The organism is Shewanella canadensis (assembly GCF_003966225.1).
Lineage (GTDB): Bacteria > Pseudomonadota > Gammaproteobacteria > Enterobacterales > Shewanellaceae > Shewanella > Shewanella canadensis.
Genome location: NZ_RXNU01000014.1, coordinates 1 through 57,671 on the forward strand (window position 1 = coordinate 1; position 57,671 = coordinate 57,671).

A 57,671-nucleotide genomic window follows, 5' to 3' on the forward strand; every position below is an offset into this window, starting at 1 on the left:
GCGGTGCAATCGTTGCCTGAAGGCGAAACTGAAATCCGCACCATTACGGTCACCAGTGCCGATGGCACTGCGACGCACACCGTAACGATTACCATTGTGGGCGCTAATGACCCGGCTGACATCACTGCAACAACCAACACCCGAGTCTCTGAAGAGGGTCTAACTGGCGGTTTGATTGACGATATAGGCAACACAGATACAACCAACGCTGTCATTGCTACAGGTACTATCAATATCGAAGACGCTGATGATGATTATTTAGTGGTTACACTTACAGGGCCAGAAGGCATTACTTCGGGTGGTCAGGACGTGCAATGGTCATGGGATCCAGATGCTCAAACTCTTACAGGCTTTGTTGGCTCAGTTCTCTCTGATGACAACCAAGTGATGACTATTAGCCTAACCGCACCTGATGGTTCAGACTCTGGTGACTGGGGCTACACGGTAACTCTACTAGCGGCTGTCGATCACCTAACAGCCAATATTGAAGATAATCTTTCATTGAATATTGGCATTGGTGTAAATGACGGTACAACTACAACCAACGGCAGTTTCAACGTTATTATCGAAGATGATGCACCTGAGGCATCAGTAAACAGCATTGTTAGTGACAACCTAACTGGTACATACACAGGAAGCCTTACAGTTGGTGGTGCTGATACTGATTACTCTGCAAATTTGACAGGCAATGTAGCGGGTTGGAGTAACGAGGCGGGTAATGAACTGTATTTTGCTGACTCAGGCCTGACTACCGGTGGGGAGACAATTTACTACTATGTCGATCCAGCGAATCCAGATCTTATGTATGCCTATACAGATTCAGGAACCACGATATCGGGCTATAGTAATGCAAATGCTGGGCAATCACTGGTCTTTACTTTATCCGTGGATCCTAACTCCGGCGAATATGTCGTTAATCTGGAAGATTCGATCACAGTTATTCAAGAAACCACTGCTGATTTCACCGGAAGCATAACGGCTGGTAATGGCGACAACCTATTCATCTATCTTAACGGTGAGCTGCAATACGGTACCAATGCCACTGTAGATACCTTATGTACTGTGACAGGTATCTCCAATGGCAATGTGGCATCTGTAAACAACAGCAACAATGGTATAGGGGTCGGCTCAGGAAAAGATATCGGTGCCGGTGACACACTTATTCTGTCATTCCAGCAGCCCACAACTAACAATATTCAAATAGCCTTAAGTTTAAACAGTGGTAAAGTTTATTCTGGTGATGCCACCTTCTATGTGCAGGGAAAGAATGCTCTGGGAGAAATCACTGACTTGATCTTCACCGGCACAAGTGATGAGTTTGAAGCAGCCCTATCCAGTTCATCGATTGTTGAAGTCAACGTTTTGGAACTTTCGAAGGCTGATAGTGGCGGTGACTTTAACCTTCAGGGCTTATTTACCGAGACAGTTACAATCGATACGTCCGGTACGACACTCGACTTTACCGTGGATATAATTGACAGCGATGGTGATGTGGACAGTGATAATGATTTCAGCGTGGTACTAAATGCCCCAGCATCATTATCAGTAGTAACTACCAACGCAGTTGCACAGCTCGATGAAGCCACATTACTCTCTGATGCTGCTGACAATGACACTGAGTCATTGCTGTTCAAAGCGGGTGATACTGAGATCAATACCTTTGGCTTTGGTGATACCAACAACATTGAGGTACAAGGTATTCGCCTACCTAAGGGCCAAGATATGGAGTGGCGTATCGAAAGTGGCGACCTCATTGGTTCAATGAATGGACGTGGAGATCTGCTTAAACTGACCCTGGATTGGGACTCAATTGCAGCAGGACAACAAGGCTCGGTCATTCTCGATGTCGAGTTACTTGGAAAATTCCCGCACAATATTGACGTCGACAACCTGTTAGTAACGGGTATTCAAGTCATTGCCACCGATGGTTCAGGGGCGAGTGCAACATCGAGTGTCACTGTTAATGTCGCTGACCATAACCAAGCACCCGATGCTGAAAACGACTATTTTGGTAGCGGCTTAGCGAGTAGCTACTATGGTTATAACCAAGGTCCTGACGGAGGAAACCTCTCATCAGTCGATCAGGTGATGAGATTTATTAACAACAATGATCCCGACGCTCTATTTACTGCGACGACCTTAAGTTATAGCTGGGGAGATGGGAATTTAGGCACTGGGCAGAGTTTACAAACCTTCTTAGGTAGCGATGCCGCGAGTCTAACAGCTGATCCAGGTAACACCTCAGATGCTATCTTGCATATGCAAGGTGCTGTACAACTTGATGCTGGCCGCTACGGTTTAAAAGTAACAGCTGATGATGGCTATGCTATTAAGATTGATGGCGAAGTCGTTGCCATCTTCTCGAAAAATCAACCATCGAATACTCGTTATCCAGGTGAAGATGGCCATCTCTACTTCGACATAGCAACAAGTGGCAGCCATGAAATTGAGCTCGTCTATTGGGACCAACACGGTGCATATGAGTTAGATATTGAAATTGGCCAATTTGAGCAAGATGGCACCCCAATTGGGAGCTATATGCCACTGGGTGATCAGATACTCACTCAGCCAGCTCATGTTCTGGAAGACACGGCATTTACCTTCCAAGCTTCGACAATCTTAGGAAATGATAGTGACCCAGACGGCGATGCCATTGAGATAGTCAGTGCAGGCAACGCAAGTCATGGAACGGTCTCTATTGATGCACTAGGTAACCTACTCTTCACTCCTGAAGAGGGTTATACAGGGCCTGCTAGCTTCGATTACACCATCACAGATCCTTCCGGTCTGGTTGACACTGCGACAGTATTCTTTGATATCATTCCAACCAGAGGTTACCAATATAACTCTGGTACCGACGGAGATAACACGCTTAGTGGTACCGATAACCATGACATCATAGTGAGTGATACCGAAGGCTTGCAAATAGTCTCAGGTGAAGACTATAACCTGGCCTTTATCTTAGATTCATCGGGTAGCATGAGCCGTGAGATTGAGACGGCAAAGGCCCAGCTAGCTAGTGTGTTTGAGACTTTACTTGATAGTGCAAATGGTGTTCAAGCTGGTACCCTTAACATTCTGCTGGTCGATTTTTCCAATAATACAAAGCACTATAAATCGATCGAATTGGGTGAATTAGGAGACCAAGCAAACAACCAAGCACTAGATGAACTTTTAGCAGAGTTAAACCTTGTTAATACAAGAGAGAATCAAAATACGAATTACGAAGCAGGCTTTGATTCTGTCATCGAGTGGTTTAATAGTGACAATATCGCTAACAATAGTGCAACAAACCTCTCTTATTTCATAACAGATGGTAATCCCAATAATAAATCTTCTGACAATGCTGACAGTTTCTATGTTGGATTTGATTCAACAACACGGCACTTTATCTCGTTGGATAGCCTAATAAACAATGGACTGTACAATTTCGGAGATGTGGTTGAACTCGATGGTAAAGTTATAATTAATGAAGATGGGGATGTATTTTCTTCGTATACAAATGAAATACAAGGTTATATTAATGGCAGTTATGGCAGCTATAACTTCCATGAAGATGCTGGAACGAATCAACAGACCCAGCATGCTTTTAGCCTGCTTAATGCCGTATCTGAAGTCAGAGCAGTAGGCATAGGGGGAGGCGTATCAACTGAAACACTCAAACTCTATGATACTGACGGTGATGTGCAAGCACAGATTAATGTTAGCGATCTAGCCAGTGTAATCCTTGGTTCAGAAACATTGCTAAGTCAAGGAGATGATAACTCTGATGGCGGCCAAGGTAATGACATTATCTTCGGTGATCTAGTGAAGTTTGAAGATGTCGATGGTCAAGGCTTTGTCGCCCTGCAAAAATATATTGCAGATGAGACAGGTCAAACTACTGGCGATATCAATCTGGAAGATATTCATGCTTACATTCGTGACCACATATCAGAATTTGATATCTCAAATAACAATGACGGCGATGACACGCTCAACGGCGGTCAAGGTAAAGATATCCTCTTCGGTCAGGGTGGTGACGATACCTTGGACGGCGGTTCGGGGGCGGACCACCTCATTGGAGGAATCGGTAACGATACGCTTATAGGTGGGTTAGGCGATGATACTCTGACCGGCGACGCCCCTACGGGCCCCACAGGTGCAGATACCTTCGTGTGGTCCGCGGGTTCAAACGGTACAGATCACATAACTGACTTTAATCTAGGTGAAGATAAACTAGATCTCAGCGACCTTCTACATGTAGAGAATGGACATCAACTTTCTGAATACCTCCACTTTACTGTCGATAATACGACTTCGACGCCTTCGACATCTATCGATATAGATGCAAACCTCGATGGCAATTACGAGCAGCATATCGTCTTAGATGGCGTCGATCTCAGTGATGCGTTTGGAGATAGTGAAGGGGCGATTATTCAAGGGCTACTGGGTAATAGTGGAGACGGAGCGCTAATCATCAGCAGTTCAACCGATACAGAGGTAACTTCAACCTCATTTGCGGATGCCTCCGGCTCTAATCAGCACTCGGATGATGATCAAGTTCTCCATCTTCTTCCATAAATCCGCTAATTATCAAGATGGTCTATAGCTAAATAGACCATCTTGACTAATACTTTTATAATACAATAAGAATAATTCCATAATAAAATCTTAAGGATAAGCTTTTAGGTGTCTGTTTCCGCTCCTCAGAAAACTGATCAGTGGACCGTCTCTGCCTCTCAAAGAGTCTCAGTCGATCCCCTGTTAGACAGTTTAGTATTATTAACCGAATATTTCGGCAGCCCTTGCTCCAGTGAATCTATGGCGGCAGGCCTCCCCCTATCTGGTAGTGTACTCACACCTGACTTGGTGCCTCAGGCCGCTGCTCGAGCGGGGTTGGCTGCAAAGTTAACCCGTAAAGGGTTAAACCAAATATCGCCTATTTTCCTGCCCTGTATCTTGCTGCTAAAAGATAAGAAAGCCTGCCTGCTTCGTGAATTGGATGTAAAAAAAGATAGGGCCGTCATTCAGCTGCCGGAGACCGGGGGCGAAGAGACGCTATCGCTTGAAGATCTTGAGGCTATCTATGTCGGGTACCTGTTTATGGTTAAGCAGCAGTATCGTGGCGATATGGGCTTCGATATTCATCTCCATGACAGTAATAAGCACTGGTTATTTCAAACAATTAAAGATTCGGCGCCTATCTACCGGGATGCATTAATCGCATCGGTATTGGTCAACCTTTTCGCTTTGGTTTCGCCGCTATTCATCATGAATGTCTATGATAAGGTCGTCCCCAACCTAGCGTTCGAATCCCTGTGGGTATTAGCCATCGGCGCGGGCATCGCCTATATCTTCGATCTAATCATGCGGCAACTTCGCGCCTATCTCATCGATGTTGCGGGTAAGAAGGTCGATATCATCGTCTCTTCCAAGCTGTTTGCCAAAGCAATAGGCATCCCGCTGGAGAATCGCTCACCCAGTGTCGGCGGTATGGCCAGGCAGCTAGGTGAGTTTGACAGCATTCGGGATATTCTGACTTCGGCAACCATTACCACATTGGTAGATCTGCCGTTCGCAATATTCTTCATGATGATTATCTACTTAGTAGCGGGCGACTTAGCCTTAGTTCCTCTATTAGGAGGAGTAATTATTATCACCTATACCTTGATCATGCAGCCAAAATTAAAGGCCGCGATCGAGGAGAGCAACAAGTTTTCCAGCCTGAAACATGGCCATCTTATCGAATCACTCGCCTCATTAGAGTCGATAAAATCCAGTGGCGCCGAGGGGTTAGTACAGAAAAGCTGGCAACAGATGATTGGCCATACTGCTAACTGGCAATTGAAATCGAAGAAGATTTCAACCTCAGTGACCAACCTCGCTAACTTTACGGTACAGCTTTCTGTAGTGAGTGTGGTGATCTTGGGGGTATATCGCGTGGCCGATAACGAGATCTCTATGGGTGGCATTATTGCGGCCGTGATCTTATCGAGCCGGGCAATCTCTCCCATGGCACAGCTGGCAGGGCTCATGACCCGCGGTAACCATACGGCGAGTGCACTGCGGCAACTCAATGAAATCATGACCCAAGAGGATGAATTTGAGAATAAGGGTCACCTGGTTAGCCGACAGCGCCTCCAGGGCCAGATGAGTGCCGATCATATTAGTTTCTCCTATCCCGGTTCGGAGAGACCGGTCTTACATCCTATGTCAGTTAACATTCAGCCTGGCGAGAGAGTCGCCATCATAGGCCGGAATGGTTCAGGTAAGAGTACCCTGGCCAAAATGCTGGTCGGACTCTATCAACCGACTAAGGGAAGCCTGAGGTATGATGGACTGGACTCGGCTCAGATCCACCCTACAGACCTGAGGCGGAACTTTGGTTACCTCCCTCAAGATATCACTTTGTTCCATGGTTCTATCCGGGACAATATCCTGTTTGGCACCCGACAGGTATCCGAACACCAACTGATCCGGGCGGTGCAACTGTCTGGTATCAGCCAGTTTACCGATCTGGAAACAGAAGGCTTAGATCAACAGGTAGGTGAAGGTGGCCGCGCACTCTCCAGGGGGCAGAGGCAAACTGTTGCCCTGGCAAGGGCAACGCTAAATGACCCACCAGTGCTGCTTATGGACGAACCGACGGCGAGCTTAGATGCAAGAGCCGAGAAACAATTTATAAAAGCCATGGAAAACGTCACGAGAGACAGAACCTTGCTGCTTATCACCCATAAGATGCATCTGCTAAAGCTGGTCGACCGTATTATCGTGCTCGACAGAGGCCATGTAGTTGCCGATGGGCCTAAAAATGAGGTGCTGGAAAAACTGAGCAAAGGTTTACTCGCCGGAGGTCAGAGAAATGAGTAAACACTTGACGACTCAAGATCTGGAAATGGTCGATGATGTTTATGGCGCCATGATGACCGATGCACCGACCAGTCACAGATTGATCATCTGGGCACTGTCAGCCTTTGCGCTATGCTTCGTTCTCTGGGCTTACTTCTCTAAGTTAGATCAAGTCACAACAGGCATGGGCAAAGTGATCCCCTCCTCTCAAATTCAAGTGATTCAGAGCCTGGATGGCGGGATAATGCAAGAGCTCTACGTTGAGGAGGGTATGCATGTCACTAAGGGCCAGGCACTGGTGCGAATCGATGATACCCGCTTTCGCTCCGACTTCGATCAACAGGAGCAAGAGGTATTTAGCCTTCAGGCTAACGTAAAACGGCTCGAAACCGAGCTCAATAGTATTATTATTTCTGATATGTCATCGAATTGGCGAGAGCAGGTCAAAATCACCAAAACGCCTCTGTTATTTTCAGGGGAGCTAATCGAAAAAGAACCTGAACTGGTTAAACGTCAATCGGAAGAGTATTCGGGACGAATGGATAGCCTGAGCAATCAACTCGAAATTCTAGCCAGACAGATCCAACAAAAACAGCAGGAAACTGAAGAGCTGGCTTCGAAGATCAATACGCTCACCAGAAGCTTCCAATTAATTTCAAGGGAGTTAGAACTCACCAAGCCTCTGGCAGAAAAAGGGATCGTTCCCGAAGTAGAGCTACTCAAACTTGAACGTACCGTTAACGATATTCAAGGCGAGCTCTCCTCTCTTCGACTGCTAAGGCCTAAAGTTAAAGCCTCACAAGATGAAGCAATTCTGAAGCGTCGTGAGGCCGTGTTTGTCTTTGCCGCCGAAACTCGGACTCAGCTCAATGAGATGCAAACCAAGCTATCCAGAATGAACGAAGCTCAGATCGGCGCGCGAGATAAAGTCAGTAAAGCCGAGATAACGTCACCGGTAAATGGAACGATTAAGAGTATTCATATTACTACCCTTGGCGGCGTGGTGCAGCCAGGTATCGACATACTCGAAATTGTTCCATCCGAAGATCAATTGCTAATTGAAACCAAAATAGTTCCTAAAGATATCGCTTTTTTACATCCAGGTTTACCCGCCGTAGTTAAGGTCACAGCCTATGACTTTACACGTTATGGAGGCTTAAATGGGGTTGTAGAGCATATTAGTGCGGATACAACACAAGATGAAGAGGGAAACAGCTTCTATCTTGTAAGAGTAAGAACTGAACTATCAAGCTTAAAAAAGGACGACGGCACTGAAATGCCAATTATACCAGGGATGTTAACCTCGGTTGATGTAATTACTGGGCAAAGATCCGTTTTAGAGTACATACTTAATCCAATTTTAAGGGCGAAAGATACGGCGCTCAGAGAGCGCTAGCCTAATAAAATCAACCTGGAGGGGTTAACATGAACACCAGTAAAATTCGGCAACTAAAACGCAGCGGCTTAGCGTTAGCCGTTAGCGCACTGATTATTCCCGCGTCGGCTTACAGCCAGACGCTGGAGCAAGCAGTCGCGCACACCTTAGATACAAATCCTGAAATTCGTATCGCATTTAATCGCTTTAAAGCACGTGAAGAGCAGGTTAGTCAAGCGGTAGCCGGTTACATGCCAACGGTAGATATCAGTGGCGGATATGGATATGAGCAGACAGATAGCCCATCGACACGCAGAAAGCCAAATGTAGGTGAAGTAGATTCTGATGGTGTTGTTGAATTGGAACGTGGTGAGGCTGGTTTCAGCATCAAGCAGATGCTATTCGATGGTTTCTATACCAGTAGCGAAGTTGACAGATATAGCTTCGAAGCCAGTGCCGAACAGTGGGCACTCTTCTCGGCAGCTGAAGATATGGCTCTCGATGTGGCTAAAGTTTATGTTAACTATATCCGTAGCGAGCAGGTACTGACGCTGGCAGAGAAAAACCTGGCCAGCCATCAGGAGATATACGATCAGATTAAACAGAGAACCGATTCGGGTCTAGGCTCCGTTGCCGATCTGTCACAGATCACCGGTCGTCAGGCTCGTGCCAATTCAAACCTTATCTCGGCTAAAAACAACTTTTTCGATGCTAAAGCACAATTTATCCGCGTGGTAGAACAACAGCCAGAAAGCTTAATTGTTCCCGTCCCCGATGACGATATGTTGCCAGAAGATCTCAGCACCAGCGTCAAAGTAGCCCAAGAGAATCACCCTATCTTGAAATCGGCAGCCAGTGATATTGAAGCGGCAAAAAGCGAAAAATCTTCGGCTCAATCCAACTACTATCCAAAATTCACTTTGGATCTGGAAGGGAACTGGAATAATAACTTAGATGGTGAAGAGGGGATCTCAGGTTCAGGCCTTTTCCTAAATGATGTCGGCGGATACAGCAACGATCTGGTTGCCATGGTCAGAGTCAAATATAATCTTTTTGCAGGCGGTAAAGATCTCGCGCGTGAGAAAGAGGCCGCATATAAAATCGGTGAAGCAAAAGAGATCCGTCAACGCGCTCATCGTCAAGTCGTTGAAGGGGTCAATCTGGCCTGGAACGCCTACGAGCTACTAGAGCCGCAAAAAATGTATATTCGTGAGCATGTTATCGCGGCTAAAGATACACAAGTCGCTTACAGCCAACAGTTCAATCTGGGTCAGCGTACCCTGCTCGATCTATTGGATACCGAAAACGAACTTTTCGAAGCCCGTAAAGATTACCTGGAAGCCGAGTACGATAGTATCCTTTCGGAATACCGTATTTTGAATGCTACCGGCCGATTATTGGAATCATTAAGAGTCACTCGCCCGGATGTATGGCAAGGTGAGCGTAACTACGAAGGAGGAGTTAACTAATGAAAACCTTCATATTCATATTAAGTATTGCCTTGCTTGGCGGCTGCTCATCGCGTGATATCGTCACCATGGATGAACCCACCAATCAAGTCCACGATCTTAACGATCTTGACACTGATGGTGTAATTGTCGCCCGAGAACGTTGTAACGATACAGTATTAGGTGCCACCATCGACAACTACGGCTGTGGTAAAGTTAGGCCGATTAATGAACGCTCCGAGCTTAAGATTCTGTTTGCAAACGACTCTTACTACATAGACCCTCAGTACTATGGTCAAATAGAAGTCATTGCAACATTTATGACCGATTATCCAAATACTGTCGTCACCATTGAAGGACATTGCAGTAAGACGGGAGCTTATGAGCATAACTTAACGCTTTCACAGAACAGGGCCAACGCGGTAACATCGACGTTAACTGAACAATTCGGTATTGAAGCCGATAGGTTAACCGCTATTGGTTACAGTTATGACCGCCCCGTTGATATGAGTGAGACGAGTATTGCCCATACCCGTAACAGACGCGTAATCGCAGAAGTGACCGGAGAAGATACAACGGCAGATATGAAATGGCATATCTATACCGTTGATGAAGAAGTAAAGTAAGTAAGGAAATAAACCAAGCATCATGAATGGCAGGCTTTATTGTAGTAAATTAGCATGCAGAAAAGTCTGCCAGTTCATATTATTGGCACTGACTCTGGCCATATCATGCCTTTATGCTTCACCTACGCAAAAACTGGATAGGGGCCACATTACTTCGACGCTCGAGTCCAAGTATGGTGAACGTGCAGGAAAACGAGCCAGAGCATGGTTTAGGGTGCTTGATGAGGCACAAGGGTTAAGCGAAAAAGAACAGATGACTAAAGTGAACAACTTTTTTAATCTTTTTCGCTTTGTCGACGACATTAAACTTTGGGGTGATAGTAACTACTGGTCGACGCCGATGGAGTTTATCGGAGTTAACGGCGGTGATTGTGAAGACTTTTCGATAGCAAAGTATTTCACCCTGCTTCAGCTTGGCGTACCAGAAGATAAGTTGCGGATCACCATGGTTAAAGCAACGAGCGTTAACCAATACCATATGGTTCTGGCTTATTACGAAACGCCTTCTGCTATCCCCTGGGTACTCGATAATCTAGATAAAAGAATTAAACCCGCTACCCAGAGAAAAGATTTAATACCGGTCTACAGCTTTAATGGTCGACAGTTGTGGCTTAACAAGGAAAAAGGACGAGGCGTTCTTGCAGGTTCCTCCAAAAAGCTTGCGAAATGGAACGATCTCAAATATAGATTGGGTGTCGAAAGACTTAGACAACCCAAATTAAGATTGGAGTAGCTAGAAAAATGACACTGTTTCGACAGATATACTCACTACTGTTTGGCCTGTTTCTACTGGTGGTGGCGAGTCTAGGCTATGTGCAGTTCACTGAGACTCAAAGCTTTCTTACGAAGCAGATGGAATCAGATCTTAACAACACCAGCAACTCTCTTGGGATCATGTTAGTACCCGATCTTGAAGCTGGCGATATTGTCGGGGCGGAAACACTGATCAATGTTATTTTTGAAGGTGGATATTACCAGCAGGTAAAATTGACATGGTTAGTCGATGGCAAACAACAGGTTTGGGAAAACTCAGTTAAGATTGAAGGCGTCCCGCAATGGTTTATCGACCTGGATCTGTTCAAGACAATCAAGAAGGAGAGTACCATCACCTCAGGTTGGATCCAGCTGGCTCGACTTGAGATAACCGCTCACCCAGGGTTTGGCTATCACGAACTGTGGCGCACGATGAGCAATGCGATTATCGTATTTTCACTGCTCTTTTTAATTGCAATTGTATTCGCTCGAGTAGGGTTAACTTGGATCCTCAAACCTTTGCATACCATCGCGGAGCACGCTCGAGAGATCTCACAGCGAAAGTTTGGCCCGGACATGCCGGTACCTAAGACTACGGAGCTAAAGTCCGTCGTACTCGCCTTTAACAGCATGTCAGATCAACTTAAATTAATCTTTAACTCTCTCGATGAAGAGGTGGGAGAGCTACGTAAGAAGAACTTAGTCGATCAGGTCTCAGGACTTCCAAATCGCCAATATATGATGGGGCATTTAAGCAGTTGGCTTAATGAGCCAAAAAGTGGTGCTCTGGTCATGGCTAAGTTGGATTGGTTAGAGGAGGTGCATAGCAAATACGGCTATCAGGTTCGAGATGAAACGATTAAGTTACTTTCTCAGAAGCTGAAAGAGCACTTAGATGAGGTCGCGACTTCTGTTGTAGCAAGAATTGCAGCTTATGAATTTGCGTTCTTAATTACCAGCTCCGAACATGAGCAAACCAGCAAATATCTTCAAACTCTGATCCGCACAATTAACCAAGAGATGTCTAAAGCAGGCTGCAAGCCCAATGAAAACTTTGCCATAGGTGTTGCCGAGCGCATAGGTCAAATGACAGTGTCAGACATCTTAGCGCAATCGGATAATGCACTTCAAAAAGCCATAAAAGAGGATAAAGTTTTTCATTGGTTTGAAAATACCGAGAAACAGCTTTTCACCCGTGAACAGTGGCGTGAACACTTGAGCTCAGCGATCAATGGCCGTCGATTTAAATTTAAGTGGCAGCCCGTACAGCTCAATGATAGTGACAATATCATGCAAAGAGAGTTGTACTGTCAGCTTGAACTCGGTGAGACGATGGTCCATGCAGGGCAGTTTATGCCTTATGTCGAGCTGTTATCACTTGGCTCTTTGCTGGATAAATGTCTCATAGAGAAAGTACACGAGGATCGCCTCCTCGATAAGAGTTTTGAGCCTATCGCAATTAACTTAACATTCCAAAGTTTGAGCGATCCTAAGTTTCATGAGTGGCTAAACCAATTCTTACGCTCAACAGGGTTATCTGAACGCATCTGCTTCGATATACCTGAAGCCGGCGTGTATAGCGATCCTGACTCTTGTCAGGCACTTTGCACGATTATTCGTGATAATGGAGCTCACTTCGGTATCGATCACTTCGGCCGTCAGTTTGGCTCCATGTCTTACCTGCAAACGCTGAGACCAAGTTATGTGAAACTCGATCAATCATTTGCCTATTATGATGAGAGTGAACACAGTAGCGAACTGTGTCGTGCATTGATCAATGTCGCAAGAGGTCTGGATATTAAGGTCATAGTAACCGGCATTGAGGAGATAGCTCAGTTAGATCGCTTCATTCCATTGAAAACCAATGCTTACATGGGCTACATATCCCCACCAGTGGATGTTGAGGATTAAATGTAGCATCTACAAGATACAGTAATAAAAGGCCTCAGATGAACTCTGAGGCCTTTTTAGTATCTGCTTGGCTTGCATTATTAAAGAGCGAGATATCCAGGCTCCAGCTGGACTAGAGCCTTAGATTCCGTATAAGTTCGTCCCTCACTTTACGGAATGACGAACTTATCAAAACTTGCGTGATTTGCCCCTGTATATTCAAACCCGGAAACGAAAAATCTTCTGATATCTCAAGAGGCTTTTCGGAAGGTGGTCGGTCTGCATATATAACGAGTGAGGATTCGAATCCTCAGACTCTCTCCCACTAACTCCAAAGCAGATAACAAAAAAGCTCTTCGATTTCTCGAAGGGCTTTCTCATAAAAGTGGTCGGCCAGCTTTGATAGAAAGGGAGGATTCGAACCGCTGACCCTCTGGTCCGCTCTTGCTTCAAATCAGGATGCGCTACCGGGCTGCGCCCTTTTACCTCATTAAGAGTCCGAGAATTTTTTAAGGTAGTCAGCTGTTTTTATAAAATAAAACGAAAAAATCCTTCTGATTTCTCAGAGGGCTTTTCGAAAGTGGTCGGCCTGCTTTGATAAAGAGGGAGGATTCGAACCTCTGACCCTATGGTCCACTCTTGCTTCAAATCAGGATGTGCTACCAGGCTGCCCCCTTTTACCTCATTAAGAGTCCGAGAATTTTTTAAGGTAGTCAGCTGTTTTTATAAAAAGCAGGATTCTAATCATCAAGATCTCAGATAATGAGAAAGCCGGAAACGAAAAAACCTTCTGATTTCTCAAAAGGCTTTTCGAAAGTGGTCGGCCTGCTTTGATAAAAAGGGAGGATTCGAACCTCTGACCCTCTGGTCCGCTCATGTTCCAAATCAGGCTGCGCCCTTTTACCTCATTTAGAGTCCGTAAACTTTTTTAGATAGTCAGCTGATTTAATAAAAAGCAGGACTCTAATCATCAAGATCTCAGATAATGAGAAAGCCGGAAACGAAAAAAGCCTCTTGATTTCTCAAGAGGCTTTTCGAAAGTGGTCGGCCAGCTTTGATAAAGAGAGAGGATTCGAACCTCTGAGCCTTTTTCCCTAAATTTCCAAGCCAAGAACGAAAAAAGCCTCTTGATTTCTCAAGAGGCTTTTCGAAAGTGGTCGGTGATAGAGGATTCGAACCTCTGACCCTCTGGTCCCAAACCAGATGCGCTACCGGGCTGCGCTAATCACCGTAAACTCTTTTAAAAATGGTCGGCTGATTTAATAAAAAGCAGGATTCGAACCTCTGACTCTCTGGTCCGCTCTTGCTTCAAATCAGGATGCGCTACCGGGCTGCGCACTTTTATCTCAATTAAGAGTCCGAAAATCTTTTTGTCTTGCGAATAACGAGATAATATCTCACTACTTTTTAAATTTGGTCGGTGATAGAGGATTCGAACCTCTGACCCTCTGGTCCCAAACCAGATGCGCTACCGGGCTGCGCTAATCACCGAGCTTTTACTTTTAAAGCTAAGCAGATGAAATGGGGTGACTGATGGGGCTCGAACCCACGACAACCGGAATCACAATCCGGGGCTCTACCAACTGAGCTACAATCACCACTGATTTTCAACTTACCTTACTAACATGACCCCCTAATCAATCTGGTGCACCCAGAAGGATTCGAACCCTCGGCCTCACCCTCCGGAGGGGTGCGCTCTATCCAGCTGAGCTATGGGTGCCTGCCTTGTTAGCGCCGCATATATTATGGATTATTCCCCCCTACGTCCACACCTTTAATGCTTTTTTTTTCTGTTTGCTCAAGTTTTAACTCAATTCCACCTATTTTCGAGAATTTATATCGATTACGGTCAAAAAAGTACCGCCTAGTGTCAAAATTATGACTTGGCGCTGCTGCTTATTTATGCTATCAATACTCGTTAGTCCAAATCCTGCTTCTAAAAAAACAAAATAGCGATTGGCGGAAAACATGTTTAGGGAAGAATCGACTCTATATTCGCAGTACGAAGTTGGGCGCATGCAAAAAAGGATTGCACGCCTAAAGACATTAGCTCTTAAATATAAAAGAGCGGAAGTGACTCAAAATATGCTGCTGGAGATCTCAAATCTCGCGGCTCAAGTCAATTCACCCGAAGAGTTCTATTCAGAGATCCACCGTTCCCTCAATCTGCTGCTTCATGCTGATAATTTCTTTGTCGCATTGCTCAACACAGACACCAATATCCTCGAAATCCCCTTCTTCCTGGATGAAAAAGATACTCATCCATACGAATCCTATCCTAAAGAGGAACTCTCAGAGACCTTAGTCAGCGGAATTACCGGTTATGTTCTAAGAACTGGGGAATATCTGCTCTGTGATGAGTCAAAATTCAATGAACTGATAGAGAGCAAACAGATAGTCAGCCGCGGAGCCCCCAGCCATCATTGGCTCGGCGTTCCCATTAAGGTCAATAACTCGGTTGCTGGTGTCTTAGTCGTACAAAGTTACTCGTCTAATATCAATTTCACCGAAATGGATATTGAGCTGATGAACTTTGTCAGTCATCAGATATCTGGTGTCATGGAACGTCTGCAACACCAGGAGCAACTAGAACAAGCGATAGTTCAACGAACCAAAGAACTCAGCGTCGCTTACGAAAAGCTCAAGCTGGAAGTATTCGAGAGACGTCGCGCCGAACGACTGCAAAATTCGTTATTTGAAATTGCGGATCTGGCAACCTCAAATATTGATAGTGAAGTGTTTTATTCTGAGCTGCACAGAGTCATTAGCCACCTTATACCCGCTAACAATTGCTATATTGCACTGCTCGATAAACAGCTTTCTCATATTCATTTTCCATTTTACGTCAGCCAAGCCAGCTCTTGTGTACCCGACAGCCGAAAGGTATGTGATGGGCTTACAGAATATGTGATTAAAACAAGAAAACCTATACTGCTGCACAACAGTGAACTAGAGGCTCTCATTGACTCTGGTAAGATCTATTCCAAAACCCCGGAACTTAACTGCACAAAAGATATTTATCAATGGATTGGGATCCCTCTGTTTATTCATGGCCAGGTTCGAGGGGCGTTGACCATCTACAGCATAAGCATGTCTCAGAGTTATCAAGAAAAAGATCTGGAACTATTGACCTTTGTCTCTCAGCATATCGCAACGGCAATTGAACAAAAATTATCTGCTGAAACATTGAAAAACAGCTACGAACAGTTAGAAGAAAAAGTCGTCGAAAGAACGCAGGCACTCGCCATACTAAATCAAGACTTAGAGAATGAGATCGCTCAGAGGCGGAAAATAGAGCTGCAATTAGTACACGATGCTAATCACGATACGCTAACAGGCCTCCCTAATCGCGCAATGTTTATGGAGCGACTCTCTCAGGCCGTCAAACACATTCGAAGACATGGATTAGACCGATTCGCACTGCTATTTATCGATTTAGACAGGTTCAAGCTGATAAATGATACTCTGGGTCACCTCGAAGGCGATCGCTTCCTGATGGAAACCTCATCACGACTAAAACTCTGTATACGCGATAACGATACTCTTGGCAGGATTGGCGGAGATGAGTTTGTCATCTTACTCGACAGCATCAATGGAACCGACGATGCCGAAGAGGTGGCAGAGCGTGTACTCACCGAACTATCACGCCCCTACAAACTCGCCAACCAACACTTTATTTCCGGGGCAAGTATTGGTATCGCTTTTAGTCATAATCATAAGTCGGATACCAGCGAGTCCCTGTTGCGAGACGCCGACGCAGCCATGTATCAGGCCAAGACGAATGGTAAGGGTTGCTATGTCATATACGATGACAAGTCTCACAAACTGCTCAACCAAGATGTAAAACTAGAGCTTGAATTACAAAATGCACTCTCTAATCATGAGCTGCTTTTAAGTTACCTGCCGATTCAAAACCTTAGAGCGCAGACTACAGTGGCATTGGAGCCACGACTCTATTGGAACCACCCAAGACTTGGGAAAATCAAACAGGCTCATCTGAATAATATTGCCGAACATTGTGGGCTCACAACCGAACTCGATATCTACCTGCTTCAGAAGCTAAATAGTGATTACTCTGCATTGCATAAACACTCTCTCAGCCTGTTACCCCTGCATATCAATATCTCCGGAAAACACCTGAAGCATAAACATGCGGTGAGACAACTCAAAAATGCATTAAAACAGAGCAGCTTCAAGGCTGAGCAGCTATGGTTATTCTTCGATGAACAAGGCTTTATTCTCGATACCGATAACCACATCAATGCCTTTGAAATATTGACAAGCCTGAATGTTAATCTTGGCCTCATGGCCTATGGAAGCGCTCACAGCGCCTTAAGCAGCCTCACCTTCCTGCCGCTACAAGGCCTTAAGCTCGATCCCAGCTATGCCAATCAGCTTGAAAGCAAACAGCATATAAAGTTATTAAAGGCTCACTTCCTGACGGCTCAAGCATTAGAGCTTACGGTCTTTGTCGATGGAATTGGTACAACACAGCAAAGTGAGGCTCTGCAGGAGATAGGTTTCACGCTGGGACAAGGACAGGCACTGGGAGAAGTATTACGCCTGACGACAATATCGGATCTGGATTGCGCTTAGCGCCCTACTTTAAAACAGAAATACTTCCTCCATCACAACCTTATCCAGTGTGATGAAAGAAGCAAATTACATATTATTACTTTTTAAACATATCTCTTAAGTTGGCAATGTTAGATTTACCCGCCTGCTGACGCTGTTGTTCGCTCTGAGGTTGCTTACGGTTTTCCCAAACAAGATCATCTTGCGGCAACTCCATCAAGAAACGGCTGGGTTCACAGCGCATAGTTTCACCAAACTGGCGACGCTCACGACACAGCACAAACCATAGTTCTTTCTGAGCTCGGGTGATCCCCACGTAGGCGAGGCGACGCTCCTCTTCCACATTGTCTTCATCGATACTGCTCTGGTGAGGCAGGATCCGCTCTTCGGTGCCCACCATAAATACATAGGGGAACTCCAGCCCTTTGGAGGCATGCAGCGTCATCAACTGAACTTGATCGCCCCCTTCATCTTCGCTATTACGCTCCATCATATCCCTGAGCGTTAAACGCGTGACGACTTCAGGCAAAGTCATCCCATCATCCAGTTCATCGCCCTCAAGCATTTCAGTGACCCAGCGGTATAGCTCAGAGATGTTCTTCATTCGCATCTCTGCGGCTTTGGCACTTGTGCTGGTCTCATAGAGATAATCTTCGTAATTGATATTACGAATTAGGTGCTTAACCGCGTCCACCGGATCACCGCGTGTCGCTTTTTCACCTGTGTCGATAACGAATTGACCAAACTTATACAGAGATGCCATCGCGGCCGGAGGCAGATGATGGTTTAACTCGGCTTCGAAGATAGCTTCAAACATAGAGATATGACGTTCGTTAGCATAGTTGCCTAAACGCTCGAGTGTCGATGGGCCAATCCCCCGCTTAGGCAGGTTAACCACACGTAAAAATGCATTATCATCATCCGGATTCACTACCAGTCTGAGATAGGCCATAATATCTTTAATCTCGGCTCTGCCGAAGAAAGAGGTCCCGCCACTGAGTTTGTAGGGGATCCGGTTGGTCATCAATGCTCGCTCAAGCAAACGCGATTGATGGTTTCCACGGTAGAGAATGGCGTAATCACCGTATTGAGTCCTGCCAACAAATTTATGTCGAACCATCTCTGCTATAACACGCTCAGCCTCCTGCTCCTCATTTGCTGCGATCAATACTCTCAATGGCTCACCGTAGGCAAGCTCACTAAACAACGCCTTATCGTAGACATGGGGGTTGTTAGCGATAAGTATATTGGCGGCTCTTAAAATACACTGGCTCGAGCGATAGTTTTGCTCGAGTTTTATCAACTTAAGCTTGGGGAAATCTTCACCCAGTAAGACCAGGTTTTGCGGCTTAGCGCCACGCCAGGAGTAGATAGATTGATCATCATCTCCTACCACGGTAAATCTGGCGCGCGTTCCAACCAACAATTTGACGAGTTCATACTGACTGGTGTTGGTATCTTGGTACTCATCCACAAGCATGTATTGAATACGCTTCTGCCAGCGTTCCCTAACCTCTTGGTTGTGTCTTAACAATAAGGTGGGTAGCAGAATAAGATCATCGAAATCCAGCGCGTTATACGCCTTCATATGTTTAGCGTAACGTTGGTATAAGCTGGCAAAAAGCTGTGATTGCTCATCTTTGGCAATCTTCAGTGCCTGATCGGGAACGACAAGATCGCCTTTCCAGTTAGAGATCGCCGTTATCAGCATCTTGAGCAGATCTTTATCACCATCAAACTCATCTTCGGTGAGATCTTTTAGCAGCGCAAGAGAGTCTTGATCATCGAATAGAGAAAATCCGGGTTTTAAGCCAACAACCTTATGTTCACGCTTGATGATCTCCAAACCTAATGTATGGAATGTAGATATCCATAAACCTCGGGCCTCTTTACGCCCCATAGACTGAGCGACACGCTCTTTCATCTCTCGTGCCGCTTTATTTGTAAAAGTCACCGCCGCTATCGTCCGGGCCTGATAACCACACTTTTGCACTAAATAGGCGATCTTATTAATGATCACCCTGGTTTTACCACTGCCAGCACCAGCCAGCACTAAGCAAGGGCCAGTAACATAGTGCACTGCATCATTTTGTCCGGGGTTTAGCTTCATCTTTTAACTTTTACCAACAAACTAAGAAATATTTTGGGAACCGTGAATCATACCAGAAATTAGAAAGAGCCTTCCTTTTTTTATCCAGAACAAACGCCGTGAAAACTAATTAAATAGTTAAGTGTCTACTACACTGAGCTAAGTTTCACTCGCCCATAGTGTAAATTTTCATGCATTAGCCTGAATCGATAATTGCGATATTCATGTCAGTGACATAGAATAGTGAATGAACGTTCATTCACTACATCCACATTGTATGAAAGGTACTATGGATAACAAACGCGAACTTATATTTAAAGCCACCGAGAAGATCATTGCCACCAAAGGGCTACAAGGTCTCTCGATGCAACAGATCGCTCAGGAAGCAGGCGTTGCTGCGGGTACCATTTACCGCTATTTCACAGACAAGGAGGAGCTGATCTCCGAGCTCCGAAAAGATGTGTTACGTGTAGTGGCGAGCCATATTCTGGATAATTGCGAAGAGGGTACGCTCGAACAGAGGTTCAAGCGTGTCTGGTTCAACATTGTCGATTTTGGACGCCAAAGAACCCATGCGAACCTGAGTTATGAGCAATATATCCACCTTCCAGGCATAGACACTGGCCCCCATCAAGCTTTTGAAAGAAGCACCTTTGAAGGGCTACACCACATTTTCACAGAGGGAAGAGATGCCGGGGTATTTCATAACTTGCAAGATAAAACCTTGTTTGCCACCTCTTTAGAACCGGCTATAGCGCTAGGAAGAAGCATCCGTCGCGGCCAAATGCAATATGATAAAACTGAACTAGAATTTGTCTGCAATCTTTGTTGGCAATCCATACTTACACCACCAAACACTACTCATAAGGAGCAATCAGGCAGATGAAAAAATGGACCCTGATTATGCTAATCATCGCATTACTGGCCTTTGGCTCGGTAATAGGTTTTAACGTCATGGTAAAAGGTAAAATTGCCGATGCCATTGCCAATATGCCAGAACCTGAATCGCCAGTGACTACCATGACACTGATCCCAGAAAGCTGGCAACCCACCATAGATGCGATCGGTTTTGTAGAACCCAATCAAGGTGTCACCATTGCCAATGAACTGTCGGGTGTCGTCTCTGAGATAAACTTTGAAAACGGGAGTTCGATAAGTAAGGGCCACAGCCTGATCGTGCTCGACTCTAAGGTCGAAAAAGCCAACTTAAAGGGCAAGATGGTTCAATTACCTGCCGCCGAAGCCGATTTCAAACGACTCACACGCCTTTACAAGCAAAAGTCGGTATCTAAGCAAGACTTAGATAATAGTGAATCAAAATATCTGGCCCTGAAAGCCGATATAGAAAGCTTAACGGCCACCATAGACCGTAGAGAGATCGATGCACCTTTCGATGGTTTGGTGGGAATACGCAGCGTTAACTTAGGTGAGTATCTGCAGGCTGGCGCCGATATTGTTCGCCTCGAAGATATCAGCACCATGAAGATCCGCTTTACCGTGCCACAAACCCAGCTTCCACGCATCTCAACCGGACAGATCATCCACGTCTTCGTCGATGCCTATCCAAAACAGCCATTTGAAGGAAAAATATCAGCCATTGAGCCTGCGGTTTTCTACCAGAGTGGTCTCATTCAAATTCAGGCAACCATTCCAAATACCGATACCAAACTGCGTAGCGGTATGTTTGCACGAGTCGAAGTGTTACTGCCAGAGATGACCAATCAACTTGTTCTGCCTCAAACCGCCATTAACTTCACTCTCTACGGTAACTCTATCTACATCCTTAACGAAGTTTCTGAAGAGGGAAAAACGGTAACACGTGTTAAACAGATCAATGTGGAAGTACTGGAGCGTAACGGAAATAACGCCTTAGTCACAGGTGAACTGAAAGCCAGCGATCAGATAGTGACATCGGGGCAAATTCGATTAAGTAACAACAGCAAAGTCAAAGTGACTGAGGATAAAGCATTAACTCCTCCAGCCACTATGCCACAACTATAATAGGAGCTGGCAATGCGCTTTACTGATATATTTATTCGCAGGCCGGTACTCGCCGCCTCGATAAGCTTCATGCTGTTACTCTTGGGTTTTTACTCCCTGAGCAACATGCAGGTACGTGAATACCCAGAGATGACCAACACAGTGGTCACGGTATCCACCAGCTACTACGGTGCCGATGCAAACCTGATCCAAGGCTTCATCACCCAGCCGCTTGAGCAAGCGTTAGCTCAAGCCGATAACGTCGACTTCATGACATCGGATAGCTTCTTAGGCAGCTCAAAAATCACCGTATACATGAAGCTTAATACCGACCCCAATGGTGCCCTGGCTGACATTCTTGCCAAGGTAAATTCGGTGCGGTCTCAACTACCTAAAGAGGCCGAAGACTCGACCGTTGATATGTCGACGGGTTCACAAACCTCCGTACTCTATATCTCCTTCTATAGCGATGAGATTAACTCGAGCCAGATCACCGATTACTTAGAGCGAGTGGTAAAACCTCAACTCTTCACCATCGACGGTGTCGCTAAGGTTAACCTCTACGGTGGTATTAAATATGCCATGAGGATCTGGTTAGACCCCGCTAGAATGGGAGCCTTCGGTCTCTCATCAACTGAGGTCATGCAGGTTTTACAGGCGAATAACTATCAATCTGCAGTAGGTCAGGCTAATGGGGTCTTTACCCTGTTTAACGGTACCGCAGATACTCAGGTTGCTACCGTCGATGAGTTGAAAAAACTGGTCATAGGCAGTAAAGAGGGGCTTGTGGTTCGACTCGGTGATATTGCCGATGTGAGCTTAGAGAAGAGTCACGATGTCTACCGCGCGCTTGCCGATGGTCAGGAGGCTGTAGTTGTTGCACTGGATGTGACTCCAACGGCAAACCCATTAGTTGTCGCTGCCGATGCTCGCGCACTCATGCCCGATATCGAACGTAACTTACCTGTCTCTATGAAGACCCGTATCCTATATGACTCCTCTCTTGCCATCGATGAATCGATTCAAGAGGTCATTAAGACCATAGGTGAAGCTGCATTGATCGTTATCATAGTGATCACCCTGTTCTTAGGCTCATTTCGCGCGGTCATTATCCCTATTGTCACCATTCCGCTCTCCTTGATCGGTGTTGCCATCATAATGATGATATTTGGCTTTACGCTGAACCTGATGACACTGCTAGCCATGGTACTGGCCATCGGCTTGGTGGTCGATGATGCCATCGTGGTAGTAGAAAATGTCGACCGACATATCAAGTTAGGCGAGTCGCCATTTAGAGCCGCTATTATCGGTACTCGCGAGATAGCGGTTCCCGTTATATCTATGACCATTACGCTGGCGGCCGTGTACGCGCCAATTGCATTGATGGGCGGTATCACAGGCTCCCTCTTTAAGGAGTTTGCCTTAACCTTAGCTGGTGCGGTGTTTATATCGGGAATTGTGGCCCTAACTCTGTCACCTATGATGTGCTCGAAGATCTTGAAGCCTCATTCGGCTCCCAACCGTTTTGAGTTTGCCGTCGAGAACTTTCTTGAGGGCATGACGAAACGCTATCAGAGGATGCTGAATGCGGTAATGGAGCGTAGACCCGTCGTTATCGCCTTCGCTGTTATCGTCTTCGCCTCTTTACCGGTGATGTTCAGTTTTATACCATCAGAGCTGGCACCCAACGAAGATAAGAGTGTCGTTATGATGATGGGCACCGCCCCCTCTACGGCTAACTTAGATTACATCCAATCGAATATGGCGTTAGTCACCGATATGATCAAGGCACATCCTGAGTCGGCGGCTTCTCTTGCCTTCGTCGGGATCCCTAACTCGAATCAAGCCTTCGGTATCGCTCCATTAGTCCCTTGGAGTGAGCGCGATAAGAGCCAGAAAGAGATGCAGAAGATGCTGGGCGAAGAGGTGAAGCAAGTGCCGGGAATGGCAGTCACCACATTCCAGATGCCTGAACTTCCGGGTGCATCCGGTGGTCTGCCTATTCAGTTTGTTATCACGACATCTAACTCTTTTGAAAGCCTGTTCCAGATAGGAAGCAGCGTGCTGGAGAAAGTGCAGCAGAGTCCGCTATTTGTCTACTCGGAGATTAACCTTAAGTTTGACTCCGGTACTATGAAGATCCATATCAAACGCGATCTTGCGGGGACCTATGGCATCACGATGCAAGACATTGGTATGACCCTAACGACGATGATGAGTGACGGTTACGTCAACCGCATCAACTTAGACGGTCGCTCTTATGAGGTGATCCCTCAAGTTGAGCGTCAGTATCGTGCCAACCCCGAGGCGCTCGATGGTTTCTATGTTAAGGCTGCAGACGGTAACTCGATACCACTATCGAGCTTAGTCGATATTGAGATGGTAGCCGAGCCACGCTCTCTGCCTCACTTCAATCAGATGAATGCTCTGACTGTAGGCGGAGTGGCAACACCGGGTGTCGCTATCGGCGATGCCATCGACTTCCTTAAGAATATCGGTGATAACGATCTCCCTAAAGGCTACAACTATGACTTCTTAGGTGAAGCTCGCCAATATGTCACAGAAGGCTCGGCTCTGTTTGCTACCTTCGGTCTGGCACTTGCCATCATCTTCCTGGTTCTGGCGAGTCAATTCGAGAGTGCCAGAGATCCTTTGGTTATCCTGGTATCGGTGCCGCTCGCCATCAGTGGTGCACTCATCGCATTGGGCTGGACTCACATATTTGGCCTCTCATCGATGAACATCTATACCCAGGTCGGTCTCATCACCTTGGTGGGCTTGATTACCAAACACGGTATCTTGATGTGTGAAGTGGCTAAAGAGGAGCAACTGCATAATGGCCTGAGTAAGATGGAGGCCATTAAACTGGCCGCCACAGTACGTTTGCGTCCAATCCTGATGACGACAGCGGCCATGATTGCCGGCTTAATCCCGCTGCTATTCGCAGTAGGCGCTGGTGCCATTGCACGCTTTAATATCGGCCTCGTTATTGTTTCAGGCCTGGCTATCGGTACCCTGTTCACCCTGTTTGTACTGCCGGTGATCTATACCTATCTTGCAGAGAAGCATGAGCCTCTTCCAGTGTTCGATGAAGAGGGACATATCGCAGCGAACTAGTGATAACTCACTCATAGTTTAAACATAAGGCCCTAACCATCTTCATGGCTAGGGCCTTTTTTATTTACACAGCTTTTGTTGTCCAATAAACCTTGGCTCAGGTACAATCCTAACTAATAATCAAAGGCGATAGCCCACAGCGGAAATAGATCATGATCAATCCAAAGAAAATCGAAGAAGTTGCTAAGCAACTGAGCGAAAACCTGCCTAGCGGACTGAAGCAATTCGCTGGCGAATTTGAAGAAAAAAGTAAGCAGGTCCTTCAAAATCAATTGATGAAATTAGATGTTGTCTCTCATGAAGAGTTCGAAGTACAACAACATGTGCTACTAAAGACACGTGAAAAACTTGAAGCCCTTCAGGCACAAGTCGATGCACTGGAGAAGAGACTCAACGAGAGTGAAAGCGAATAAGCTTCAGGTTAAGCATGATACGAATGAAGAGCGCTTTCGCGCTCTTCATTATTGTGTAGAAGACTCTATTCGACCGTTTTCTTTTTCGATGCATAAAATAAAAGGCATCCCGCCAGCAAGACGAGATCCTTCACGATAAATTGGCCACTTCCCGTTAATAAGGGAAAACCATGACTCAACTCATAAGCGGGTAAGCTAATAACAAAGCTTTGTGTCGCCAGGAAGGTTAATGCCGCAACCGATAATCCCAATGTCCTCGCCCACGCATATTTATAGCCGAGCAGCAGCCCGAGTACGGCAACCAACTCAATGATGCCGATAAAGTATGAACCATGAAGCACACTAAACAGATCATATATCCAGCTGAAAAACGGGCTCGTCGCCATCAAACGCTCTATACCATCGGCTTCTATCTGAGTGAACTTCATTCCTCCTATCCACATCATCACTAATATCACCCCCGCCCATATCAGCTTAAGTGAAAGGCGGTTTAACTGTCGATGTCCGGCGTAGTTGGAGGCGATATAAGCCGTTACACCAGCAATGGCCAGATACTTAATCAGTCCTTGCCCCGCACCTATGGCAGGAAAGCCGCCTAAGCTCTCTATCCACACTGGGTGAGTGAATAGCATCAAGATAGGTACCAAAGCCACCAGCGAATAGAGATAGAGCATATACTGGCTCAGCTTATGCGCAGGAAAGATTAATGCGGCAACCACAGTTAACTGCATGACACCTAGCACAGCCGATAACCAAGCTAGATCGGGCAAGCTCACCGCCACCAGTTGTTTAGCAAAATAGCTCGCATCGACTGCAGTAAAGCGATTCATTGCTGTTGTCAGTAAAAATACTCCCAATAGCACTCGTGCGATGGCTAAGGCACGTATTGATTTAATCTCGAACATACTCATCTCCAAATCAGATGCACCAATAGACCCAGAAAACCAAATAGCTATTTCATCGATTGGTAATATAAACTGAATTAGGGTTACGCCTTGCCACTTATCATTCCAAATTCAGATGAATATAAATCGAAATCTTCCAGCAGAAAAAGGAGCAACCCACCACAACATTGCCCTTTTCTCGCCACTATTGATCACTAGCTTGCCCTCATAGGCCAGGTAAATTCTGTTTCAATACTCTCAGCATCAAAGAGGGATTTATCATGCTCAATTTCTTCACTACGGCTACCACTAACCTAACCCATAAGATCATCGTTCTTGTGGGAATGTCACTGCTCTCTTCCATTCCGCTTGGGCTTGTTATGAATATGACCTCAGACAGAGAGTACCTCTATCACGACGTGGTTAATGAAATTGGCCGTTCATGGGGAGAGCAGCAGAGAATCGCTGGACCCGCACTCGTCTTACCTTATAGCTATGAGGTCGTTCAGGAGAAGATCGATGATGAAGGATACACGGTAAAAATTAAGAGCAGCTTCCAAGATGAGTTGGTTATTTTGCCAAAAGTTCTGGATCTCGATATGGATCTAGCCCACGACTTTCGCTCAAGAGGGATATACCAATCCTTAGTTTACAGTACCACGGTCAGTGGCAGAGCTAAGTTCGTCATTCCCGAGATAAAGATCCCTAACCTTATCTCCCTGGAGGCTGAAAGTGCCCGGCTGGTTTTCGGTATCTCAGCCAATCAGGCGATTGAGAAAATTGAATCATTTGAAGTGACCAGTTCTAAAACGGCGTCATCAAATATAAATACCGTGGGCGACATCATGCCGGGAACCGGATTACCCCAACAACCAGGACTGGAGCGTGGCTTTCACCTACCCATAGATTTAGGTTTAGATTTAAATCTTAATCAGACTCAATTTAATGTCGACTTTGCGATACAGCTTCGGGGATCACAGGCCATTAGTGCACTGCCCTTAGGTGAGCAGACCAACATCAGCATCTCGAGCGATTGGCCCCACCCCAGCTTTAACGGGCTCCTGCCAACGAGTAGAGAGATCACAGACACAGGGTTTAAGGCAAGTTGGCAGATCAGCCACTTGACCCGTAACTACCCACAAGTGTTCACTAAGCAGCTTGAAATAAACCTTACCGAAGTTGAAGCCAGCACGGCGTTATTTGAGCCCGTCACTCACTATGGGAAAGTGGAGCGTTCGGTCAAATATGGCATGTTATTTATTGCATTAACCTTCATCGTACTTTTGATATTTGAGCTTAGCCAACAAAGCTCGCTTAGTCTGGTTCAATACCTGTTGGTCGGCTGCGCCGTCACCCTTTTCTACCTGTTGTTACTCTCGTTATCAGAACATCTAGCCTTCGCTCAAGCCTATATGATTGCGGCGAGTATCCCGGTGTTATCTATATCGCCTTATGTCGCCAGTGCGACTGCCAGCATGAGAAAGGGAGGGATAATCGCGGCCATGTTGGTCTGTCTGTACGCTGTGCTGTACTCAATCTTAAGACTTGAAGATTTCGCATTGCTGATGGGAACGGGCTTGCTGCTTATAGCCCTCTTGGTTCTGATGTTTATTACCCGGCATAAGAGTCTGCACTGTGAAATATGATGCGCGAAGTTTTACATCAGTGCTAATTCAGTGTTAATGCCTTGCCGTCAATTATCCTAAATGGTCGATTTATCGGGCTATTCGCTTGGCAATATCTTTGTTGCGCGTTAGCCTGAAAAACTATTTGGCAAAGAGTCCTTCACCATCGGTATGAGACCCTATTCTTGAAACTATTATCTTTACTGAAATCGCGTTTTCCACTTGGTCCCATGATGATGGGTTGGGCCATTTTAACCATCATACCAGCGATATTGTTGATATCTGATACCGCTCTATTTCCGCTATTGCCACTGAATTCACTATCGGCAGAGGGGCTGTTTTGGTTAACCTCATCGGGCACGGCTCCCTATGGAGTCGCAACGGTACTCTTTATCTTATTGCTTAGTTACCATCGTCTCGCCAAAGCGGAGTTTATCAGCCTGTTTCTCACCATCTCTCTGGGTATGTGCACGACATTAGGGCTTAATCACTACCTCAAGCCTTTCTTCAACGAGGCTCGCCCCAATGCGGTTTGGCTGGAGCAGCAATACCTGCTCAACACTGAAAACTTCTACACCCTAACGAAGGCAGAACGCAAGGCACAGATGACGGCGTCACTCGAGCGACTCGAACACGCCGAAACAGACTTAGTCCTCTCTCCTCTAGTCAAACAACATTGGAAGAATGAGGTAGGTTTTGCCTTTCCCTCGGGCCACACGCTCTTCGCGATGACTCTCACCATGATAGCGAGTTACTACCTTCTGTTAGCAGGAAATCTGGTACTGCCGACGATACTGTTCATTTGGAGCATCACCATGGGGTTCAGTCGCATGCTATTGGGTATGCATTGGTCTCAAGATGTACTGGCATCGACTGTGCTCGGCGGAGTGATTAGCCTATTCAGTCTATTCTTCATCCATAAAACCTTTCCCTATGGCGCTAAGGCCTATACAGATCTGAGCACCAAGTTACGACAGAAGCGGCTCACGCTCAAACCTTGATAATAACGGTCAGTGAAATAGATGCTAAAGGGGGGAGATAAGGCTATGCTATCCCCCTCAACAGTTAACCTCGAACTTTTACGAGACCCGATAACATGGCAGAGTTACAACTCGATCAGATAGATTTCGCTATTTTAAAACTGCTCCAGAGTCATGGAAAACTGTCTAATCAAGAACTGGCTGTAAAAATAGGTTTATCCCCCTCTCCATGCTCCAGACGTGTCAAGGCGCTGGAGGAGTCTGGTTTCATTGCAGGTTACGCCACACTGCTCTCGGCCGAGCATTTCAATCTGTCTTTGACCGCCTATGTTCAGGTGAGATTGGAGAAGCATTCACGCGAGATTTTAGAATCATTTGAAACTCTGGTTTGCGGTTACGATGAAGTACTCGAGTGCTGCCTGCTTACGGGTAGTGACGCAGATTACCAACTTAAGGTGCTGGTTGAAGATATGAGCCAATTTAAGGTTTTCCTGTTAGATAAGCTCACCACAGATCCCCACATTGCCGGAGTACATTCAAGCTTTGTGCTCAAACAGGTGAAAAACCAAACCTGCATACCTCTCCCCCAGTCCTGAGTTTAATACCCACGAACTCAGTTCCCCAGATAGGTTATACCTATTGGTATTGTTGCTCAAAATATTGATGAGACTTCACTCCAAGCTGGCATTATTAGTTAGATTGGGCTCAAAATAGTAAATTAATTCAAACGCCATTTTCTTGCGTCAGTGACGACCACAAAAGCGTTCGGCGCAAACTTATGGCGCAAAACAACCAAAGATTGGAATATAAAATCACAGAAGATGGGAATAGCGATTCAGATAGTCGAAATGTAACATATTTTCGACATAAAGCACCATTGACCAATAATGATAAACCTCTATCATGCGCCCTCTTGAAAACAGAAAGAGGCAGGCATGGCCAGCACAAATTCAAATCACTTTAGCTCACGATTGGGCTTTATTATGGCGGCGGCTGGTTCAGCCGTTGGCGTCGGTAATATTTGGGGCTTCCCCACTCAAGCCGCAACCCATGGTGGTGGTGCCTTCCTGCTTGTATACCTGATACTGATCCTAATTTTAGGGTATCCAATGCTGGTTGCCGAGCTGATGATTGGACGTCACGGTCAGACTAACCCTGCCGATGCGATGGCTAAACTTGGCAACAACACGCTAAGTAAGAAAATCGGTAAAGCGATCGGTTTCACCTCCATTGTCACCGCAACCTTGATCTGTACCTTCTACACTATATTGTCGGGTTGGTTTGTCAGCTTTGCCCTGGCACCAGTAGCGGAAATCTTTGGTTTTACGGCGGCATCTGATTGGTTAATGGATTTCTCCCTATCACGTAATCTGCTCTTCACAACCATCTTCATCTTGATGGTTATCTACGTGATACGCCAGGGAGTACAGCAGGGGATCGAACGCTGGTCCAAACGCTTAATGCCACTGCTTCTGATGATATTGGTATTAGGGGTGGGCTATATCTTGACTCTACCCGGTGCGATGACAGGGCTTAAAGTACTATTAGTTCCCGACTTTTCCCGAGTCTGGGATCCCGATGTTCTCGTCGGTGCTCTGGGGCAAACCTTCTTCTCCCTGACCATAGGTACAGGTGCCATGATGGTCTACGGCGCTTATTTAAATAAGAATGAACACTTGGGTAAGCTAACGGCCTATGTGACCCTTACCGATACCAGTGTGGCCTTCCTGGCCGCACTCATGATTATCCCGGCTATGTATGTGGCTCAACACAATGGGGTGCAGATCTTCGGTGAAGATGGCAGCCTGTTAAACTCAGACACCTTAGTGTTTACTGTGCTACCCGCGCTGTTTGATACCTTAGGGGGCAACTTACAATACCTGCTGGCCTTTATCTTCTTCGTGCTAATGACCATAGCAGGCCTGACATCTGCAATTTCGATTGTCGAAGTGCCCACCAGCTATCTGATGGAGAAAAGGGATATGGGGCGTAACAAGGCCACTTATCTGGTTGGCGCACTGATTATTGTCTTATCCCTTACCGTGGTAATGAACTTTGAGCATCTGTTTAGCTTTATGATCACGTTAACCACCGAACGCGCACAGCCACTCATCGCCTTAGGTATCGCCATCTATCTGGGTTGGGTATGGCAGAGAAACAGCCTGCTTCAAGAGATCCAGGCTCAGGATGGCGTCGATAGCAAAAGCTTGTTCTGGCGTGTCTGGCCCGTTTATGTGAAATTTATCTGCCCACTACTTATAACGCTCATTATCGTCCAGCTGTTTAAATAGGTAGCTCCACCGACTCATCCTTAAGCCACTGAGACCAAATAGTCTCGGTGGCGTCATCCACAGATAACTGAGTGAAATTTCAACAAGCAGACAGTGGCAACGAATGGAGATGTGAGAGAGATCAATTTAAGCTGTGACACATTGTCGCACAACTTACCTTTCCCTTTGTTAACAAGCTAAACATCTGCGAAAAAGACGCAACTAAAAATAAAAGAGCGTCGCCATGAAACATAAAACAATAACACTGGCCTCAGTGATCACCGCAACCATAAGTATTCCAACTCTGGTTTTCCCTCAGACAGCCCTTGCCGAGGATGAGCCCAGAAACTGTGAAGACCGTCGATGTGACGACTATATCGTCATCACAGGTGAGTTGATGCGCGAGCCGACAAAGGTCGTTACCGATCCCAAGAAGCCAAGGCTCCCTCTCCCCTCATATGACGGTGCAGGATTCCTGAAAACCATTCCCGGATTCAGTATCGGTCGAAAAGGGGGGGCCGGTGGCGATCCATCCTTAAGAGGCATGGGCGGCTCACGCATCAGCATCGTCGATGATGGCCAGCATGTGTATGGCACCTGTGGTGGACGTATGGATCCGCCGACGGCCTATATCTACCCGGAAGCCTATGACAGCATCACAGTGATCAAGGGGCCACAAACCGTAAAATATGGTCCGGTTGGCTCCGCCGGAACCGTTTTGTTTGAAAAAGATAGACATAGCTTTGTCGAACCCGGCGTTGAGGGGCGGGCCAGTGTCACCGCCGGCAGTTTCGAACGACAAGACTATATTGTCGAGCTGAAAGCCGGTGATGAGACCCATTATCTCGATCTGGATATCAATCAATCCAGCAGCGATCACTACCAAGATGGTGACGGAAACACGGTGCAATCCAGCTACGATCGTAACAACTACAATATCGCTCTGGGGTGGACCCCAACAGACACCAGTGTTATTGAACTCGCTTATGGTAAGTCTGATGGTGAAGCCGAGTACGCCGACAGGGCCAATAAAGCCCGGGTGATCAATAATGAAAATGTCACCCTGTTGACTCAGTTCGAGTTCGACTCAGAGCTAATTCGCGAAGTCGAGTTTCAGGCCTACACCAATAAGAACGACCATATTATGGATCAGTTCGATCAAGGGGTGAACTCCGGAGTCAATGTTCGCCGCAAAACCTCAGGGGGTCACTTCTGGCTGGAGCTCACACCCAGTGAGGATTTAGAGGCTACCTTAGGTATCGATTACATGCAGAGTACCCACGAGGGACGTAGCATCAATCCTGAGTTTGATAACGGCCTCGACGACCTGCTATCTAAACCATTTAAAGATAATATGCGCTATGACAACATGGGGATATTTATCGAAGCCGACTATGCATTAGGAGGAGGAAATCTACTCTCAGGCTTACGCTTCGACCATTGGGATACTGAACTCTTTGTCGCGCAGACGGGTAAACGTAGTGACGACCTGATCAGCGGTTTCATTCGTTATGAATATCTCAATGGTAATAACCAATACTACTTAGGCACGGGTCATGCACAGCGGATCCCCGATTACTGGGAGATCATGAAGGCCAGCCCGGATAATCTCTCCACCAAGGCATTCGATCTCGAGCCAGAGAAGACAACTCAATTGGACATTGGCTGGATATATCAAGCCGATATCGAAATATCGACCTCACTCTATTATGGCAAGGTCGATGATTACATCTTGGTTGACTCCAATACACCAATGACCAGCGCCTATAATGTCGATGCGACCATATGGGGCGGCGAAGTTGGCATAACCTACCCATTTACAGAGCAGTGGTCGGCACAAACGACACTTAGTTATAGCCATGGAGAAAATGACACTCAGGATACCCCTCTGGGACAGATCTCTCCTATGGAGGGGCGTGTATCGGTCAATTATGAGGGAGAAGAGTGGACGGCGGGACTGTTCTGGCGTGTTGTTGCGGCTCAGGATCGAGTCTCTATCGGTCAAGGCAATATCTCTGGCCAGGATCTGGCAGAGAGCAGTGGCTTCGGCACACTCGCTATCAATGGATCATGGAAGCATGGCGACGCGGTTTTAGTGAGTTTCGGTATCGAAAACCTGTTTGATATCACCTATGCCGAGCATGTGAGTCGCTCTGGTGCAGGTAACGATATCCCAGGTAGTGAGCCGATGTTTCAGGTCAATGAACCCGGTCGTACCGCATGGGTGAAAATGGACTATACCTTCTAAACCCAAGTGCTTTGTTAGCTTGGTAATTAACTCCCGTATCCGAACGGTCGTCCGGGTACGGGGTCAATAAACCTAAACATCACGGCTTTATCCAGGTCAATTCAGGTAACGCATTCAGGTCGAGCTTGTCACCATAGGCGGCAATAGCGAGGGCTTGTGGGCAAGTGCTGTTTTCCTGCCGCAATTTATCGACCAGCCCCTCTTGCGCCTCTGACTCACCATGCACCAAGACGAGTGGTGGCCTCTCTTTAAAATGACGATACCAGCGTATCAACTCGGCTTGATCCGCATGTGCAGAGAGGCCGCCGATCGTATGAATAGCCGCTGCAACCTCTATGCTCTTACCGTTAATCGTGAGCTGTTTGGCCCCATCTACTAACAATCGACCCGGAGTGCTAATGGCCTGATAACCACAGATGATCACATCACACTCACTGCGCCAGAGATTATGCTCCAGATGGCATCGAATACGCCCACCATTACACATACCACTACCGGCAATGATGATATGTCCCTTATGTATATCGTTGAGCAGCATAGACTCGTCGGTGCTGAGAATAAACTCTACATTGGATAACAAGGGATGTTGCCCGGGATGCATACGGGTAAACCGCTTAAAGTCATCGTCCATCAAGGGATAATTATTCAGATAGACACTCGTCGCTTCTATCGCCATGGGGCTATCGAGACAGATTTTCCAACGAGACAGATCCCACTCCTTTGCGTACAGGTGAAACAGATAAAGCAGCTCTTGTGCACGCCCCACCGAGAATGCCGGCAGAAGAATATTGCCATGGCTCTCGCTTATAGCTTTGGCAAAAATCTGTTTAAGCTCTTCGATCGTGTCATCCCAACTGCGATGCATTCGGTTACCGTAGGTGCTCTCCATCATCACTAGGTCGGCACTGTCGACAGTACTGGGGTCTTCCAATAAGGGCATACCCGCACGGCCTAAGTCGCCACTGAAAACCAGCTTCTTTTGCTCAACTCCTTCCCCTAAGAAAAGCTCGACTATCGCCGATCCCAATATATGGCCGGCATCCGACAGACAGATATCGACATGGGGGATGATCCGGGTCATATCGCCATAATCCAGCAACACAAACTGTGCCATGGCCCTATCGACATCCTCTTCAATAAAGAGGGGCTCGATGGGCTCCATCTCCTGCTTGACCCGCTTCTTATTCAACCTTTCCGCATCACGTCGCTGCAGCATGGCCGCATCTTTTAGCATGATGGCACACAGCTCTGCGGTCGCTTTATGGGTAAAGATAGGGCCAGAGAATCCGGACTTAACCAGTAGAGGAAGACGACCGGAATGGTCGATATGAGCATGACTTAATACGACGGCGGCAATGGCCTTAGGATCGAACAGGAATGGCTCATGGTTACGTAGCTGGTCAGCCTTCCCTCCTTGAATAAGTCCACAGTCTAACAGCAGTTGCTGGCCATTCACCTCCAGCAGATGACAAGAGCCGGTGACCTCTTGCGTCGCCCCTAAAAACTGCAGCGTCATTCTCATATCCTTGGCCTATTTTTTTTGTCCCATCTTAATTTAAGAATAGACTATCTCCTTACCTGTCAAAGAAAAACAGCAAATAATCAGCCTTACTTTCAGGTAAAAAAAAAGCATAATTCTTGCCTCATAAAACGCTGTGAGCCATCGGGTTTTCGCATCAGAATATAGAGCCGGCAGCGACTATACTTAAGGTTCGAGTACTCATGAGGAGAGTAAAAGATGAAAAGCATAATGGTCATTCTGATCTGCTTAATGTTAGGAACTACCTCTATAAACCTATCGGTGGCCGGTGAACTGCATGAAGCCATTTCTAAGGGAGAAATTAACCGGGTTGAGGTATTAATTGAGAAAGGCAGCGATGTGAACGCAAAAGATGAGAACGGGAGTTATCCTCTCAATTATGCCGCCGCTTACAATCGAGTCGATATGATTCACCTGCTGCTGAAGAGGGGCGCTGAGATCAGTGCACAGAGTGCGGTAGGTGACACGGCTCTGCACTGCGCAACGCGTTATGGTGGCGGTGAGATCGCAACAATAAAGCCCTTATTAGACGCGGGCGTGATTAAAGAGCTAAAGAATACGGAGGGAAAGACCGCCTTAGATTATGCCAAAGATAAAAATCAGCAAGAGGCGATTAAGTTGCTTCATTCGCAATAGTATTCCTACAGAATAGATAACTCCTATAAAGCAAAACAGCAGTATTAGACAAAGTTCCAATACTGTTTTTTTTAGCAGTGGCAATAGTCATTCTAATTAAGGTGTCAGGCCCTGACCTCACTCATCCACGCCCCAGCGACACACTCCTTTGATATTGACCTGGGCTCCCAGACGTTGGTAAAAATTAATCGCCTGATGATTATCCTGGTCGACTTCCCACTTCAAACGTTTAACTCCCGCCATTTGACACACAGCTCTGGCCTTTATCATCAAGGCTTCACCGACTCTTTGGCCTCGATACTCCTCCCATACAAAAACATCATCGATATTCATGTATGAAGAACCCAGCCAAATCGAGTAGTTCCAGGTGTAGGATACATATCCCGCGACCTTATTATCAACCTCGGCGAGCAAGACACCGAATTTAGGCGACGGACCAAAACCCGACTCTTCCAGTTCACGCTTACCGGTAACAACATATTGCTCTTCGCCGTGATGTCTCGCGATCGCCAGTATTAATACCAATTGTATTAAGTACCTGACCATTCAGCGAGAATTCAAAGCTCTGTAGGCAAGTAGGATGATTGAAGCTAATAGTTATTCTCGGCAACAAGCTCCTGCGTTGCTCTACCTCCTAAATCCATTTAGTCGTATATCGAAAGCATCCAGTGCAGCATATAGGGCTTTGAAACTCGCACTACGTGAGCCCCTCTGGCTTCCCACTTCTGCTTTGCATTGACTTAAAAGGGAATAACCATTTCCTCATCAATGCGCCTTGAATTGAAAATCCTGAGGGGCTCTGAATTGGTTAATTATTTAATGCAATTGGTATAGTCATAAACGACATCCAGATCTTTCAGTGTTGCTTCTCTTACCGTTAATGCCATCGGCTATTCTCCTTGAACTGGGTTTTACCTAAACCTTAAATAACTAGAACTTAAATAGCGAAACCATAAGCAGCTTAACCACGAGTAGTTATGCATACTGCTTCAAAATCATCTGCACAGCAGTCTGCGTGATTAAGGCCACCTCCTCATCACCCGGGAAATCTGCACCCTGTACTAACTGTGGCCAAAAACAGAATGCCTTAATCACCCCCGTAAACTGGGTCACTAAGATCTCCGGGGACTGACAGTTAAGCGCACCGGCATCTACCGCACTATGGAACCAGCTGCTCAGAGGCGACTCCTGCTTACTGAACTCTTCCATTGCACCTTGGATCAAAGCCGGGGAATGTATGGCTTCGGCAATAATGACCCTTGCCATATCCATAAAGGCCTGAGATCTCAGCAGTGCTATCTCATAGTCCACCAGCTGCTGCAGCTGTTCCTCTAACCCTATATCATTTGAAAAATTAAGATGCTCAAAGGAACACAGTAGAGCCATCATCTCCAGAATAATGGCGCTAAATAACACCTCTTTACTGGAAAAATGATTATAAACCGTACGTTTAGAGACCTCTGCAGATCTGGCAACATCGTCCATGCTCGTCGCCTTAAAGCCCTTTGCCTGAAACTCCGCCATCGCAGCCTTTAAGATTGCGCCACGCTTAAGCTCGGAACGTGAAATTTTTTTCTCTACCATTTTCAAACTCTTAATCTTTCAAATTGAACTCACTGAGCTTATTTTACACTGACAAGTTTACTTTTACACGATTTTAAGTAAACTACACCGTATAGTTTACTTGCGAGCTGAATTATGAAACGGATTATCTTAATCACCACTCTCTTATTTTTTGGAGGCGCTATGCTGACGATGACAACAACCTCTGCTGAACTCGATAACCAGAGTTCAGAGAGCAGACACCATAATGCCAAGGGTGGCTTTGTTAATACCGCGGCCGACTTTAGCGATGACACGGCTATCATGCCGTTACTGATGCGCTACGTAACCGAAAAGCGAGTCGATGCTACGCCTGAGCAACAACCGCCACTTGTCGAACTAACGACCGAGCAATTACACTCGCTGCCAAGGGATAGAGATCTGGTCATTCGTCTCGGTCACTCGAGTATTTTTATGCAGCTGGATGGCAAGAGGTGGCTTATCGATCCCGTATTCAGCGAGCGCGCCTCCCCCTTCAGCTTTATTGGTCCGAAGCGATTTCACCCGACCCCGATAGCGCTGGACTCACTGCCGAGAATTGATGGAGTGATCATCAGCCATGATCATTATGATCACTTAGATGAGAAAACAATCAAGTACCTGGCTGCGTCAACGTCTCATTTCATCGTGCCGCTTGGTGTCGATAAGCATCTGCTTAAATGGGGCGTGTCAGCGGATAAAATTCAAGCTCTGGATTGGTGGCAATCTTTTAGTTTGGGCAATACCATGATCACTGCGACTCCGACTCAACATTTTTCAGGGCGAGGCTTATTCGACAAAAACGATACCCTCTGGGCTTCCTATGTCATTGAATCGAATCGCAACAAACTCTACTTCAGTGGTGATTCGGGATACTTCGATGGTTTCAGGGAGATAGGTGAGCGCTTCGGCCCCTTTACACTCACCATGATGGAAACCGGGGCTTATGATAAAGACTGGCCCACGATCCACATGACGCCGGAGCAGAGTATACAGGCTCATATCGACCTTAAGGGCCGTCATATGATGCCGATACACAACGGGACCTTCGATCTTGCCTTTCACAGTTGGTACGAACCGCTAGAGCGAATCGTCGAACTGGCCAATAGCGCCGATGTAAGCATAGTGACTCCCGTTATGGGGCAAGCCTTAGATATTGACGATAAGATTCAGCTCGCGACCACCAACACGCTTTGGTGGAGAACATCGACTCAAACCCGGCTGGCCCTGGCTTTATAAATAAAAATAATCAGACATAAAAAAGCAGCATTGAATCGATTCAATGCTGCTTCTGTTTATCGTCTGCTATTCAGTCAGTATCAGGGGGGCTAGTTCAGCACACTAATTCAGTACATCCTCCAATGCCTTCAGACACAAGGCGACGTTCTCGCGGCGGGCACCGAAGCCCATCAGGCCGATGCGCCACGCTTTACCCGCTAACGCGCCCAAGCCTGCTCCGATCTCCAGGTTATAGCTCTCTAACAGTTGAGTGCGCACGGCACCGTCATCCACACCTTCGGGAATATAGACCGCATTGAGCTGAGGCAGACGTGAAGCCTCATCGACCACAAACTTAAGTCCCAATCCTTCCAGCCCTTGGCGTAGCACTTGGTGCATATCAGCATGGCGCTGCCAAGCAGCTTCCAAGCCCTCGTTAGCCAATAAACGTAGTGACTCATGCAGCGCGTAGAGCGCATTCACCGGAGCCGTATGGTGATAGCTTCGCTTAGCACCGTTATCGGCAGTACCACTCCAATAACCCATCACTAAGGTTTGATCTAAGAACCAACTCTGCACAGGGGTTTTACGGGCTTTAAGCTTCGCAACTGCCGCAGGTGAAAATGACACAGGTGACAAACCTGGTACACAGGAGAGACACTTCTGACTACCGGAATAGATGGCATCTATGCCCCACTCATCGACTCTCAATTCGACGCCCCCCAGTGATGTCACCGCATCGACTATCGAAAGACAGTCATATTGCTTTGCCAATGCACACAAGGTTTTTGCATCGGATAGGGCGCCTGTTGAAGTTTCCGCATGAACGAAGGCTAAAAATTTGGCATCTGGATGCGCCTTCAATGCCGCTTCCACATCAGACGGGTTCACCGCTTCGCCCCACTCATTGTCGACGACAACGGCAATGGCTCCCACACGCTCGACATTCTGACGCATGCGCTCACCGAATACGCCATTACGGCAGACAATCACCTTCTCACCCGCCTCGACCAGATTCACGAAACAGGTTTCCATACCGGCAGAGCCAGGCGCCGAGACGGCAAGTGTCATCTCATTGGTCGTTTGGAACGCATACTGAATTAATCCTTTAAGCTCATCCATCATGCCGACAAACAGGGGATCTAAATGCCCTATGGTTGGACGAGATTGTGCGGCAAGCACCTCGGGATAAACATCGGATGGACCCGGGCCCATCAGGGTTCTACGTGGGGGATTAAACGCATCGATATAGGGTGCAACTAACATCTTCTTTCCTCGGTAAGGTCTTCTCTGAAAGATAAGGGGTTAAGGTTAACTCGTATCGGATACATACGAATTCCCTACATATTAAACAGTTATACTGGCGTACCTGTGCCTTAAGGCATCTTATTTTTTAGCATTAATGAGCGCAAGTGGACTTAAGACTAACGGCCACCAGCATTCTCGTTAAACTTAAACTTAAACTTAAACTTAAACTTAAACTTAAACTTAAACTTAAACTTAAACTTACACTTAAACTTAATCTCAGGCTCAGAATTCAAACTAGTGTTTAAAAAATAACAATAACATAAAAAAGGACGCCGTTGCGTCCTCTCTGTTTTTTAAAATACTCATCGGTGTTAACGGGTTATGAGTAACAGGAAACCCTTCTGTTATCCAGAATCCAGCGCTACGACTCTTAATGTCTCTACTCTCTGTTATCCAGGAAGAGCTTATAAGCCGGGCTGCTTGTCTCCTCTTGATAGACGAAACCAAGCTCAGTTAAAAACTGTTGAAAGGCTAAGCTGTCACATTCAGGCACCTCAAATCCCGCCAGAACCCGGCCATAAGCCGCGCCATGGTTGCGGTAGTGAAATAAACTGATATTCCATTTGCTCTGCAGGGTGGTTAAAAACTTAAACAGAGCCCCTGGGTGCTCGGGGAATTCGAAACTGAACAGACGCTCATCGAGCTTCTCCGGTGGATGACCGCCGACCATGTAGCGCACATGCAGCTTAGCGGTTTCGTCACGAGACAAGTCTTGCACCTCGAAGCCATCATTTTCGAGCCTGGCAATGATCTCATCAAGCTCAACTTGTCCTCCAGACAAACGAATGCCTGCAAATACGACGGCCTTATCGCGACTACTGAAACGATAGTTAAATTCAGTCATCACCCGCTTTTCGAGTAACTCACAGAACCTTAGGAATATCCCCGGTCTCTCTGGCACTTTTACCGCCAAGATAGCCTCTTTCTGCTCACCGAGTTCACAGCGCTCAGAGACGTAACGCAGGCTATGAAAGTTCACGTTGGCACCACTCAAAATCGCGGCCACTTTCTCGCCCTTACCTTGCGTGCCCATGTACTTTTTAAGGCCTGCAAGTGCTAAGGCTCCCGCAGGCTCGGCGATAGCGCGGGTGTCTTCGAAGATATCTTTCACCGCGGCGCAGATCTCATCAGAGGTCACCGTGATCACCCCATCCACATACTGACGCGCCACTTTGAATGGCTCGGCGCCAATCTGTTTAACTGCAACGCCATCGGCAAACAGCCCCACTTGTGGCAACACCACCCGCTCACCCGCCTCTAGTGCCGCTTTTAAACAGGCTGAATCTTCCGGCTCGACACCGATAATTTTCACTTGTGGCATCACAGCCTTATAAAATGCGGCGATACCCGCAATCAATCCGCCGCCGCCCACAGGCACAAACACCACCTCAATATCGCGCTGCTGTTGCAACATCTCTTGCGCAACCGTGCCTTGCCCGGCAATCACAGCTTCATCATCGAAAGGGGCCACATACACACGCCCCTGAGTAACAGCAAGCTCTTGCGCATGGGCGTTGGCTTGATCAAATGCTTGACCATGCAATACCACTTCACCGCCCAAACGCCTTACCGCATCGACTTTAATCTCCGGGGTCGTCTCAGGCATTACAATCACGGCACTAATACCACGAGCGGCAGCCGACATGGCCACTCCTTGAGCATGGTTACCCGCTGAGGCGCAAACCACACCACATTGGCATTCCTCAGCAGTCAATTCAGATATCTTGTTATAAGCGCCACGCAACTTAAACGAGTGTACCGGCTGCATATCTTCACGCTTCAGAAAAACCTGGCAACCCAGACGGGCCGACAGCTTATTCAAGCTTGAGAGTGGCGTGACTTTGGCCACATCATAAACAGAGGAGAGTAAAGTCTTCTGTAGATAATAGTGAGCTAAATCCACTTGTGAGCTTGTAGCCAAGCCTGCTTGTGAGCCTGAAGCTAACTCAGTCATATTAATCCTCCAGCATAGTGACATCTCTAACAGCGCCTTTGTCGGCACTGGTAGCGAGTAGCGCATAGGCTTTAAGGGCTAATGATACTTCTCTTACACGACCCACTGGCTTCCACGCCTGCTTACCGCGTGCTTCCATCGCGCTGCGACGGGCTGCCAACTCAATATCGCTAATACCCAACTTGATTGAACGCGCCGGAATATCGATTTCGACTCTGTCACCGGTTTCCACTAAACCTATGGTGCCACCCGCCGCAGCTTCCGGCGAAACATGACCGATAGACAAGCCGGAAGTACCACCGGAGAAACGACCATCTGTGATTAAGGCACACGCCTTACCTAAGCCACGAGACTTAAGGTAGCTCGTTGGATAAAGCATCTCTTGCATACCCGGGCCACCTTTAGGGCCTTCATAGCGAATAACCACCACATCACCGGCAACGACTTCGCCACCTAAGATCCCGGAAACCGCATCGTCCTGACTCTCATAGACACGAGCCGAACCGATAAAGGTATGATTTTCTTCGTCGACGCCCGCGGTCTTAACGATACAACCATCGATGGCAATATTACCGGAAAGCACGGCGAGGCCGCCTTCCTGACTAAAGGCAAATTCACGCTTACGGATACAACCGCCCACGCGATCGTTATCGACACTATCCCAGCGACAAGCTTGACTGAAGGCCTTGGTTGTCGGGATCCCGGCAGGACCCGCCGAGAAGAATCTGTGCACGGCTTCATCACTGCTCTGAGCGATATCCCACTTAGCCAGCACCTCTTTCAAGCTCGCGCCCGCCACATGATAAGCGTCGTTATGGATCAGACCGGCTCTGTCGAGTTCGCCTAAAATCCCCATCACGCCACCGGCGCGGTGCACATCTTCCATATGGTATTCAGGCGTCGAAGGGGCAACCTTACACAGATGCGGCACCAGACGTGAAAGTCTGTCGATGTCATCCATGGTGAAATCGACTTTACCTTCGTATGCCGAGGCTAATAGATGCAATACCGTGTTACTCGAACCGCCCATGGCGATATCTAAAGTCATGGCATTTTCGAAGGCATTAAAGTTGGCAATGTTACGCGGCAGCGCCGACTCATCGTCATGCTTATAGTAACGAGTCGCAAGATCCATGATGCGGCGACCCGCTTCTAAGAACAGTTCACGACGATCGGCGTGAGTCGCCAACATAGAGCCATTACCGGGAAGTGACAATCCTAAGGCTTCGGTTAAGCAGTTCATCGAGTTGGCGGTAAACATGCCGGAGCATGAACCACAGGTCGGACAGGCACTACGTTCTATTTGTTCGCTATCTTCATCCGAGACTCGGTCATCGGCACCGGCGACCATAGCATCGACCAGATCGAGCTTGATGATCTTGTCTGATAACTTAGTCTTACCCGCTTCCATAGGGCCACCGGAGACGAAAATCACCGGAATGTTCAGTCGCAGCGCCGCCATCAACATGCCAGGGGTGATCTTGTCACAATTTGATATACACACTAGCGCGTCGGCGCAGTGGGCATTCACCATATACTCGACACTATCGGCGATAAGCTCCCGTGAAGGCAAGCTGTACAACATGCCGCCATGGCCCATGGCGATGCCATCATCGACGGCAATGGTGTTGAACTCTTTGGCGATACCGCCCGCCTCTTCGATAGCGCCAGCAACCAGTGACCCCATATCTTTAAGGTGAACGTGACCCGGCACAAACTGAGTGAAGGAGTTAGCAATCGCAATAATCGGCTTACCGAAATCATTATCTTTCACTCCGGTAGCGCGCCATAAAGCGCGGGCTCCGGCCATGTTACGACCTTCGGTACTGGTAGCTGAACGTAATTTTGGCATTGCGATTGTCCTTTTTGGGAAGGTTCGAGTTACTGGTTCCTAGCTCCTAGGAAGAGCAACGAATTCAACCTTCTAATTAATTTTTTTAAACCCAAGAGCATAAACTCTCAGGCATCTTTATTCTTTGCTTAGTCTAGAATCTAGATTCTAGGCCCTAGGCCCTAGGCTCTAAGACCTTCTTTTAAAGCACTTCCAGCCAGCCCCACTTGTCTTGTGTCTTGCCATTAAACAGACCGAAGAAGCTGTCTTGAACCGCCTTAGTCACAGGTCCGCGCTTACCACTGCCTATGTCGATGCGATCGACACTGCGTACCGGCACAATTTCGGCTGCGGTGCCTGTCATAAATATTTCATCGGCAAGGTAGAGGAACTCACGGGACATCGCCTCTTCAACCACTTCGTAACCTAAGTCACGGGCAAGCACCATAATAGAGTCTCGAGTTATGCCCATTAAAATAGCAGCTGCAGCTGGAGGTGTGTAAATTTTACCCTTCTTGACCACAAATAAATTAGCCCCTGCGCCTTCACTGACCAGGCCATTAACATCGAGGGCTATCCCTTCATGAAAACCATTTCGTTTCGCTTCGGTCGATATCTGTATCGATGACAGGTAGTTACCTCCGGCCTTAGCGCCGGTTGGTATGGTATTCGGTGCGAGGCGATTCCAGGAACTTACGGCAACATCGACCCCGGCTTCCATGCTTTCTTCACCCAGATAAGCGCCCCAGGGAAAGGCCGCCACCATCACATCACACACAGCATCTTTAGGCGGGGTAATTCCCATGCCTACATCGCCATAGAAGGCCAGCGGGCGAATATAAGCACTCTGTAAATTGTTCTTTTTCACTATGTCACTGCAAGACTGCATCAATTCATTGAATGTGTATGGAATAGGCATGCGATAGATCTTGGCTGAATCAAATAGTCGTTCGATATGAGGTGTTACACGGAATCCTGCCGGACCAAGGTGGGTATCATAGACACGGATCCCCTCGAAGACAGATGAACCATAATGCAAACCATGTGACATAACGTGCACCTTGGCATCACCCCAAGGCATTATTTCACCATTAAACCAAATGAACTCTGCTTTCTTTGCGGTCATATATCTTCCCTCAATCTCTTTCAATGTCTTTAGCAACTGGCAACTACAACTTGCTTACTAATTTGTCTTGTCTTTAAAAAACAACTAACTGGTGACTTTCTCTGCTGTAACAGGCTCTAGGGTTAGCGCCCGGCACTGGATAACATCGATAAGTTTTTCCAGCTGGTTGGTGAGTAGCTCAATGGCGCGCTCACTCTCAACCACCATATCCAGGCTGGCGATTTTGCTGTCCTCTAATTGCATATTCATCCTGGTGACTTTGAAGCCACGATGGCGCACGACTCTGAGTACCCGCTCCAACACCTCAGGGCGCTGAGCAAGGGTTAAGGTTAATGTGTAAATCATCTCTGCTTCTCCATCACGTCTGTCTTAAATGAGGTCTTAAGTGAGGCCTTACTTGTGCCCGGAAATGTCATCATGTTGATTTATCCATCTCTTCCATCATGTCGCGATTCGACGCCCCTGGCGGGACCAGCGGCCACACGTTATGCGCATCGTCAATTCTCACATGCAGCAGGTAAGGTCCTTCACAATTGACTAAGTGATCCAGCGCCTCTTCAACTTGCTCGTTTGTCGTGATGGTGCGGCCGGGGATGTCGAACGCCGACGCCAGAGTGACAAAATCGGGGTTATCGGAGAGATCGGTCTCGCTATACCGTTCTTCGAAGAAGAGCTGCTGCCACTGCTTAACCATGCCCAGCTTTTGATTATCGATGAGTAAGATTTTGACCGGTAACTTACGACGCTTGATGGTGGTCAGCTCCTGAACATTCATCATAAATGAGCCATCTCCGGACACGGCAACCACTGTCGCATCGGGGCGAGATACTTTCGCGCCGATAGCGGCGGGCAAGCCGAACCCCATAGTGCCAAGGCCCGCACTGGAGAGATGGTCTTCGGGTTTACGGAACCACATATGTTGCGCCACCCACATCTGGTGCTGGCCAACATCGCAACACACCACACTGTCATCGGGTAACTTGTCGGCTAGACGATTCAGCATCGCAGGGGCGAAGATGAGCTCACCGGGTCTATCGTAGTTCCAGCAGTGCTCACGCTTAAGCTGCGCCACTTCCTCCTGCCATGGGGCTATCTCGAGAGACATACACAAGGCGGGTAAGATCTGACGAAGATCGCCGGCTATGGCGACATCCGGGCGACGCAACTTGCCCAATTCGGCAGTGTCGATATCGAGATGAATCACCTTCGCATGTTCGGCAAATGAGGCCAGGCGTCCGGTAACACGGTCATCGAAACGCGCACCTACAACGATCAACAGATCGCACTCCTGAACGGCAATATTCGCCGCCTTAGAGCCGTGCATGCCTAACATGCCTAAGTAACCCGGGCTGTCATTCGCTACCGAGCCTAAGCCTTTCAGGGTGGCAACCGAAGGTACACCTGTGGCATCGATAAACTCTCTTAACTGATCGACGGCGCTGGCCAAACCGACACCGCCGCCAACATAGAGCATTGGCTGCTTGGCCTGCCTGAGCAGAGACAGTGCCGCAGCAATTTTTTCCCCATCGAACTCGGGCTCAGATATCCGCTCCTGCAGTGGCGTCTTGTATTCGAGCATGCCTATCTGAATATCTTTAGGGATATCGACTAATACCGGACCGGGACGGCCTGAAGCCGCCAGTTCGAAGGCCTTATACAGGGTCGGGATCAACTCATCCATCTCAGTGACCATGAAGCTGTGCTTAGTGCATGATAGTGACAGGCCTAGGACATCGATCTCCTGGAAGGCATCGGTACCAATCACGGCGGTCGATACCTGACCGGTGATAGCCACGAGAGGGACGGAATCGAGCAACGCATCGGCGAGTGATGTCACCAGGTTGGTGGCACCGGGCCCCGAGGTTGCGAAGCAAACCCCGGTCTTTCCGCTGGCGCGGGCATAGCCCACAGCAGCAAAAGCCGCACCTTGCTCATGGCGGCTCAGTAGATGCTCTACCGGCGCGCCATAGAGGGCATCATAAATTGGCATGATGGCACCACCTGGGTATCCAAATATGTTGGTGACACCGTGAGCCGCTAATACCTTGATGACCGCGTCAGCGCCCCTCATCATCTGCCCTTGCTTCATCTGCCCTTGCTCCATCTGCCACTCTCTCTATTTGCCGTTCTGAGGTGAGTACTCGCTCAAAAACTCACTTAAGACCTGTATTTGTAAGGGTAGAGCCCTATCTAATCCTGCATTTAATATTAATTTTTTAGGGCCCTAAACGAAAAACCCCCCGGTCCTTTCGGAGCGGGGGGTTAGTTGCAATCTTTTACCTAATTAGGTTTGTCGATGCGCCGTGCGTAGCCCCCGCTGTGATCTAATAATCACCACGGTAATAATCTCAATAATGAGTAGGGCTACTTGGTTAAACATACTTGACCTGTTTCCTAATTAGTTTGCTTAAATTCGGTCTCTTCACCAGTGAAGAGTTATTAATCAATACCACAAAGCCAATAAAAAACACAACAAAAACCTTTTCACCGACAAGAAACTGACCGTTTCTCTACCTGAATGATAACCAACAAACCGCTAGTTCAAATATGTCGGCTAACGAGCCTCTCACTTGAAATTATCTTTTACTTCAATGGTTAAACTTTTTGCTTTTGTATTGTTTAGCTTTTCGATAGGCCCAGTAGATCTGCCGGGCCAATCTTAGGTAGCGATTAAAAAATATTACTTCTCTTCGACGATACGCTGCATCTCTGTCATGTAGCCACGCAGTTCGGCGCCAATTTTCTCAACACCTGTGCCACGAATAGCAGCGTTTACTTCGATTAGACGCTGGTTATCGACACCATTGTCGCTATCAGTCAGGCCGGCACCCAGGAACTCCGGAGACATGGCATTGACATAATCACGCAACATAGGCACGGCAGCATGGTTAAACAGGTAACAGCCATATTCTGCCGTATCAGAGATAACGATGTTCATTTCGTAAAGACGCTTACGGGCAATCGTGTTCGCAATAAGTGGCGTCTCATGTAACGACTCATAATAAGCCGACTCTGCGACGATACCCGAGGAAACCATAGTATCGAACGCCAGCTCAACACCGGCCTTGATCATAGCGACAAGGAAGATACCTTTATCGAAATAGGTCTGCTCATCGATGTTCTCATCACTTTGAGGCGCATTTTCGAAGGCTGTCTCACCCGTATCTTTTCGCCATTTAAGTAGATTCGCATCATCATTTGCCCAATCTGCCATCATAGTCTTCGAGAACTCACCACCTATGATGTCATCCATATGCTTCTCGAACAGAGGAGCAAGAATGCCCTTAAGTTCTTCGGCCATCTCGAACGCTTTAATCTTGGCAGGGTTAGACAGGCGGTCCATCATGTTGGTAATACCACCATGTTTCAGCGCTTCGGTCGTTGTTTCCCAACCTTGTTGAATCAATTTAGCGGCATATCCAGGCTCAACGCCATCGGCAACCATCTTCTCATAGCCAAGAATTGCACCCGTTTGCAGCATGCCACACAAGATAGTCTGCTCACCCATAAGATCAGACTTAACTTCGGCGATAAACGATGAGTGAAGTACACCCGCTCTGTCACCACCTGTCGCACTGGCATAGGCTTTAGCGATATCGAAACCGTTACCCTTAGGGTCGTTCTCAGGGTGAACCGCAATCAGAGTCGGTACGCCGAATCCACGCTTATATTCTTCACGCACTTCGGTACCCGGACACTTAGGGGCAACCATGATTACTGTGATGTCATCACGAACCTGCATCCCCTCTTCAACGATGTTGAAGCCATGAGAGTAGGACAAGGTGGCGCCCTGCTTCATCAACGGCATAACCGTGGTTACGGCATCGGTATGCTGCTTATCCGGTGTCAGGTTAAGTACGAGATCGGCATCAGGAATGAGTTCTTCAATCGTTCCGACACGGAAACCATTTCCGGTCGCTTTTTGGTACGAGGCACGTTTCTCTTCAATAGCCTGAGCCCTAAGCGCATAAGCGATATTTAAGCCAGAGTCACGCATGTTCAAACCTTGGTTAAGGCCTTGGGCGCCACAACCTAAGATGACGATATTCCAGCCCTTGATGAAGTCACAACCCTCACTAAATTCGTTGCGATCCATGAAGCGGCATTGAGCCAGTTGTTCTAGTTGTTGACGCAAATTCAGAGAGTTAAAATAGTTAGCCATCTGATATACCACCTTCTGTATCGAATTTAGAAAAGTCGCTCAATTCATCTTGCTTGAGCAGTGATTGAGATCACTATAGCGCATGATTTTGATTGCTTAAAATGATATATTCGGGACATGGCATTGCGTTTTACGCAACACCGAGTTGCCCACCAGCGAGGTTCCACTTCTCTTATCTAAGGTGGAATTTTTGAATGGAATGTGAAACGAAGGAGATCAGATTTGGATATAAAAACCATCAAGCTTTACCTGCACCTTACTGAGAGCCTCCACTTTTCCCGTACCGCCCAGGCCATGCACGTCAGTCCATCGACCCTAAGCAGGGCAATGCAAAGATTAGAAGATGAGGTAGGCGCTAAACTATTTCAACGGGATAACCGAAGTGTCGCACTAACCAGTGCCGGCGTTGAATATCGCCATTTTGCCGAACAGACTCTGGAGAGTTGGACCAAACTAAAAACCAAGATAGATCCCAAGCAAGACTTGCTCAGGGGCAAGCTCAATCTCTACTGTTCGGTCACCGCCGCCTATAGCCACCTACCCGGGTTACTCGATAGATTCAGACGCGAGCACCCATTGGTCGAGATAGCCTTAACCACCGGAGATGCAGCCAATGCCGTCAGTGAGGTGAGAAATAACCGCGCCGATATCGCTATTGCCGCACTGCCGGATCCCTTTCCCGACAATCTGCATTTCGCGAAAATTGATGATATTCCACTGGTCATTATCGCCCCCACATTTCGCTGTCGGGTGCAGGAGTTACTGACAGAATCCTATATCCCATGGGATCGCCTGCCCTTTATCGTCCCCGAACATGGACCGGGAAGACGCCGAACCGACAATTGGTTTAAGCAGCTTGGCTTGTCACCTAATATTTATGCTCAAGTATCGGGACAGGAGGCCATCGCTTCTATGGTTGCGCTAGGTTGCGGGGTCAGCATCACCCCGGAAGTGGTCATCACCAACAGTCCGGTTCGCGACAGAATTCAGATAATCCCGACTCCCATCGCGATCCCACCTTTCGAGTTAGGCTGCTGTTGCAGACGTAAGCGATTAGACGATCCCATAGTGGCCGCATTTCTTAAGGTGGTTTAACGAATTAATCCAAACGCATAGCCTTTGCTATACTCAGTATCATCGGCGCTCAGCAGAATGTAACTAATGACCTTAAGTCCTTACTATTTAGTGCTTGCCCTCTTCCTCCCCCTATTTGCGGCGCCTTCGATGGCGGAGCAAAGTTACCTGCAGCCTAAGTTAAAATTTTGTGTAGAAGACACTGAGTTTCCGCCTTTCAATTACTTCAAACGAATCGATGGAGAGAAAGGCACCTCCGACGGCTATGATATCGATCTGCTCAAGCTCGTTTTCGAGCCCTCTGGTATCGAGTATGAGGTGATAGCCCTCCCTTGGCGACGATGCCTCAAAGAGGTCAGCGAAGGGATTATCGATGGCGTGATGAGCGCCTCTCTCAACCCTCAACGAGCTAAAGACTATTTTCACTCTGACGCCTATTATTATCTTAACCCCAGCTACTTCTATCTCAGGTCTGACTTTCCCGACGGGCTGGAGATACAGGCCCTCTCCGAACTGGAAAACCATGGAAACATCTGTGGAATAAAGGGGTTCAACTATATTAACTTTGGCTGGGTAAATCTAACCAGGCTGTATGAAATCAATGAGATTGCGAATCTACCAACTATGCTGCAAAAAAAACGTTGTCGCTTCTTTCTGGCCCGCAAAGAGACCCTGGCAGGTACCTTAGCCCTTAATCATCTCTATCGGTTTGAACGACTGCTAGGAAGGAGTACCGTTCCAAATCTCCAGCCGGAACCCTTTCATATGTTGATATCACGCAAGTCCCCTTCTGCTGAGCTAATCAATAAACTATTCAATGAAAAGGTCAAACAGCTCACTCTCAATGGTGAGCTTGAAAAACTACTCGAACACCATCTTCATGAGCTCAGGCTAAATGCCAAGAATAACGACTAATTTCCACAGTTCAGAAGCGAGTAGATTCAACATCACAGAGCAAACTCTCAGAAACGATTTGTTCATCTATACTTTTATTAAGCCGACCGACTGTTAATTGATTGATTATGAATAAAATATAAAGCGCCTATGAATATACTGGCTATCTTCTTAGTATTAACAGGGTTAACGGGACTGATTGCCTCTCTGGTCCCGACTCATCAAATGTGCAATATCCCCGATCACCAACATAAAGGCTGGCTGCTTCTGCTTAACCTGATTTTTATGTTTATTTTTGGTTACTTGGGTTATATCTGGATGCTGATTAATCGTGAGATTGGCACTCTGGAGATGATCGTAGCCACCATATTTTGTGGTGGAGGGATGTTTGTTTTTGTCATCACAAAAATGAGCCGGGAAACCATATTTACACTTCAGAACACGATCCAAGCCAAACATTATCAGGCCCATCATGATCAATTAACCGGATTGCCCAACCGTAATCTCTTTTATGAAGAGATCGATAAACTGATCACCTTTGACGACAATAAGTTTTGCTGCCTGATGATGGATCTCAATGACTTCAAGATGATCAACGATACCTTTGGCCATGCCGAAGGCGATCATGTGTTGCAGATCGTGGCCCAACGTATAAGCAGAGTGCTGCCCAAGGATGCTATAGCCGCGAGGCTGGGTGGTGACGAACTCTCGGTGGTACTTCCAAGCACACTGGCTCAAGATTCATTCATCGTCGCCCGAGCGATTCAGGATGAGCTGCTAAAAGATATTACCTGTGGAAATCACTCATTAGTGATCGGCATTAGCATAGGTATTGCCGAATACCCAAAGGATGGCGATACTCGAAAGAGCATCATGAAAAGTGCCGATATCGCGATGTATCATGCAAAGAAGCACGAAAACCACTTACAGATATTTGCGGCACATATGGGCTGATTCCGATAAGTTCGGTCAGCCCGTTAAGCCTATAGTTGTCAACAGTAAGTTTAAGCTATAGCGCTTGAGTCGAAGAAGTTCTGCTCCATCGTCTCGGCCGGGCAGTCAGATACCGGTGTACCGACTGCCTTTGCTGGTACTCCTACAACCGTCGTATGAGGAGCCACATCGGTTAATACCACAGAGCCTGCCCCCACTTTCGCACATTGACCCACTTCGATATTGCCCAACACCTTAGCCCCGGCGCCAATCATGACACCTTGCCTGATCTTAGGATGACGATCGCCTTGCTGATTACCCGTACCGCCAAGCGTGACCGATTGCAGCAGTGAAACATTATCTTCTATCACCGCCGTTTCGCCGATGACGATACCGGTCGCATGGTCAAACATGATCCCGGTGCCTATCTTACACGCCGGATGAATATCGACCCCAAACACCTCAGAGTTTCGGCTTTGGATGAATTGAGCTAACTCTTTTCTCTCCTGCTGCCACAGGCAGTGCGCTAAACGGTGAACCTGTATCGCCTGAAACCCTTTTAGGTTGAGCATCACGGTTAAGTAACTACTCACCGCAGGATCACGATCTTTTACCGCCTTAATATCGGTCGCCACATTCGTCAGCATCTCGTCACAATGGATAAAGGCTTTATCGAAGAGTTCACGGAAGGTAAAAGGTGACACCACACCATCGGAGAGTTTATTGGCAACAACAAAGCTTAATGCAGAGCCCAGACACTCATGGTTGAGTATCGAAGTATAAACATGACTGGCCAGTAGAGGTTCTTGTTTAACCAGAGCTTCTGCTTCTACCCTGAGCTGTTCCCAAACTTCGTAACGCATATTGTTGCTCTTAAAATAATGAAGAAATACCGAATAATGATCTTAACCCAATCCCTGAATAAAACATCTCGTTATAAGAGCGATTAGTTATATGGAATAACAATTGGGTTGTAACCGTATCCGAAAATGTGCGCCATCCGATAGAAAGCCTTTTTTTAATCAGGCTTTCATCTAAAACCCATGAACTATGGTCCTATTGAAAATAGCTAAGTTTCTTGGGAGTCCACGGTATAAAGTTGAATAGTTAGACTTCGTCTAACAACTAACGTCGTGGAATTCCATTCCCTTCTCGCAACAAAGAGTAGGGAAAAAGGGGCTGAACGATTGAAGACCCACGACGTTAATGGCCGTCAGGCCATAGGGCGTGGACGGAACGTCCACGACTTTCATCCAAACAAAGTTTGGAAAATCCCCTCGATTTCGACTCAGCCAGTCGAAATCACCATTCCCCTGCTACACTCAATACTGTTAATACTTTATAAAATTAACTCTTAATAACATCGCATTGCGATATAAATAGCGCTGCGGAGCAGCACTATTAAACAAAAGGATTTGTTTATGGCAATCGCCTGTGTCGCCACTCGTGCCAGCAAAGGAGTCGAGGCCCCCTCGGTCACCGTAGAGGTTCACCTCAGCAATGGTCTTCCGGCCTTCAACCTCGTCGGACTTCCCGAGACCTCAGTCAAGGAAGCCAAAGAGCGGGTTCGTAGCGCGATTATCAATGCAGGCTTTGAATTCCCGATGCGCCGTATCACAGTCAACCTTGCCCCAGCCGATCTCCCCAAACAGGGGGGACGCTACGACCTTCCCATTGCCATCGGTATCCTTGCAGCATCCAAACAGGTCCCTAAAAACTCACTCAAAGATCATGAGTTTGTTGGCGAGCTGGCCCTCTCCGGCCATATACGTCACTGCCATGGCCTGTTGCCCGTCATTGTCGATGCCCGTAAACAGAATACCACCTTGGTCATTCCACTGGATAACAGAGATGATGCCGAACTGGTGGGTTATCAAAAAGTCCACTTCGCCTGTCACCTGCAAACCCTGAGCGAATACCTGCACGGACAGGCTCCACTACCGGGTATACAGACCGGGCTTGAGTGGATAGAGACTGAGACGCAGGAACACACAGGCTGCATGAGCGAAGTGATAGGCCAATATCAGGCCAAACTTGGTTTAGAGATAGCGGCCGCCGGCAATCATAACCTGCTTCTGCTCGGTCCACCCGGTACAGGAAAGAGCATGCTGGCCAGTCGCATGATGCAGCTATTGCCTCCGCTGAGCTATGACGAGGCACTCGAGGTGGCGGCGCTTCACTCCGTAGCCGGCATGTCCCTCGCGCCTAAACAATTTTATCGACGTCCATTTCGAAATCCTCATCACACCAGCTCGGCCATCTCTTTAGTCGGAGGTGGCAGCAACCCCAAACCCGGAGAGATCTCATTGGCACACAGGGGGGTGCTATTTTTAGACGAGGTGGTCGAATTTCCGCGGAAAGTTCTCGACTGCCTGCGAGAGCCTATGGAGTCTGGAGAGATCGTCATCTCCCGCGCAGCGGCTAAACTTACCTTCTCCAGTCGCTTCCAATTGGTTGCGGCGATGAATCCAAGCCCTTGTGGCGATGTCGATAACGCCAGAGCGACACAAGATCAGATCCTGCGATATCTGTCGCGGCTGTCGGGGCCATTTCTGGATAGATTCGATCTGACCATAGAGGTGCCTAAGTTGCCTGCAGGCGCCTTGACCCAACGAGTCGATATGGGAGAAACCAGTGAATCGATAGCAATACGGGTAAAAAGTGCCAGAGAACTGCAACTTGCCCGTGCCGGTGTACTCAACAGCGAATTAAGTGGACGACAGCTACAAGAGAGTGGTGGCTTCGAACAGTCCGATCTGCTTTTTCTCGAACAGAGCGTCAACAAACTGGGCTTATCGGTGAGAAGCTTTCATCGATTGCAACGCGTGGCCCGTACCATTGCAGATTTGCAACGCAGCAAGGACGTAGACCGCAGTCACATCGCTCAAGCTCTGGGTTATCGTGCCATGGATAGACTGCTTTCGAGCCTGAAACAAAGCTATTAACTGTCCAGAGCTATTCAATCGATGTGGTTAGGCTAATCTCCGCCTAATGTTTTGAACTTGCATGGACATTACAACTAAGGTTTGTCTCTGCATCCGCTAAGCAAAACTTGTGACTAATAATGGCTTTCCAATCCCGATTAAGCAAGGCGGTAAAGAATTCGCTATCAGGCTCTAATAAACTGAACAGTGGAAATGGGGAAACGGCGGTATATCGGCCACTATGACGATGCTTTGCGATTTTATCCATGACCACCGCCCCGGCAAGAAAGTGACCTCCTCCCAACGCAGCAATCTTACCTTGCTGACGCAAGCGCAATACTTTTTCTGAGGTATTAACGGTACTGACAAAAATATCCTTGCCCGCAACAATGCCCTGATCCTCCAGAGCCTGCAACACGCCAAATGCCATATGATCATTCGCAGTCCAAATTCCCCTAAGTTTGGGATAACGTTTCAACATCTTTAACGTCAGCCAATAAGCCGAATCTTCTCGCCAGTTACCGTATACCACTTGATGCAAAGTCAGCAATGATTGCGATTGAAAGAGGTCCACAGCACCGGAAGCTCTATCCAAAGATGCAGGGGTTGAGGTATCTCCGGAAATACCTACAACTTCGGGAGTATCTGAGCTCATCGCCTCAACTAGGGCTCTAGCTGACTTGTGGCCAATAGAATAGTTATCCGGCACCACCGCCGGCAGTAGGTATTTCTGCCAGTGCCTATCCTGTCTAAGCTGGGCTCTTTCCTCCTTACTGATATCATTGAGCATCAAGGCGACATACACAGGTCTGCCATATAATGATTTTAGCATCTTGCTGGCGCTCCCCTCCTCGCTAACCAGCACAACATATTTGGGTAGCACCGCGGAACGGGCCAACGTATTGACCTGATCGATCATCAACAACCGATCACGACTGGAATGAAATATCTCAAGTTTTATTCCAAGCAGAGTTGCCGATTCAGACATCGCTTTGTCCACATCTCCCCAAAAACTTTCTTGGGGTTTACCTGGGTTAAAAAAAACGACATCTGGAGTTGCATGCACCTGTGTACAAAGCATAAAAATAATACAAAACAGATAAGCAAATCTCATACCGTCGTGTTTCCTATTGGTAAATAATAATCATTACAGCCTTAAGTGTAGCTAACTAAGACTGCCAAACCAAATATCCCGCATTTTGTCATTACTGCATCGGGAGGACTGATTACTATAAAATTGCATAAGATTTTATGAATATTTCCATGATCGAGCACATCTAGATTGAGCAAAAGCCCTACTGCTAGTATTATAAGTCTCCAATTTTTATCGGGGGATGTTAAGTGGGTGGAGTTTTTTCATTAATCAGGGGCTGTCTTGCATTTGTTTGCTGGCTCATAAACACCATTTTTTGGGTGTTACCCATCGTCATTTTAAGCCCGATTAAGCTTATTCCAATCGCTGCGACACGAACGGCTTGCTCTACAGTGCTCGATAACTTCGCGAGCGCATGGATAAGCATTAACGGCGTCATAGAACGCATTTTTCACCCAGTAAAAGTCCACCTGCACTGTGACGGTGAACTTTCCCCCAAAGAGTGGTACATGGTGATCGCCAACCATCAATCCTGGGTGGATATCCTGATACTTCAAAGGGTGCTGAACCGTAAAATACCTTTCCTGAAGTTCTTTTTGAAAAAAGAGCTGATCTTCGTGCCGTTTCTCGGCCTGGCCTGGTGGGCGCTCGACTTTCCATTTATGCGTCGGTATAGCACGGCTCAATTGAGGAAAAACCCTAAGCTAAGGGGCAAAGATATCGAGATCACGAGAAAGGCTTGCGCAAAATTTAAATCGACACCGGTCAGCGTGATGAACTTCGTAGAGGGAACTCGCTTCAGAGCCCATAAACACTCGAAGCAAAACTCTCAATTCTCACACCTGTTAAAACCTAAGGCGGGTGGGCTGGCTTTTGCATTATCGGCCATGGGTGAACATATTCATAAACTGGTCGATGTTTCCATCTATTACCCGGAAAAAGTACCTACCTATTGGGACTATATCAGCGGACAGGTTACAGAGGTACATGTACATATTAAGGTCTCGGAGATCGCAACCGAGATGCGCGGCGACTACATGAAAGACAGAGAGTTTAAGATCTCGTTTCAGGAGCAGCTCAACAAAATATGGCAAGAGAAAGATCAAAGGCTTGAACAATTTGCCCAGCAACACAATGAAAATCAGAAGGTGTCATAGCAAGATGTTGAATTTTTTACCTGGCCCAGTGCTATATATCATCAGCTCGCTCCTGCTCGTCATCAACACGACGATTTGGGCCGGCTTGATCAGCATAGGGGGGCTCATAAAACTTCTCCTTCCATTCACTGCCGGGCGGAACTTTCTCACCAAGATAATGAACAAATTCATGTGGGCTTGGGCCAGCTGCAATGGCGGTATACTCTTCCTGCTGGCAGATATCGAGTGGGACATCGAAGGTTTAGACGAGCTGGATAAACATGGCTGGTACTTGCTGATCAGTAACCACCTCAGTGGCTTCGATATTGCGGTACAGACCTATGTGTTACGTAACCATATCCCAATGCTGAAGTTCTTCCTTAAGCGCGAGCTGATGTATATTCCCTTTCTTGGCCTAGGCTGTTGGGCACTGGACATGCCATTTATGAGCCGCACTAGCCCGGCCAAGCTGAAGAAGAATCCGAAACTTAAGGGTAAAGATCTGGAATCGACACGTCGTGCCTGTGAAAAATTTAAAACCATGCCGACCTCCATCATCAATTACGTTGAAGGAAGCCGTTTCACAGAAGAGAAGCACAGACGCCAGGACTCACCCTACCGTTATCTGCTGCGCCCTAAAGCGGGTGGCATCGCCTTCACGCTGTCGGCCATGGGTGAGCAATTTACCAACTTGCTCAATGTCACCTTAGTATACCCGGAAGCAGAGTCGGATCCCTTGTCAGAGGTGATGCACGGTAAAATTAAGAAGATCACGGTAAAAGTTGAGATACTACCGGTACCCGAAGTCGATAATAAGCGCTACTTTTCCGAGGCTCAGTATCGTGTCGAATTCCAGCGTTGGTTAAACCAGCTATGGGAAGAGAAGGATGAACAGATCCATCAGGTGATGCTAAAAAATGGCGTAGCGAAACAAGATAAGGCTTAACAGTATCGAGCCTGACACCCGAAGTTCAGGCACTCTCCCCTTCATGTAAATATCTGTCCGGATCCTCTATCGGCACTGAACACCTTAGTCTTTAAACTTCCGGCAATTTCAACCACTTGCTCCGCCCCCGTTTAAATCATGATCCGCGCGCGGAGGAGTTGGCATTTACTAAAAGTTCATTCATCTTATTGATAATAAATGCCATTTCACT

General features: G+C 47.2%; 39 protein-coding genes, 4 tRNA genes and 1 pseudogene. 25 read left to right on the forward strand and 19 right to left on the reverse strand.

What is annotated here, in order from left to right; genetic code table 11:
- Positions 1–12: 12 nt before the first annotated feature.
- The 7 genes from EKG38_RS19630 (at position 13) to EKG38_RS19660 (ending at position 12,944) form a co-directional block, all read left to right on the forward strand.
- Positions 13–4,563, forward strand: coding sequence for an Ig-like domain-containing protein (locus tag EKG38_RS19630; RefSeq protein WP_246033225.1), 4,551 nt, complete (start codon positions 13–15; stop codon positions 4,561–4,563).
- Between the two features lie 108 nt (positions 4,564–4,671).
- Positions 4,672–6,852 (forward strand): type I secretion system permease/ATPase, encoded by a 2,181-nt coding sequence (locus tag EKG38_RS19635; protein ID WP_126522246.1) that lies wholly within the window; start codon positions 4,672–4,674, stop codon positions 6,850–6,852.
- Positions 6,845–8,227: an HlyD family type I secretion periplasmic adaptor subunit gene (locus EKG38_RS19640; RefSeq protein ID WP_126522248.1), complete on the forward strand. Its 1,383-nt coding sequence runs from the start codon at positions 6,845–6,847 to the stop codon at positions 8,225–8,227. Before EKG38_RS19635 ends, EKG38_RS19640 begins: the two co-directional genes overlap by 8 nt.
- A gap of 29 nt (positions 8,228–8,256) precedes the next feature.
- Positions 8,257–9,675: a TolC family outer membrane protein gene (locus EKG38_RS19645; protein ID WP_126522250.1), complete on the forward strand. Its 1,419-nt coding sequence runs from the start codon at positions 8,257–8,259 to the stop codon at positions 9,673–9,675.
- Complete coding sequence (locus tag EKG38_RS19650) at positions 9,675–10,280, forward strand: OmpA family protein (RefSeq protein ID WP_126522252.1); 606 nt, start codon at positions 9,675–9,677, stop codon at positions 10,278–10,280. The genes EKG38_RS19645 and EKG38_RS19650 overlap by 1 nt, the downstream gene beginning before the upstream one ends.
- Positions 10,281–10,302: 22 nt before the next feature.
- On the forward strand, positions 10,303–11,013 hold the full coding sequence (locus EKG38_RS19655) for a transglutaminase-like cysteine peptidase (RefSeq protein WP_126522254.1): 711 nt from the start codon (positions 10,303–10,305) through the stop codon (positions 11,011–11,013).
- Positions 11,014–11,021: 8 nt separating this feature from the next.
- A complete protein-coding gene (locus EKG38_RS19660; protein ID WP_126522256.1) occupies positions 11,022–12,944 on the forward strand; it encodes a bifunctional diguanylate cyclase/phosphodiesterase in 1,923 nt (640 codons plus the stop codon).
- Positions 12,945–14,077: 1,133 nt separating this feature from the next.
- On the opposite strand, the gene EKG38_RS19665 is transcribed toward EKG38_RS19660, so the two are convergent.
- The 5 genes and pseudogenes from EKG38_RS19665 to EKG38_RS19680 form a co-directional block, all read right to left on the reverse strand.
- Positions 14,078–14,154 (reverse strand) — tRNA-Pro (locus EKG38_RS19665).
- A gap of 29 nt (positions 14,155–14,183) precedes the next feature.
- Positions 14,184–14,269: pseudogene (locus EKG38_RS25000) on the reverse strand.
- A 68-nt stretch (positions 14,270–14,337) separates the two neighbouring features.
- A tRNA-Pro gene (locus tag EKG38_RS19670) sits at positions 14,338–14,414 on the reverse strand.
- A 31-nt stretch (positions 14,415–14,445) separates the two neighbouring features.
- Positions 14,446–14,521, reverse strand: a tRNA-His gene (locus EKG38_RS19675).
- A 45-nt stretch (positions 14,522–14,566) separates the two neighbouring features.
- Positions 14,567–14,643, reverse strand: a tRNA-Arg gene (locus EKG38_RS19680).
- Between the two features lie 248 nt (positions 14,644–14,891).
- Between EKG38_RS19680 and EKG38_RS19685 the strand changes: the two genes are divergently transcribed.
- On the forward strand, positions 14,892–17,519 hold the full coding sequence (locus tag EKG38_RS19685; protein ID WP_126522258.1) for a sensor domain-containing phosphodiesterase: 2,628 nt from the start codon (positions 14,892–14,894) through the stop codon (positions 17,517–17,519).
- Between the two features lie 76 nt (positions 17,520–17,595).
- Here EKG38_RS19685 and rep read toward each other — a convergent pair whose 3' ends face one another.
- Positions 17,596–19,608, reverse strand: coding sequence for a DNA helicase Rep (gene rep, locus EKG38_RS19690; protein WP_126522260.1), 2,013 nt, complete (start codon positions 19,606–19,608; stop codon positions 17,596–17,598).
- Positions 19,609–19,876: 268 nt separating this feature from the next.
- Between rep and EKG38_RS19695 the strand changes: the two genes are divergently transcribed.
- The 4 genes from EKG38_RS19695 (at position 19,877) to ubiK (ending at position 25,097) form a co-directional block, all read left to right on the forward strand.
- Entirely contained in the window at positions 19,877–20,473 is a 597-nt protein-coding gene (locus EKG38_RS19695; protein ID WP_126522262.1) for a TetR/AcrR family transcriptional regulator, read from the forward strand.
- On the forward strand, positions 20,470–21,588 hold the full coding sequence (locus EKG38_RS19700; RefSeq protein WP_126522263.1) for an efflux RND transporter periplasmic adaptor subunit: 1,119 nt from the start codon (positions 20,470–20,472) through the stop codon (positions 21,586–21,588). The genes EKG38_RS19695 and EKG38_RS19700 overlap by 4 nt, the downstream gene beginning before the upstream one ends.
- Positions 21,589–21,600: 12 nt before the next feature.
- Positions 21,601–24,684 carry a multidrug efflux RND transporter permease subunit gene (locus EKG38_RS19705; RefSeq protein ID WP_126522265.1) on the forward strand — a complete coding sequence of 1,028 codons (3,084 nt, stop codon included), beginning with the start codon at positions 21,601–21,603 and terminating at the stop codon, positions 24,682–24,684.
- Positions 24,685–24,836: 152 nt separating this feature from the next.
- Positions 24,837–25,097 (forward strand): ubiquinone biosynthesis accessory factor UbiK, encoded by a 261-nt coding sequence (gene ubiK / locus EKG38_RS19710; protein ID WP_126522267.1) that lies wholly within the window; start codon positions 24,837–24,839, stop codon positions 25,095–25,097.
- A 65-nt stretch (positions 25,098–25,162) separates the two neighbouring features.
- Here ubiK and EKG38_RS19715 read toward each other — a convergent pair whose 3' ends face one another.
- Positions 25,163–26,002: a DUF417 family protein gene (locus EKG38_RS19715; protein ID WP_126522268.1), complete on the reverse strand. Its 840-nt coding sequence runs from the start codon at positions 26,000–26,002 to the stop codon at positions 25,163–25,165.
- 260 nt (positions 26,003–26,262) lie between these two features.
- Here EKG38_RS19715 and creD point away from each other — a divergent pair, with 260 nt between their 5' ends.
- The 5 genes from creD to EKG38_RS19740 all read left to right on the forward strand — a co-directional run bounded on the left by creD (position 26,263) and on the right by EKG38_RS19740 (position 33,104).
- Positions 26,263–27,627, forward strand: a complete 1,365-nt coding sequence (gene creD / locus EKG38_RS19720; RefSeq protein WP_126522270.1) for a cell envelope integrity protein CreD — start codon at positions 26,263–26,265, stop codon at positions 27,625–27,627.
- 164 nt (positions 27,628–27,791) lie between these two features.
- Positions 27,792–28,607, forward strand: coding sequence for a phosphatase PAP2 family protein (locus EKG38_RS19725; protein ID WP_246033226.1), 816 nt, complete (start codon positions 27,792–27,794; stop codon positions 28,605–28,607).
- A gap of 95 nt (positions 28,608–28,702) precedes the next feature.
- Positions 28,703–29,182, forward strand: a complete 480-nt coding sequence (locus EKG38_RS19730) for an Lrp/AsnC family transcriptional regulator (RefSeq protein ID WP_126522272.1) — start codon at positions 28,703–28,705, stop codon at positions 29,180–29,182.
- 339 nt (positions 29,183–29,521) lie between these two features.
- Complete coding sequence (locus tag EKG38_RS19735; RefSeq protein ID WP_126522274.1) at positions 29,522–30,877, forward strand: sodium-dependent transporter; 1,356 nt, start codon at positions 29,522–29,524, stop codon at positions 30,875–30,877.
- Positions 30,878–31,100: 223 nt separating this feature from the next.
- The gene (locus EKG38_RS19740; protein ID WP_126522276.1) at positions 31,101–33,104 is read left to right on the forward strand and encodes a TonB-dependent copper receptor; all 2,004 of its coding nucleotides are present in this window, start codon (positions 31,101–31,103) and stop codon (positions 33,102–33,104) included.
- Between the two features lie 79 nt (positions 33,105–33,183).
- Here the strand turns inward: EKG38_RS19740 and EKG38_RS19745 are convergent, their stop codons facing one another.
- Positions 33,184–34,626, reverse strand: a complete 1,443-nt coding sequence (locus EKG38_RS19745; RefSeq protein ID WP_126522278.1) for an MBL fold metallo-hydrolase RNA specificity domain-containing protein — start codon at positions 34,624–34,626, stop codon at positions 33,184–33,186.
- Positions 34,627–34,842: 216 nt separating this feature from the next.
- Here EKG38_RS19745 and EKG38_RS19750 point away from each other — a divergent pair, with 216 nt between their 5' ends.
- Positions 34,843–35,280: an ankyrin repeat domain-containing protein gene (locus tag EKG38_RS19750; protein WP_126522280.1), complete on the forward strand. Its 438-nt coding sequence runs from the start codon at positions 34,843–34,845 to the stop codon at positions 35,278–35,280.
- Between the two features lie 117 nt (positions 35,281–35,397).
- Here the strand turns inward: EKG38_RS19750 and EKG38_RS19755 are convergent, their stop codons facing one another.
- On the reverse strand, positions 35,398–35,805 hold the full coding sequence (locus tag EKG38_RS19755) for a GNAT family N-acetyltransferase (protein ID WP_246033227.1): 408 nt from the start codon (positions 35,803–35,805) through the stop codon (positions 35,398–35,400).
- Between the two features lie 450 nt (positions 35,806–36,255).
- The gene (locus EKG38_RS19760; protein ID WP_126522284.1) at positions 36,256–36,864 is read right to left on the reverse strand and encodes a TetR/AcrR family transcriptional regulator; all 609 of its coding nucleotides are present in this window, start codon (positions 36,862–36,864) and stop codon (positions 36,256–36,258) included.
- 162 nt (positions 36,865–37,026) lie between these two features.
- Here EKG38_RS19760 and EKG38_RS19765 point away from each other — a divergent pair, with 162 nt between their 5' ends.
- Positions 37,027–38,100 (forward strand): MBL fold metallo-hydrolase, encoded by a 1,074-nt coding sequence (locus tag EKG38_RS19765; protein WP_246033228.1) that lies wholly within the window; start codon positions 37,027–37,029, stop codon positions 38,098–38,100.
- Positions 38,101–38,202: 102 nt separating this feature from the next.
- On the opposite strand, the gene EKG38_RS19770 is transcribed toward EKG38_RS19765, so the two are convergent.
- From EKG38_RS19770 to ilvC, 7 genes are all read right to left on the reverse strand, one after another.
- Positions 38,203–39,345 carry a pyridoxal-phosphate-dependent aminotransferase family protein gene (locus tag EKG38_RS19770; RefSeq protein ID WP_126522288.1) on the reverse strand — a complete coding sequence of 381 codons (1,143 nt, stop codon included), beginning with the start codon at positions 39,343–39,345 and terminating at the stop codon, positions 38,203–38,205.
- Positions 39,346–39,766: 421 nt separating this feature from the next.
- A complete protein-coding gene (gene ilvA / locus EKG38_RS19775) occupies positions 39,767–41,341 on the reverse strand; it encodes a threonine ammonia-lyase, biosynthetic (protein WP_126522290.1) in 1,575 nt (524 codons plus the stop codon).
- A gap of 1 nt (position 41,342) precedes the next feature.
- Complete coding sequence (ilvD, locus tag EKG38_RS19780; protein ID WP_126522292.1) at positions 41,343–43,193, reverse strand: dihydroxy-acid dehydratase; 1,851 nt, start codon at positions 43,191–43,193, stop codon at positions 41,343–41,345.
- Between the two features lie 181 nt (positions 43,194–43,374).
- Positions 43,375–44,298 carry a branched-chain amino acid transaminase gene (locus EKG38_RS19785; protein ID WP_126522294.1) on the reverse strand — a complete coding sequence of 308 codons (924 nt, stop codon included), beginning with the start codon at positions 44,296–44,298 and terminating at the stop codon, positions 43,375–43,377.
- A gap of 84 nt (positions 44,299–44,382) precedes the next feature.
- Positions 44,383–44,643: an acetolactate synthase 2 small subunit gene (ilvM, locus tag EKG38_RS19790; RefSeq protein WP_126522296.1), complete on the reverse strand. Its 261-nt coding sequence runs from the start codon at positions 44,641–44,643 to the stop codon at positions 44,383–44,385.
- A 70-nt stretch (positions 44,644–44,713) separates the two neighbouring features.
- Entirely contained in the window at positions 44,714–46,387 is a 1,674-nt protein-coding gene (gene ilvG, locus EKG38_RS19795) for an acetolactate synthase 2 catalytic subunit (protein ID WP_185826916.1), read from the reverse strand.
- Positions 46,388–46,978: 591 nt separating this feature from the next.
- Positions 46,979–48,460: a ketol-acid reductoisomerase gene (ilvC, locus tag EKG38_RS19805; protein WP_126522298.1), complete on the reverse strand. Its 1,482-nt coding sequence runs from the start codon at positions 48,458–48,460 to the stop codon at positions 46,979–46,981.
- A gap of 222 nt (positions 48,461–48,682) precedes the next feature.
- Here ilvC and ilvY point away from each other — a divergent pair, with 222 nt between their 5' ends.
- The 3 genes from ilvY (at position 48,683) to EKG38_RS19820 (ending at position 51,382) form a co-directional block, all read left to right on the forward strand.
- Entirely contained in the window at positions 48,683–49,555 is an 873-nt protein-coding gene (gene ilvY / locus EKG38_RS19810) for an HTH-type transcriptional activator IlvY (protein WP_126522300.1), read from the forward strand.
- A gap of 66 nt (positions 49,556–49,621) precedes the next feature.
- Positions 49,622–50,449, forward strand: coding sequence for a substrate-binding periplasmic protein (locus EKG38_RS19815; RefSeq protein WP_126522302.1), 828 nt, complete (start codon positions 49,622–49,624; stop codon positions 50,447–50,449).
- A gap of 129 nt (positions 50,450–50,578) precedes the next feature.
- Positions 50,579–51,382 carry a GGDEF domain-containing protein gene (locus EKG38_RS19820; protein ID WP_126522304.1) on the forward strand — a complete coding sequence of 268 codons (804 nt, stop codon included), beginning with the start codon at positions 50,579–50,581 and terminating at the stop codon, positions 51,380–51,382.
- 50 nt (positions 51,383–51,432) lie between these two features.
- Here the strand turns inward: EKG38_RS19820 and cysE are convergent, their stop codons facing one another.
- Positions 51,433–52,224, reverse strand: a complete 792-nt coding sequence (cysE, locus tag EKG38_RS19825) for a serine O-acetyltransferase (protein WP_126522306.1) — start codon at positions 52,222–52,224, stop codon at positions 51,433–51,435.
- A gap of 558 nt (positions 52,225–52,782) precedes the next feature.
- Between cysE and EKG38_RS19830 the strand changes: the two genes are divergently transcribed.
- Positions 52,783–54,306, forward strand: a complete 1,524-nt coding sequence (locus tag EKG38_RS19830; protein WP_126522308.1) for a YifB family Mg chelatase-like AAA ATPase — start codon at positions 52,783–52,785, stop codon at positions 54,304–54,306.
- Positions 54,307–54,349: 43 nt separating this feature from the next.
- Here the strand turns inward: EKG38_RS19830 and EKG38_RS19835 are convergent, their stop codons facing one another.
- On the reverse strand, positions 54,350–55,399 hold the full coding sequence (locus tag EKG38_RS19835) for an ABC transporter substrate-binding protein (protein WP_126522309.1): 1,050 nt from the start codon (positions 55,397–55,399) through the stop codon (positions 54,350–54,352).
- Positions 55,400–55,626: 227 nt separating this feature from the next.
- Here EKG38_RS19835 and yihG (EKG38_RS19840) point away from each other — a divergent pair, with 227 nt between their 5' ends.
- The gene (yihG, locus tag EKG38_RS19840; protein ID WP_126522311.1) at positions 55,627–56,535 is read left to right on the forward strand and encodes a 1-acylglycerol-3-phosphate O-acyltransferase, YihG family; all 909 of its coding nucleotides are present in this window, start codon (positions 55,627–55,629) and stop codon (positions 56,533–56,535) included.
- A 4-nt stretch (positions 56,536–56,539) separates the two neighbouring features.
- Positions 56,540–57,460: a 1-acylglycerol-3-phosphate O-acyltransferase, YihG family gene (gene yihG / locus EKG38_RS19845; RefSeq protein WP_126522313.1), complete on the forward strand. Its 921-nt coding sequence runs from the start codon at positions 56,540–56,542 to the stop codon at positions 57,458–57,460.
- Positions 57,461–57,671: the final 211 nt, after the last annotated feature.

Excerpts from the sequence above, each read along its gene's own strand:
- EKG38_RS19750 (WP_126522280.1), top strand. The coding sequence starts at position 34,843 with ATGAAAAGCATAATGGTCATTCTGATCTGCTTAATGTTAGGAACTACC.
- creD (WP_126522270.1), top strand. The coding sequence starts at position 26,263 with ATGCTCAATTTCTTCACTACGGCTACCACTAACCTAACCCATAAGATC.
- cysE (WP_126522306.1), bottom strand. The coding sequence starts at position 52,224 with ATGCGTTACGAAGTTTGGGAACAGCTCAGGGTAGAAGCAGAAGCTCTG.
- yihG (WP_126522313.1), top strand. The coding sequence starts at position 56,540 with ATGTTGAATTTTTTACCTGGCCCAGTGCTATATATCATCAGCTCGCTC.
- ilvM (WP_126522296.1), bottom strand. The coding sequence starts at position 44,643 with ATGATTTACACATTAACCTTAACCCTTGCTCAGCGCCCTGAGGTGTTG.
- EKG38_RS19695 (WP_126522262.1), top strand. The coding sequence starts at position 19,877 with ATGGATAACAAACGCGAACTTATATTTAAAGCCACCGAGAAGATCATT.
- ilvG (WP_185826916.1), bottom strand. The coding sequence starts at position 46,387 with ATGAAGCAAGGGCAGATGATGAGGGGCGCTGACGCGGTCATCAAGGTA.
- ilvA (WP_126522290.1), bottom strand. The coding sequence starts at position 41,341 with ATGACTGAGTTAGCTTCAGGCTCACAAGCAGGCTTGGCTACAAGCTCA.
- EKG38_RS19640 (WP_126522248.1), top strand. The coding sequence starts at position 6,845 with ATGAGTAAACACTTGACGACTCAAGATCTGGAAATGGTCGATGATGTT.
- EKG38_RS19745 (WP_126522278.1), bottom strand. The coding sequence starts at position 34,626 with ATGAGAATGACGCTGCAGTTTTTAGGGGCGACGCAAGAGGTCACCGGC.
- ilvD (WP_126522292.1), bottom strand. The coding sequence starts at position 43,193 with ATGCCAAAATTACGTTCAGCTACCAGTACCGAAGGTCGTAACATGGCC.
- EKG38_RS19685 (WP_126522258.1), top strand. The coding sequence starts at position 14,892 with ATGTTTAGGGAAGAATCGACTCTATATTCGCAGTACGAAGTTGGGCGC.
- EKG38_RS19730 (WP_126522272.1), top strand. The coding sequence starts at position 28,703 with ATGGCAGAGTTACAACTCGATCAGATAGATTTCGCTATTTTAAAACTG.
- ubiK (WP_126522267.1), top strand. The coding sequence starts at position 24,837 with ATGATCAATCCAAAGAAAATCGAAGAAGTTGCTAAGCAACTGAGCGAA.
- EKG38_RS19820 (WP_126522304.1), top strand. The coding sequence starts at position 50,579 with ATGAATATACTGGCTATCTTCTTAGTATTAACAGGGTTAACGGGACTG.
- ilvC (WP_126522298.1), bottom strand. The coding sequence starts at position 48,460 with ATGGCTAACTATTTTAACTCTCTGAATTTGCGTCAACAACTAGAACAA.
- EKG38_RS19785 (WP_126522294.1), bottom strand. The coding sequence starts at position 44,298 with ATGACCGCAAAGAAAGCAGAGTTCATTTGGTTTAATGGTGAAATAATG.
- EKG38_RS19815 (WP_126522302.1), top strand. The coding sequence starts at position 49,622 with ATGACCTTAAGTCCTTACTATTTAGTGCTTGCCCTCTTCCTCCCCCTA.
- EKG38_RS19700 (WP_126522263.1), top strand. The coding sequence starts at position 20,470 with ATGAAAAAATGGACCCTGATTATGCTAATCATCGCATTACTGGCCTTT.
- EKG38_RS19735 (WP_126522274.1), top strand. The coding sequence starts at position 29,522 with ATGGCCAGCACAAATTCAAATCACTTTAGCTCACGATTGGGCTTTATT.
- EKG38_RS19645 (WP_126522250.1), top strand. The coding sequence starts at position 8,257 with ATGAACACCAGTAAAATTCGGCAACTAAAACGCAGCGGCTTAGCGTTA.
- EKG38_RS19660 (WP_126522256.1), top strand. The coding sequence starts at position 11,022 with ATGACACTGTTTCGACAGATATACTCACTACTGTTTGGCCTGTTTCTA.
- EKG38_RS19650 (WP_126522252.1), top strand. The coding sequence starts at position 9,675 with ATGAAAACCTTCATATTCATATTAAGTATTGCCTTGCTTGGCGGCTGC.
- EKG38_RS19765 (WP_246033228.1), top strand. The coding sequence starts at position 37,027 with ATGCTGACGATGACAACAACCTCTGCTGAACTCGATAACCAGAGTTCA.
- EKG38_RS19760 (WP_126522284.1), bottom strand. The coding sequence starts at position 36,864 with ATGGTAGAGAAAAAAATTTCACGTTCCGAGCTTAAGCGTGGCGCAATC.
- rep (WP_126522260.1), bottom strand. The coding sequence starts at position 19,608 with ATGAAGCTAAACCCCGGACAAAATGATGCAGTGCACTATGTTACTGGC.
- EKG38_RS19835 (WP_126522309.1), bottom strand. The coding sequence starts at position 55,399 with ATGAGATTTGCTTATCTGTTTTGTATTATTTTTATGCTTTGTACACAG.
- EKG38_RS19655 (WP_126522254.1), top strand. The coding sequence starts at position 10,303 with ATGAATGGCAGGCTTTATTGTAGTAAATTAGCATGCAGAAAAGTCTGC.
- EKG38_RS19705 (WP_126522265.1), top strand. The coding sequence starts at position 21,601 with ATGCGCTTTACTGATATATTTATTCGCAGGCCGGTACTCGCCGCCTCG.
- EKG38_RS19740 (WP_126522276.1), top strand. The coding sequence starts at position 31,101 with ATGAAACATAAAACAATAACACTGGCCTCAGTGATCACCGCAACCATA.
- EKG38_RS19715 (WP_126522268.1), bottom strand. The coding sequence starts at position 26,002 with ATGTTCGAGATTAAATCAATACGTGCCTTAGCCATCGCACGAGTGCTA.
- EKG38_RS19830 (WP_126522308.1), top strand. The coding sequence starts at position 52,783 with ATGGCAATCGCCTGTGTCGCCACTCGTGCCAGCAAAGGAGTCGAGGCC.
- EKG38_RS19770 (WP_126522288.1), bottom strand. The coding sequence starts at position 39,345 with ATGTTAGTTGCACCCTATATCGATGCGTTTAATCCCCCACGTAGAACC.